This is a genomic window from Nonomuraea sp. CX421 (assembly GCF_059358955.1).
Genome location: NZ_JCADBK010000007.1, coordinates 280,800 through 334,851, shown reverse-complemented (window position 1 = coordinate 334,851; position 54,052 = coordinate 280,800). Strand labels below are relative to the sequence as shown.

Sequence of the window (54,052 nt, the reverse complement as noted above, 5' to 3'; positions counted from 1 at the left end):
AGAAGTCGGGCAGCCCGCCGAACGCCGAGATCAGCGGCGTGAGCAGGTTGCTCACGAACGAGTCGACGACCGCGGTGAAGGCCGCCCCGATGACCACGGCGACGGCCAGGTCGATGGCGTTTCCCCGCATGAGAAATTTCTTGAATCCGCTCATATCGAAGGTCGTAGTCGAGCGATTACGGTAAGTGAGGATTGATGGTGATCGAGAGGTGGCCGCCGGTCTGGGCGGCCGCCAGCCGGGCTGCCTGGTCGGGGGTGGTGGCCAGCACGATCAGGGCGCCGTGGTCGTCCTCGGCTCTGGGGATGGTGATCACTGTGACGTCGTCGGCGACCATCTCGGCCGGCTGCCCCTCCCAGGCGGCGAGTACGCCGATGGTGGAGCCGGGGGAGATGAGGCCGGCCACGTCGGCGTCGGCGATGCGCACCGGAGTGGCCACGCTCCCGGCGGGCAGCCGCAGCGAGTGGAGCAGCCGGACGTCGGTGAGCGGCTCGCCGCGCCGCATGGGCCCGGCCAGCACCCGCCCGGTGGCGCCCGAGCGCAGCGCCCCGTCGGGGGGATGCTCCAGCGCGACGGCGCGCAGGTCGCCGGGCCCGAGCACGCCCGGCGACAGGTCGCGTGCCGCCACCAGCACCAGAGGCCCCGAAGCGGGGCGTATGGCGAAATATCCGAGCAGAACGGCGAAGCCTGCCACAACGGCCGCCACCAGCCGGCGGCGCCGCCCGAGCCGCCGTGGCCAGGCCCGGATCATGGCAGCTCGATGGGCAGCTTGAGGCCGTCGAGGGTGGACCCGCACGCGCAGGTGCGCTCGGCGGGCAGTGCCTGGACCGCGTCGGACACCAGGGTGCGCATGCGCGCCACATTCTGCGCGAAGAACTCCAGCACCTCCTCGTGCGTCACGCCCTCGCCCGCCTCGATCCCCGCGTCGTGGTCGGTCACCAGCGACAGCGTGGTGTAGCAGAGCGCCAGCTCCCGGGCGAGCACCGCCTCGGGGAACCCGGTCATGCCGACGATGGTCCACCCGTTGGAGGCGAACCACCGAGACTCCGCCCGGCTGGAGAACCGCGGCCCCTCGATGACCACGAGCGTGCCCCCGTCGACCGTCTCCCAGCCGCCGGAACGGGCGGAGGCCACGGCCACCGCGCGCCCCGACGGGCAGTAGGGGTCGGCGAACGACACATGGACCGCGCCGCCCTTGTCGTAGTAGGTCTGTACGCGCCCCGACGTGCGGTCGACGATCTGGTCGGGGATCACGATCGCGCCGGGCCCGTGCTCGGCCCGCAGCGAGCCCACGGCGCTGGGCGCGAGGACCTGACGCACGCCGAGCGAGCGCAGCGCCCAGAGGTTGGCGCGGTAGGGGATGTCGTGGGGCGGGAACCGGTGATCACGCCCGTGCCGGGGGATGAAGGCGACCGAACGCGAGCCGATGCGGCCGACCGTGACCACGTCGCTCGGCGGCCCGTAGGGGGTGGTGAGCACTCTCTCTTCGGCGTCGTCGAGCAGGGAGTAAAACCCCGAACCTCCGATGACGCCGATCTCTGCGCTATTGACCATGGCGCCGAGAGTAGTCGCAAGGGAGGAGGGGGAGGAGGGCCCGAACGTGGCTCTGTGGATAACCTCGTCCTGCCGGATCCCTCAACGCGTCGGATCCCTCAACGCGTCGGATCCCTCAACGCGTCGGATCCCTCAACGCGTCGGATCCCGCCACGTCCGAGGCCCTCATTGCGCCACGTAGTCGAACCATCGCGGTGAGTGGGATCGGCCGCATGCGGCAGAAGCGTCTCGGGCTCGTCATCAGCGCGCTGATGCTCGGCATGCTGCTCGCGGCTCTCGACCAGACCATCGTCGCGACCGCCCTGCCGACGATCGTGAGCGACCTGGGCGGCCTGGAGCAGCTGTCGTGGGTCGTGACCGGCTACATGCTCGCCTCGACGGTCTCGACCCCGCTGTGGGGCAAGCTCGGCGACCAGTACGGTCGCAAGAAGCTCTTCGTCGCCGCCTGCCGGATCCGCGCCGGGTCGAACCCGGCGGGCAGCCGGGTGGTGGCCAGCCTGGTTCATCCCGCAACAGCGGCTGAGGGAGACCACGAGGGTGGCCGACCTGGGTGAGGGGCTCGGCGCCGCCTCCGCTCAGCGTTCGTCGCTGGCAGAGGTCGAGCGAGGTCTGGTACGGCTCGCCGACGCCGACCTGCGCAGGGGCTTCTACGACCGGCTCGGCTCGCTGGCCGGGCTCAAGGGCGTCCCGCCGGAGGGCGTCTGGATCGTGGCCAGGCTCGGCGGCGAAGACTGGGTCAAGGGCGAGGATCTGGCCAGGCGGGCCAACGTCAGCAGGGCGCGTGGCAGGCCGTACGCCGACCAGCTGATCGAGGCCGGGCTGGTCGAGCGGTCGGCCGACGGCGACAGCCTGCGCCTGACCTCGCGGGGGCAGGAGTCGGCACTGCGGCTGCTGCGCTCGTCACGCGAGGGTCTGAGCAGGCTGGTGGCCGACTGGGGGCCGCATCCGCAGATCGAGCAGCTCTGCGACGAGCTGATGCCCGAGCTACTGGGCGCGTTCGCCGACCGACCGGCCGGCCGGGGTTAGCTGGACGCCGCGGCGGGGGCGGCGGGCGTCGACGTGGTGGTCGAGGACGAAGAAGACGAGGACGAGGTCGAGGACGTCGAGGTCGACTCGGCCGCCTTGCCGCTGGTGGAGGTGGTGCTCGCGGGCGTTGAGGACGACCGGTTGTCGGTGCGGTAGAAGCCGGAGCCCTTGAACACGATGCCCACGGCGGAGAAGACCTTGCGCAGGCTGCCCTCGCACGCGGGGCATACGGTCAGCGCATCGTCGGTGAACTTCTGAACGACTTCGAGCTGGTCACCGCAGTCGTTGCAGGCGTACTGGTAGGTCGGCACGCGCCCCTCCTTCAGGTTCTGGCACTCGAGCGATGCGACTGCTAATGGTAACCGATTCGGTCAAACACCTATTCCACTCCCTGCTCTCTGTACCACCCGGCGAGCTTGCCCCGGCGGCTGACCGCGCGCAGGCGGCGTTCGACCTGGTCGCGGCAGGCCGCGGTGGCGACCACGAGGAGCTGGTCGTCGGACCGGATGCGGGTGGACTCGGCGGGCACGAACGATCTGCCCTCGCGCACGACCAACGTCACCGCGGCCCCCGCCGGGAGGCGCAGCTCGAAGATCTCCACGCCGTGCAGCTGGGACCCGGGCGGCACCTTGACCTGCAACAGGTCGGCGTTCAGCTCCTCCAGCGGCGCCGACTCCACCTCGAGGTCGTGCGCCTCGCCGGGAGCCGTCACCTTGAGGACCTTGGCCACGAACGGCAACGTCGGCCCCTGGAGCAGCGTGAACACGATCACGATGATGAACACCTCGTTGAAGATGAGCTTCGAGCCCTCGACCCCCTCCGCCCACGGGATCGTGGCCAGCACGACCGGGATCGCGCCGCGCAGCCCCGCCCACGACAGGAACGCCTGCTCGCGCCAGCTGATCCTGCTCAGCCGCAGCACCCGTGCCAGCAACGCGCAGAACGCCACCGACGCCGGTCGTACGAGAAGCACGAGAAGCGTCCCCGTGATCAGGCCGGGGACGATGGCGGAGGGCATCTCCTTGGGGGTGGCGAGCAGGCCGAGCATGACGAACAGCCCGATCTGCGCCAGCCACGCCGAGCCCTCCGCGAAGCCTCTGGTCGCCGCCCGGTGCGGCAGCCGCCAGTTGCCCAGGATCAGCGCCGTCAGGTAGATGGCCAGGAAGCCCGAGCCGTGCAGCAGCACCGCGCCGGCGTAGGAGACGAAGGTGAGCGCCAGCGCCGCGATCGGGTAGAGGCCCGAGGCCGGCAGGGCGACGCGGCGCAGCGCGTAGGCGCCGGCGGGACCCACGACGAGGCCGACGACGGCGCCGATGAGCAGCTCGATCGTGGTCTCGAGGACGAACGAGCCGACGCTCGGCGGGTTGGCGGCGGCGGTGCTCAGCAGCACCACGGCGATCACGGTCGGCGCGTCGTTGAAGCCGGACTCGGCCTCCAGGATGCCCGCCAGGCGCGGCGGCAGCGGCAGCCGGCGCAGCACGGAGAAGACCGCTGCGGCGTCGGTCGGGGCCAGCACCGCCGCGAGGATCAGCGCGGTCGTCGGCTCCATGCCCAGCAGCCAGTGCACGAGCAGGGCCAGGAACGCGATGCTGACCGCCACGCCCACCGTGGCCAGGATCAGTGCCGCCGGCACCGAACGCTTGACGTGGCTCCAGTTGGTGGTCAGACCACCCTCGGCGAGGATCAGCGCCAGCGCGGTCATGCCGATCTGCCGGGCCAGCTCCGGGTTGCTGAACGGGATGCCGAACCCCGCGTCGCCCAGCGCCAGCCCGAGCCCGAGGAACAGCAGCAGGCTCGGCAGGCCGCTGCGATGGGCGATCCGGACGGAGCCGATGGCGGCGATGACGATGACAGAACCAAGAAGGAGCCAGACGTCGATCGGCATCCGGCCCCCTCTCGAATGTTCGGTCACATAAGACTAATGAGTCCCTCAGGGCTGATCACCCAGCGGACCCGCTGGTCGTGTTCCTCGGTGGGGATGCCGTCGAACAGCTCGCCGTCGTGCAGCAGGGCGACCGTGGGGACGTTCGGGCCGACCCTGGCCAGGGCCCGGTCGTAGGAGCCGCCGCCGCGGCCCAGCCGCACCCCCGTACGCCGGTCGACGGCGAGGGCGGGGACGATCACGAGGGCGGCGGTGCGGATGGCGTCGACGCCGCGCCGCGTGTCGACCGGCTCCATGATCCCGAACCGGCCCGGCGCCAGCGTGTCGGGCCCGTCGTAGACCGCCCAGTCGAGGTCGTCGTCCTCCCGCAGGACGGGCAGGATCACGGTCGCGCCGTGCTTCCACAACGCGAACACCAGCCCGTGCGTCTCCGGCTCCGTGCCGACCGACCAGTAGCAGGCGACGAGCCCGGCCATCTGCGCCCACGGCTGGTCGAGCAGGGTCTCGCGAATCTTGACGGAGTTGGCCCGGCGCTGCTCGGGGGAGAGGCGGGCACGCGCCGACATGACCTGGCGGCGGGCGTTCAACTTGTCCACAGGTACCTCCACTAGGGTCTATGCATGGCTGACTTCGACCCTGTGACGAAAGCCGTGGTGCCCGCCGCGGGTCTGGGCACCCGGTTCCTTCCGGCGACCAAGGCGACACCCAAGGAGATGCTGCCCATCGTCGACAAGCCCGCGATCCAGTATGTCGTCGAGGAAGCGGCCTCCGCCGGGCTCCTCGACGTTCTCATGGTCACGGGCAAGAACAAGCGCTCGATCGAAGACCATTTCGACCGGGCGTTCGAGCTGGAGGAGGTGCTCGAAGCCAAGGGCGACGAGCACAAGCTGTCCCAGGTCCGTGAGCCCGCCGCCCTCGCCACCCTGCACTACGTGCGGCAGGGCGAGCCCAAGGGCCTCGGCCACGCCGTCCTCTGCGCCAAACAGCACGTCGGCGACCACGCGTTCGCCTGCCTGCTCGGCGACGACCTGATCGACTACCGCGACGAGCTGCTCAAACGCATGATCGAGGTGCGCGACCGGTTCGGCGGCAGCGTCATCGCGCTGATGGAGGTGCCGAAGGAGCAGGTCTCCCTGTACGGCGTCGCCACGATCGAGGCGACCGACGAGGACGACGTCGTCCGCGTCACCGACCTGGTCGAGAAGCCGCCGGTCGACGAGGCGCCGTCCAACTGGGCCATCATCGGCCGATACGTCATCGACCCCGCGGTGTTCGAGGTGCTGGAGAACACCCCGCCCGGCCGCGGCGGCGAGATCCAGCTCACCGACGCGCTCCGCACGCTCGCCGGATACTCCTCCGACAAGGGCGGGCCCGTGCACGGCGTGCTGTTCCGGGGGCGTCGCTACGACACCGGTGACAAGCTCGACTACCTGCGCACGGTGGTGAAGTTCGCGGCCGACCGGCCCGACCTGGCGCCCGACTTCGTCCCCTGGCTGCGAGAGTTCCTCGATGAAATCGGTTGACGCGCACCTGGCGGACATCCTGGCCACCGTACGCCCGCTCGCGCCGCTGGAGCTGGAGCTGGAGCGCGCCCTGGGCACGACACTGGCCGAGGAGGTGACCGCGCCGCTGCCGCTGCCGCCGTTCGACAACTCCGCCATGGACGGCTATGCCGTACGAGCCGCGGACATCGCCGACGTGCCGGTCACCCTGCCGGTGATCGACGACGTGGCCGCCGGGTCCGACGAGCTACGTGCCGTCGGCCCCGGCCATGCCGTGCGGATCATGACCGGCGCTCCGGTGCCGGCGGGCGCCGACACGGTCGTACCGGTCGAGTGGACCGACGGCGGCACCGCCTCGGTCACGATCGAGCGCACCACCGGTCCCGGCAACGCGATCCGCCGGGCCGGCGAGGACGTCCAGGCGGGTGAGGTGGTGCTCGCGCCGGGCACCGCCATCGGCCCGGCCCAGCTGGGCATCATCGCCGGGGTGGGCCGCCGCCGCGTCTGGGCGCGTCCCCGCCCCCGGGTCGTGGTGCTCGCGACCGGCGCCGAGCTCGTCGAGCCGGGCCTGCCGCTCGGGCCCGGGCAGATCTGGGATTCCAACAGCTTCACCCTGACCGCCGCCGTCCGTGAGACGGGCGCCGAGGGCTTCCGCGCCGACACCGTCGGCGACGACCCGGCGGCCTTCCTCGACCAGCTCGACGCGCAGCTGGTGCGCGCCGACGCGGTCATCACCAGCGGCGGCGTCTCGATGGGCGCCTACGAGCCGGTCAAGGAGGCGCTCGGGCCGCTCGGCACGGTTCGGTTCGAGAAGGTCGCGATGCAGCCCGGCATGCCGCAGGGGTTCGGCGTGGTGGGCGAGGACCGGGTGCCGATCTTCGCGCTCCCCGGCAATCCGGTCTCGTCGTATGTGTCGTTCATGCTCTTCGTACGGCCGGCGCTGCGCAAGATGTGCGGGCTGCCGGCAGGGCCGCCCGAGACCGAGACCGCGCACGTCATCGGGGCACTGCGGTCGCCGCAGGGGCGGCGTTCGTTCCTGCGGGGCACGCTGGCCTCCGACGGCACCGTGTCGCCGGTGCGCGGGCAGGGCTCACACCAGTTGGCCGCGTTGGCCTCGGCCAACGCGCTCATCGTGGTGCCGGAGGACGTGACCGAGGTGCCGTCGGGCACCGCTGTGGAGGTGATCCGGCTGTGAGTGAGTTCACCCATCTCGACGAGACGGGCGCGGCGCGGATGGTCGACGTGTCGGCCAAGGAGATCGGCGCGCGCACCGCCACGGCCACCGGGCGGGTGCTGCTGTCGTCCGCCGTGGTGCAGCTGTTGCGGTCGGGGGAGGTGCCCAAGGGCGACGCGCTCGGGGTCGCGCGGATCGCCGGCATCATGGGGGCGAAACGGACGCCCGACCTGATTCCGCTCTGCCACCCGATCGCGTTGCACGGCGTGAAGGTCACGCTCGACGTCGAGGACTGGGGGGTGGCGATCACCTGCCGGGTGAAGACCGCCGACCGCACCGGGGTGGAGATGGAGGCCCTGACGGCGGTGTCGGTGGCGGCGCTGGCCCTGATCGACATGGTCAAGGCGGTGGATCCGGCCGCGGTCGTCACCGATGTGCGGGTGGAGGAGAAGACGGGCGGCAAGACCGGTGTCTGGACGCGGCCATGATCCGGGCGCTCGTGGTGACCGTGTCGAACCGCGCCTCTGCCGGGATTTATGAGGACAAGTCGGGGCCGCTTCTCGTGTCGCTGCTCACCGAGGCCGGGTGCGAGGTCGAGGGGCCCGTGGTGGTGCCCGACGGCGAGCCGGTGGAACGGGCGCTGCGGGAGGGGGTCTCCGCCGGATACGACGTGATCGTCACGACGGGCGGCACGGGGCTGACGCCGACCGACCTCACGCCGGAGATGACCGCCCGGGTCATTTCTCGGGAGATTCCCGGTATAGCCGAGGCCATCCGCCAGGCGAACCGCGACAAAGTGCCCACCGCCGTCCTCTCCCGCGGTCTCGCCGGCCAGGCGGACGACACGATCATCGTCAATCTGCCCGGCTCCTCCGGCGGCGTACGCGATGGCGTCGCCGTACTCGCTCCTGTGCTCCGGCATGCGGTGGAGCAGGTACGCGGTGGCGATCACCCGCGCTGACACCCCACGATTCGGTGTGCTCAGGGTCACCAGTGATGGTCCGTGGCGACATCGTGCCCGATAGGGGGATGATGAGAACGTGGATCGACTTCGTGGCTGGCCTGCGACCCTGGCGGAGGGATCGGTCGGCCTCCGGCCGCTACGGCTGGCCGACGTACGAACATGGCGCGAGACCCGGCTGCGCAACGCCGACTGGCTGCGCCCCTGGGAGCCCAGCAACCCCGAGACGCCGCTCTTCCGCACCGGTCTGGGCCCGTACGTCTCCATGGTCGGCACACTGCGCCGTGAGGCCAGACAGGGCCTGGCGCTACCCTGGGTGATCACTTACGGTGGCCGCTTCGCCGGTCAGCTGACCGTCGGCGCCATCGTCTGGGGCTCGGCCCGCTCCGCCCAGGTCGGCTACTGGATCGACGGCGCCATGGCCGGCCGGGGCATCACCCCCACCGCCCTCGCCATGGCCGTCGACCACTGCTTCTTCACCACCGGGCTGCACCGCCTCGAAGCCAACATCCGCCCCGAGAATCAAGCCAGCCGCAGAGTGGTTGAGAAGCTCGGATTCAGGGAAGAAGGCATTCGGCGTCGTCAACTCCACATCGATGGGGCCTGGCGCGACCACATCTGTTACGCGTTGACCGTTGAGGACGTTCCCGGCGGGCTGCTCGTACAGTGGCGTCGCGCGCGTGAAGCAGCCGCTCACGGTGGGTCTCCAGTAGAAGAGGTTTGACGATCTCGCGACACACCGCACCGAATGCTCGTCAATCAGTGACACGCGGTCTTACGGTGCGTGACGTGAGCACATCGAGAACGCCGACGACACCAAGGCGTTTTCGTCGTGCCCGGAGGTGGTCGTGAGCAGCGTCCTCCTCTATCTGGCCATCGTCGTCATGTGGCTGTGCGTGCTGATCCCTATGTGGCTGCGCAGGGACAAGACCAACCTGGCCGAGCTGGTCGAGCTCGAGGAACACTACACCGGCGAGCACCAGCTGCCCGACCTCGAACACTTCGCGATGGACACGGGAGAGGTCGCCGAATCCGACGACGACGCCATGCCGCTGGAGAGCGAGCGGATCGACCCCCGGCAGTTCAGGGCCCGGCGCCGCGCCATCATCGTGGCCCGGCGCCGCCGCCTCCTCTTCTTCACCGCGCTCCTCGTCATCGCCTCGGTGGTGACCGCCTCGGTCGACATGATGCCGTGGTGGGGGGTCGCCCCGGCCGTGGTCGTCATGCTGTCCTATCTGGCCTTCCTGCGCATCGCCGTACAGGTCGACCAGGAACGCCGCCAGCGTGCCGCCCAGGCCCGCGCCCGCCGGCACCGCGAGCAGCGGCACGCCGAGCGGCTCGCCGCCGAGCAGGCCGAGGCCGAGATCATCGATCTCGCCGCCCGGCAGGCGGACGTACTCTTCGACCAGTACGCCGAACCGCCGAGGCGAGCGGTGGGCGACTGAATCGGTGGCGCGAGAACCTCTTGGAGTTTGCTAACCTGGTCGAGGTTCATGGGGATGTAGCGCAGTCCGGTAGCGCACTTCGTTCGCATCGAAGGGGTCAGGGGTTCGAATCCCCTCATCTCCACCCAGGTCAAAGGCCGCTTCCCGGTTGTGGGAGGCGGCCTTCTGCGTAGCTGGGTGACTAACTGGGTGACTACGTGTCCTCAGCCATCTCCGCGGTGATGGCCCACCGTTCGTGGTCTCTCCATGCGCCACGTTGATGTACTGGAAGGCTGGCGAGTAGCCCTCTCGACGGAAGCCGAGGCGCTTGACCAAGTTCAGCGACGGCGTGTTGTGCGGTGATTGTCGCGGAGAAGGCTTCGAACTCGGCGGGTGGGACGTGGCCGAGCTCGCCGTGAAGGCGGCGCTGGTTGAACCAGTCGATGTACTCGGCGACGGCAATCTCGACATCGTTGATGCCGGTCCATGGGGTTTTGCGTTCGAGCGCGCTCGAAGTCCTAGCGTTACCGCCATGACGACACAGACCTGGATCATCACCGGCGCGTCCCGCGGTTTCGGGCGCGCACTGGCGGAGTCGGCGCTCGCGGCGGCCGACCAGGTGGTGGCGGCGGTGCGCCGGCCCGAGAGTGTGGCCGATCTGGAGGCCAAATACCCGGACAACTGCCTGATCGCGAAGTTCGACGCCCGAGACATTGCCGCGGCCGCGGACCTCGTGCGGGACACCCTCGACCGCTTCGGTCAGATCGATGTGCTGGTCAATAACGCGGGCCGGGCCGTGGTCGGCGCGGTCGAGGAGGTCAGCGACGCGCAGCTGCGCGAGTTGATGGATCTGCACCTGTTCGGCCCTGCCGCGCTCGTCCGCGCAGTGCTGCCCGTGATGCGCGAGCGGGGCACCGGGACGATCGTGCAGATGAGCAGCCAGGGTGGGCGGACGTCGTTCCCCGGCGTGTCGGCGTACTCCGCGTCGAAGTTCGCCCTCGAAGGCTGGTCCGAGGCCCTGGCTGGGGAGGTCACGCACTTTGGGATTCGGGTGATGATCGTCGAGCCCAGCCGGTTCAGGACTGGCTTCAACGGGGCCGACGTGCTCGAGTTCGTTGAGTCGTCCGCGACTTACCGTGACTTGCTCGCTGACGTCCGTGCGGACATGGCCGGGACCGACGGCCGTCAGGAAGGTGACCCGGTGCGGGCGGCCGAGATCATTGTGTCCCTCGCGCACGGCGACGAGGTGCCGCTGCGGCTGCCGCTGGGGCGCGAGGCGGTCGAGCGTATCTCGGGTGCTTACCGGCGCGGCCTGGACGAGGTCGAGCGGTGGGCCGAGACCGCCCGCAGCGCCGACTTCGAGGGTGTCCCTGCATCGGTACGGCCCATTTAGGCTCGCGGTCATGGCCACCGACGATTTGATGACCAGGGCGCTCGAAGCGCTTGGGGACGATGGTCCGCTATCGGTCGAGGCGATCCACCGCCTCGCCGACCTGGGCGATCTGCCCGAGATGATGACGATCGCCGAGGTTGCCGACCTCCTCGACATCTCGCCTCACACGCTGCGCTATTACGAGCGGGCCGGGCTGGTCGAGGTGGCCCGCGACGGCAACGGCCATCGCGTCTACGACGCCGAAGTGGTTCGGCGCATGGTGTTCCTCACCCGGATGCGGCTGTCCGGTATGCCGATGCGTGACCTGCAGCACTACATTTCGCTCGTCGACTCCGGAGCGCACACGGTGCCCGAGCGGCTTGATGTGCTGGTCGAACATCGCGACACCATCCGCCGCCGGATCCGTGAGCTGACCCTTTCCCTCACCGCGGTCGAATACAAGATTGCCACGTACGGGGGCTCGACCGGGCCGGACGTTCAGACCTTCGGCACCACCACCGGTACCGACCGCATGGCGATGCCGGACGAGCCGCTGCGACGGGCAGTCCCGGCAGAGTGAGGGACGCCGACGCTCGCCGGGCTGCTAGTGGTAGTCCGGCCTCCTTCCGATCTCCGGCCACAGCCCCTGCGGGAAACGATCACCTCCCTGCTGGGAAACGATCTTCAAGGCCTCGCATTCGCCAAGCTCAACCTTCTGCTTCGGCTGGAACCGCCATAGTGCGACCTTGCGGACTGAGTCTCGGCCCGTCAGGTAGCCGTACATCGCGAGCATGGCGTCCTGCTTGTCTCGCGTGAGAAGCGTGTCCGAGGCTATTGCTTGTTCAACCTCGTTCGAGAGCTCTATCGCGTGGTCCCAGTACTGGCCCAACGGGATTTCAAGAACGCCGAAGCCTTGACGAAGCTCCTACACGACGCGGGCGGTCGCGTCTCCGTCGTCGGGTTCTCCCTCGGCGCCCAACTGACGGTCCTGCTCGCCGCGCACCGGCCCGAGCTCGTGGAACGCGTGGTCGTGGTCAGCGCCAGGCGCGGATGCGCCGGTTCTTGTGCGCCGACAGGTTGTCCAGGATCGAGCAGATCGGGCCGCCGCCGAGGCGGGCGGCCCGGCTCACCGTCCTACTGCCGCTTCGCGGTGGGGCGAGGCGCTTGTGTCATCCGCGTCAGTGGACCGATTCGAGGTCGTCGACGCCCAGGTGGGCGGTGAGGAAGTGGGCGGCGCGATCGAGTGCGGCGTCCGCCTCATCGAGGCGGCCGTAGTGGTGCTGGAAGACGTGCGGGAGGCCGGCCCCGACTTCGAGCGTGACCTCGACATCGTCGGCGCCCGCGCGGCCGGCCAACCGGATCGCGTCGTCGAGCAGCACCTCGTTCGCCCCGACCTGTACGAGTAGCGGCGGCAGTCCGGTGAGGTCGGCGAACACCGGGCTGGCCAGGGGATGTGCCCGGTTGTCTGCGCCGACATAGAGATCGGCGTAGGCGCGCACGTCGGCCTCGGTGAAAATGGGGTCGGCGTCCTCCTTGGAACGGATGCTTCCTCCGGCAAGGGTGAGGTCGACCCAGGGAGAGAAGACGACCACGGCGGCCGGTTGCGGCAGCCCGGCCTCCCGGGCCGCGAGCAGCGTGGCGATGCTCAAGCCGCCACCGGCGGAGTCACCGGCCATGACGAGGTCGCGCGGGTCGGTACCCGCCGCCAGCAGCTCGCGATAGGCCGCGAGCCCGTCGTCGACGGCCGCGGGAAAAGGGTGTTCGGGCGCCAGCCGGTAGTCCACCGACATCGCTCGCAGCCTGGCACGGCGGGCCAGTTCACCGACCAGCCCCGCATGGGTGTCCGGTGAGCCGACGACATAGCCGCCGCCGTGCAGGTAGAGCAGCCGCCCGCGGCTGGAGGCTTCGGCCGGTTCCAGCTCCAGGGTCGGCCGCCCGCCCAGGACGGTCCTGCGGGTGATGACGTCCTTTGGCGCCGGACGGGTGAGGGCTGCGATGAACCCGCTGCGCTGCTCCTCGACGGTGGGTCGCGTCTCGCTGCGAGGGGCGGAACGGAGCAAGGCGTCCAGGGCGTCGCGTTGCTGTTGGGACATGTCGGGCTCCATGGGTTGTGGTGTGAGAATGGATTCCTGGGAATCCGTCTGCCTGAGCCCAACCAGATTCCAAGGAAGATGATTCCCGGGAATCTATCGGAGGTTATTGTGAGCTACGTCACTCCGATCTTCAGCGACCTCGTCCGCGTCGAGACCCGGCTCTACAATGCGGTGAGCGCCCGGCTGCGCGCCGAACACGGGCTGGGGCTGGGACAGTTCGAATTCCTGGAGATCATCGACCGCGTGCCGGGATGCCGCGTGCTCGACATCGTCGGCGAACTGGCGATCACCGTGGGGGCCGTGAGCAAGGCGGTCGACCGGCTGGTGACCGCGGGCTGGTGCCTGCGAGTCGCGCACCCCCAGGACCGCCGCTCGTCCGTCCTCCGCCTCACATCCGAGGGTGAGAAGCAGCTGGCCGCTTCCCGCCCCACCGTCGAAAGCGAACTCATCTCGCTGACCGCGACGGTTCCCCCTGGCGACCTGGCCCTCATCGCCTCAACCCTGGCCACCCTGCGCGCGACCCTCGAAGCGGGCTCCCACGGCCGGCCGGGCTGAGGAGACATCACCTGCTGAGCTTCCCCGTTTTTCCGGAGGCGCTGGGAGCGCGTGAAGGGCTGGCGGCAGGGATCACCGTGCCCCCCTGATGGGTGTCCGCCAGGTCAGTGGCTGGACAGGCGGTCCCAGAAGGCCAGATTGTGGAGGGCGTCCTGATCGTAGACGCCGACGCCACCGGGGCCCGGGGCCAGGCGATGGACGTGCCCGGTGCGCACGGGGCTCCAGCGCGGCAGGCCAGGAGCGTTGGGGTCGCCGGTCGCCGCGAAGCGCGACCAGTATGTGATCATCATGTCGCCGAGCTTCCGCTGCTCGCGGGTGAGCGGGGCCCCGGGGAACAGGAACGACAGTTCCGATCCGTGCGAGGCGAGCGGCTCCACGCCACCGGGAAGGGGGAAGATCGGCGGCGCGGTACGGTCGGCGAACCCGTAGGAGTAGACCGGGGTGCGCTCACTGAGCATTCGGTCACTGGCACGACCGGCCCACGCCCAGTCGAGATCGCTCATGATCGCCGCTACGGCTTGCGTCGGCCGCCCACGGGACGGGTACTTCGCCGCGATCGCCGCGGCGTTGTCACCGAAGATGTGCCGCAGGCCCTCCTGGTATCCCTGCTCGGTGAGACCAGGGAAGATCAGCGCGGTGAACAGGGTCCCCTCGTCACGGGTGATGCCGGTGAGGATCGGCACGCGGTGGAAGCGGCCCTGCGCGAAGACGGTCGCGGGATCGGCAGGCAGCACGGCGTTGCCGTAGCCCGGAAGGGCGAGCGGCTCCTGCGCGAGGAGCTTGGAGACGGGCTTGCCACGCAGGCAGGTGACGGCTGTCTTCGGATCGGTGCAGCCGAGCGCGGTGGCGGTGGTGGCTCCGTGCGCCTCGTGGGCGGCCTTGGGAACCCACATCGGGAGGTCCACGACCGGCCTCAGGCGGCTGCCGGTGAAAGCGGTCTGGGAGCAGAACGTGCTTTGGGTGATCGCCCGGTGGAAGAGGCCGGCGGCGGTGGGTGACGCCAGGTGGGCGCACACCGAGTGCGCTCCGGCGGACTCCCCGAACAACGTGACGTTGCGTGGGTCGCCTCCGAAGGCCGCTGCATTGCGCTGGACCCAGCGCAATGCCGCCTGCTGGTCCTCCAGCCCGTAGGCCCCGCTGCCCGCCAGTCCGGGATGCCCGAAGAAGCCGAACACGCCAAGCCGGTAGTTGACGGTGACCACCACGACGTCGCCGCGCGTGGTCAGGCGGGTGGCGTCGTAGTCGCTGCCGGCCCCCTTCGTCAGGCTGCCGCCGTGCAACCAGACCATGACGGGCCGGGGGCGGCGCGGAGTGGCCGAGCGCGGGACGGTCACGTTGAGGTACAGGCAGTCCTCGCTGTCGCTGGCCGGCAATCCCCACAGATCCGTGGACTGGGCGCATCTGTCACCGGGGCGTGTCGCGGCGCGGACACCACGCCAGGCAGTCACCGGCTGGGGCGACTGCCAGCGCAGGTCGCCGACCGGGGAAGCGGCGTAGGGGATGCCCTGGAAGATCCGGTGGTCCCGGGCGACCTCGCCTCGCACCCAGCCCGTATCGGTCCGTACGACATCCCGCGAGGCCGCATCCGCCGGCGCGGCCCCTGCCATGACGAATGCCAAACTTAAAACGGCTGAGCTGAGAGTACGCATCAATGTCATGCCGCGAGCCTAGGGACGGCGGTACGAAGGGGTAATGGCGTTGAATTCCGGCCTGGGGTGCACCTAAATACACCCATACCAGCGATCAGCCCTGGTCCAGGGCCCTCTCTGTCTCACAGCAGTCTGAACAAAGAGGGGGCCGTCGTCGGTTTCTCCACGATTGGGCTGAGGGAGAAGTCGGCTAACACAGCCCGAGCGCGGTCGTTGCGGCCGCGGGAGCCTCAGGTCGTGGGTGACAAGCGCAAGCCCTCGCCCGCGGGCTGGGCGAGGTGGAAGATGGTCTCCTCCTTAGTGGTGAACCGCTTGCGCTGCTCGGTGCCGCTCTTGTCGGTCCAGGTGCCGAGGAAGCCTTCATCGAGGTCCGAGATCGAGCCGAGCAGCCCTGCCGGACGAGGGACGCCCGTGAGACACGGGCGCGGAAGGTGACGGCTCATCAGGGTTGCCGCTAAGTCATTCCACTTGCTGGCCCGGCTGCCCTGGCTGGCCGGACGTTTGTGGTCGGGGGCCATACTGCTTGCTCGCACCATTGCCAGCTCCATCGCCCGCCCCATAGCCGTGACCATGCACGACCTGGCCACCGAGGGCACTCCAGGTGATTGCGTTCTACCCTGGTGGCCCTCGTGGCTTCCCTCGTACCGGCGAAGGACGCCAAGATCGACATGGTCGCCGCAGGCGTATGCCGCTGCGGGGTGGCCGTCAAAGAAGGCGCTCCATCCACAGCGAACTGATGTACTGGCCGTTCTTGGCGGCGTACTCGTGGAACGTCCCGACCTCTGTGAAGCCGAACTTCCGATGCAACGCGACCGATGCATCGTTGGGCATGGCGATGCCCACGACCGCCACATGGATCGGTTCGTCGGCAATGTTCTCAAACAGCGCCCGATACAGCGACGTCCCGACTCCTAAGCCTCGGCAACTGGCATCGATCGCGACGCTGAGCTCAACCGTCTCCCGGAAGGCATCGTGATCTCGGTAACGCTGACTGCAGGCATAGCCCACCACCTGACCGTCTCGTCGGGCCACGACCAGTCGGTAAGGGCCAGCGGAGGAGAACCGTTCGAACCAGGCGCGCCGCTCGTCCACCCTGATCGGCCGGGTGTCGAATGACGCGATCGAGTTCGCCGACACGTCGTTGAGGAGGTCGACAATTCCGGGGAGATCGCCCTCATGCCCGACCGCAACCTCAACAGGCCCTGAACCATCCAGCATGCGCACATCGTTCATCGGGAACCTCCGGGGAGACCCCCGCCTTCAGGCGGGGGAGGAATCGGACCCCTGCGGAGCAGGGCAGGGGCAGGCGATTCGCCGCCAGGCGGATCGCCGCCAAACGCCGCACGACACCGCACGTTTCGGTAATGTGTTCGACGGTGGCGACACCCAAGCCACCGGACGAACGATCGGAAACACCCTCGCCGCAGGGCTTGCGGAGAGGCGAAACGCCTGTGGAGCCGGCGTAAGACCTCAACGAGAGTCCTCTCTCGGGCGGGCGACCGGCGGTGAAGCAGGAAGCCCAACCGGCGACGGTTGGAATCCCGGTTCTTCAGAGCCGGGAGGATGTCAAGAGTCACAGTCTGATCAAACCGGGTCTGCCTCGCCACCGCCGGAGCTGAGCCCGCCCGCACACCATCAATAGGCCACGGGACTACTCACCTTACGCAGTTACCGCCTGGGAAACGATCACGTCCCTTCCGGGAAGCGATCTTGCCTATGGCCTTCCTGCTCCAGGTCGCATGGTTTGGGTCTGTCCAGAGATCTACGACAGAGCCGAAGACCGTACAGTCCCGGCCTTTGCTGCTCAGGCGGTGCGCAGGGTCTCGGCGGTGCCGATGCCAAGTTTGGTCGCGACCGCGTTGATCGTGGCCCACTCGGTGGGATGGTCCGGTCGCACCTCGGCGACCATTCGCACCGCTCGCCGGCGCGGTTCGGCGGGGTAGAGAGCCTTGCCAGGCATGAGCTTGATCCTCTCAAGAGATCAAGTCTCCACCGAACCGGGGCGATTCACCGAGGTGTTGTTCCTCGGGAGTCGGGGCTTCGACCAGCCGGAGGACGGCGGAGCCGGCCGTGGAACCGGCGTCCTGCGGGCGGCATGGCTTGCCGCGGGCGAGGTGCCGATCCGAATCCGACAAAGATCTTTGTGTTGACAATATAAATTGTCGGTCGATACCGTTGGGGCATGTTCGAAGCCGGGGTGATTGAAGAGGCCGGTGTCGAGGGGGTGGCGCGCGGCCCGATCCGGGCGCGGCCGCCGGTGCTGCTGATGGAGGCGTGCCCGGCGCTCGGCCTGGCGGCGATCAACGGGCTGCTCCGGCAGGAGGCGAACCGCCACCTGGAGATGCTCCGACACCGCAGGGCGGCCCGGCGGCACTGAACACAAAAGAGCCCTGATATGTCGTTTGAATTCCGTGAGGAGAACACCATGGGCATGATTCATATCGACCTGTTCGCGACGGTCGACCTGGTTGGCCAGGCGCCGGGTGATCCCGGCGAGGATCCCGACGGCTTTCCGTTCGGGGGATGGCAGGCGCCTATGTTCGACGAGACGGTCGGCCGGCAGGTCGTCGCCGGAATGGAGGGAATGGACGCCCTGCTCCTGGGCCGCAGGACCTACGACATCTTCGCCGCGTTCTGGCCGAACCAGGTCGACGGCGTCGACAGTGGGATCGCCACGCTATTCAACGGCGTCCCGAAGTACGTTGCCTCGCGGGGCAATCCGGATCTGGACTGGGCGGGTTCGACCCAGTTGGGGCCCGACCTGGTGAGCGCCGTGCACGAGCTGCGTGACAAGCATGAGCACGTCCACGTGATCGGAAGTTTGAATCTGGTGCAGACCCTCCTGCGGAAGCGCCTCTTCGACCGGCTCGACCTGTGGATCTTCCCCATCATGCTCGGCGTTGGAAAGAAGGTGTTCGACGGCGGTGTGGTGCCCGCCAACCTGGTGCTCCTGGAGCCGCCCGTCACCTCGTCCAAGGGCGCCGTGCTCCTGAGGTACGGCCTCGGTGCGGGGACTCCCGGCAGCGGGGACATGCGGCGCGAAGACCGCGGCGTCGGTTGAGCCGAAGAGACCAGCCCGGCCACTCATGAGGTTTGGACTGCCAGCACAGCCCATCTGGCACCATGCGGCGCCTTGATCATCAGCGTCTCTGCTTCCGGTGGCGAAGCGGGGTGATTGTCGACCGTGTACGTCCCGAAGCCGGCGCTGCACTGCCGTACCGTCTTCCAGCCTTTGCGGGGCACGATCATCATCGTTCCCTGGGAGCCGACGCAATCGACAGCGACCTTGTACGAGTTCCCCACCTTCAGCTTTCCGGCCCATTCAGCCTGGTCGCCCGAGTCGGCGACATAATGCAGAAGAATCTTTCCCTTGACTTCTGTTCGTAGATCGACCAAGGGGCGCGTCAGTGTGGAGCTTTCGGACACGGAAGGCGCGCGAACATGCGTGGACGGGTTCGAATTCGCAGGTAACCGCGCTGAACAGGCGGCCATGAACAGCATGACCATGATGAAGCCGACCCAAGAGCGGCCGACACGCCCAGCGAGAAGATCAGGAAGCGGCACAGCAAGCACTTCAACGACCGCGGGAAACGATCAGAGCGAGTTCGGGAAGCGATTTCTAAGTAGGTAATCCGCCCTTGGTCGGCGCTGTTCGTGAAGCCCCGCCCAGGGGCGTTCACGAGAACGGCTGGAATGAAGTTGAAGGGATCCCGTCATTGCGATCGGGCGGGATCTTGTCACCTCAGGGGTTTCGAATCGGTTCGTCCTGGTTGAGGAGCTGCGGAGCGGGTGTCCGGGAGGGCTTTTCGTCCTGCCACTGGCTAGCTCCACCAGTCCCGCTCGGGCAGTCTGAGCCAGACGTCGGGTTGATCTGTGATCGAGCGGGCGTCGGTGGGCTGCAGGCCCGCGCCGGCGAAGCAGTAGGCCACTGCTTGTAAGTGGTAGAGGTAGGCGGTGAGGATGTCCTCCGTGGGGTCGTCGTCGGATACGGCGCCCCCGCCGGGATGGGTGTCCCATTCCTCGATGACGCCGTCACGGGCGACGGCTCCCTGGTTGCCGCTCTTGGGGTTGGCGAACATGCCGTAGCAGACGGAGCCGACCGACAAGCGCTTCATGACGCCAGGGGTCGACGCGTTGTATCCCCACGGCTGGAAGACGACGCATCCGCCCGGCACGTCCGTGATGCCGATGAGGGACAGACTGTCGTCGAAGTCCGAGAACGGGTCATCCGTGATCTCTTCGACGTCGTCTTCATCGGCCGGTGTGGCCTCCAGCCGCCGTGCCGCCTCGGCGGCGGTGATGTCGGCCACACAGGCGACGCTGAAGCCGTCATCTTCCAAGCGGCCCAAGGCGGTGATCAGATGCCTGGCCGCGGCGACGGCGGCGGTCTCGGCGGCAGATAAGCCGGCCTCGCCGGGAGGAAGAGTGAACAGGTCAGGGGTCGGTGTGGCCAGGCTGAGGCGTCCGGGGGACCAGCCGTTCATCATTGGCCGCCACGGGTGCGCTCCTGCGGCGGCCAGGGCGCGGGCGTTGTCGGGGCGGTTGTTGAAGACGGCTTCCCAGAGGGCGGTACGTCCTTCGTGTTCAGCGTCGACGTCGTCGACTCGTTGGGACAGTTCGGCGACCACCTCGGGTGAGCCCTGTTCGGCGGCGGCGTGCAGCGGTCGTCCCTGGATGTACACGCCCGTGTTGGGGTCGGCGCCCGCGTCGAGCCGGGCGCGGATCAGACTGAGGTTCGTCCAGCCATCCCAGCCGATTCCGGACCAGTCGGTTCCATCGTTGACGACCATGACACTCCTTGTGGGGACGTATGGGATCTTTGACGGCCGATCATGGCGTACGGGACCGACAACTTCCGGTTGGCGGCCCGCCAGGCTGCTCATCGCGACGGCGGTGTGAGTGACTACCGAGGCAGACGAAGGCGGACGCTACGGAACGTTGAGGAACTGGCGTTGCCGGTCGAGGGGGCGCATCCCTCGTCTCCATCCAGGGACGGCTGAAGTCGACGGGATCCCGTTCGATCGGTTGATCGGGCGGGATCTTGATGAGCCAGGTGACCTGGGCGCCGAGGATGATCTCGTCGATCTCCGGGAGCAGGGAGGCGGCGAGTTCGCCGCCGCCGCCGCAGAGGTAGACGTCCTTACCGGTGTCCTCTGACTTCAACCGCCGGATGAGCTCGATCGGGTCGCCGGCCTCCACCTGCACCGTGGGGTCGTCGATCGTCAGCGTGCGGGAGACGACGTACTGGCGTAGGCGCGACGACCTGTTCACCCAGGTCGGTGGACGCATCTATGAGCGGTTGCTGCCCGACGACGCCACCATCGCCCGCGGCCGGGAGGGCGTGCAGGACGAAACCCGCTATACCGAGCTCATGCACGAACGGGTACCTCACTACATCTTCACCGAGCAGGAGATCCACGAGCTGGAGGACGCCGCCGTACGAAGATCGCTGAATGCCTGACCGGTGAGGCCACCCGGCGATTCCGGGATACGATCACTCCTCGCCTTTCGCGGCCTGCGCGATCCGGGCCATGCGAACCGTCGCAGCATCCACGCCGTCACCGAATCGACCAGCGGCGAGACGCCTCAGGCTGGCCGGCTGGCATCCGGTTCGCTCGTCTCCCCCGATCTCGGCAGTTTCGCCGGGTTGACCACCAGGTTCAACTCGGTGATCCGGCCACCGCTGATCTCGAGGCCGACCACGCCGATCACCTTCGCCTCCAGGGTCAGCACGACACCGTCGCCGCCGGCCAGTCGTACCGGCCGGACGGCCACGCCGGCGTAGCGGCGGGCAAGCCCGGCCAGCAGCGTCATGACCTGCTTCCGGCCGTGCACCGGCACGCGCGCCGCGTGAACCGCGCCACCGCCGTCGGAGCGGAGCACGACCTGGGGATCGAGCAGGTTGACCAGTTCCGCGAGGTCCCCGTCCGAGGCGGCCTTGAGGAATGTGGCGGTGATCCGCCGGTGCTCCTCGGCGGAGACCGGTATCCGGGGTGGCGCGGCGGCGCGAACCCGCCGACGCGCCCGCGACGCGAGTTGCCGGCACGCCTGCGGGGTGCGGTCGACCACGGTCGCGAGCCGGTCGAAGTCCATGCCGAACACGTCGTGCAACACGAACGCGACCCGTTCGGCAGGCGTGAGACTCTCCAGCACCAGGAGAACGGCCGTGCGTACCGACTCCCGCATCGCGCTCACCTCGCCCAGGTCCGAGTCGTCGTAGGCGACCAGCGGTTCGGGCAGCCAGGTGCCGACGTAGGTCTCGTGGCGGGCGCGGGCCGAGCCCAGCATGTCGAGGCAGATCCGGGAGGTCACCGTCGTGAGCCAGGCCCGCGGGTGCTCCAGGTCCGCGGGCGCGGAGGTGCGCAGGCGGATGAACGCCTCCTGCACGGCGTCTTCGGCATCCGCGGAGCTGCCCAGCAGGCGGTAGGCGACGGCGAACAGGTAGCGGTGATGCTGGCCCCAATCGTCCATGTCACATGATTCTCGTCTACGTCGTCATCCGGTCATGAAGAGGATCACCGTTGTCGGCGGCGGGTTCGCCGGGCTGGTCGCCGCCATCTCCTGCGCCGAGGCCGGAACACAGGTCCGCCTCCTGGAGGCGCATCACACACTCGGCGGGCGAGCCCGCGCCACCGCCCCACCGTACGTGGCCCACGACGGCCCCCACGTGCTCTACCGCGACGGAGCCTGGTGGCGATGGCTCGCCGAGCGCGACCTGCTCGGCCCGCACTCCGGCGTACCGCTACTCGGTCTGGCCGGATTCCGGTTCCTCCACGGCGATCGGCTGCGCCGTACTCCGCCGCCCGCGCTGTCGCGGGTGCTGGCACACCGCCGTCGACGCGCACCGGTCGACATCGACTTCCACACCTGGATCCGCGGCCACCACGGAGAGCAGGCCGCGTCGGCCGCGTCGAACCTCATGGGAGTGGCGACCTTCTACGCGGAGCCGGGCCGGCTCTCGGCGGCGTTCGTCTGGGAGCGGCTGTTGCGCGTGTTCGCGCCAAGGCCGCCCGCCCGCTACCTCATGGGCGGCTGGAACGGCCTCATCGACCGGCTCGCCGCCCATGCCCGCGCCCTCGGCGTCAGCATCGAGACCGATGCGCGCGTGACCGACCTGCCCGCGCCACCGGTCATCGTCGCCACCTCGCTGGACGCCGCGGGCCGCCTGCTCGGCACGACGCCGCCCAGCGTGGAGAGCGGCCGGACGCTCCTGCTGGACCTCGCCGTACGCGCCGATCGTCGCGACGTCTTCGTCGTGTCCGACCTGGACGCGGCCGGCTGGCTGGAGCGCTACAGCCTGCCTGACCCAAGCCTCGCCCCGCCCGGCGAATCGCTGATCCAGGCCCAGCTGCCCCTGCGGGGAACGGAAGGCAAGGCCGACGCGCTGGTACGGCTGGAGGAGTTGGTCGACCAGGCGCTGCCCGGCTGGCGCGAGCGGACCACCTGGCGGCGTCACAGCGTCGCCAACCGCCGCACCGGCGCGCTGGACCTGCCCGGTCAGACCTGGCGCGACCGGCCGGCCGTCGACTGCGGCGACGGCGTGTTCCTCGCCGGTGACATGGTCGCCGCGCCGGGCCTGCTCAGCGAGGTGTCCTTCCACAGTGCCATCGCCGCCGCGCGCGGCGCCCTCGGCGAGCCCGCGAAGAAACCGACCACCCCGCCCGCGATCCACTGACCTCCACCGAGGCCGGCCGCTGCCCCGGGCGGGCGGCCGCCCGCCCGGGGCTGTCGCTCGCCCGCACCCGCACCGCGTCGTAATGCATTCCGGGGTTCGGTCAAGTACAAGGTGTAAGCACTGTTGGACGAAGGGAGCCCGGCTCGTGCGGCTCAACCAGGTGGAACCGGCGGACCCGTTAGCCGGGACGCAGGCTTTCGAAACCTTCTACCTGCGGCATTTCGACGCGATGACGCGATTCGTCGCACGGCGGGTGACCGACCCGCACGCGGTGGCCGACCTGACGGCGGAGACGTTCCTCGCGGCGCTGCACTCTCGGGACACCTACCGGCCGGGACGGGGCAGCGAGACCGGATGGCTGTACGGCGTGGCGCGGAACGTGCTGTCGCTCCAGCGACGCCGCAGCGAGCGCGAGGCCCGCGCCGTCGAACGGGTCGTCGCGCGCCGGCTGCTGGACGGCGACGACATCGCCGACCTGACCGACCGCATCGACGCCGAAGAGCCCGCCCGGCGGGCACTGTCGGCCATGGCCGACCTGCCGGAAGGGGAGAGGGCGTTGCTCGAACTCGTGGTCATCGACCAGCTGACGGTGGCGGAGGCGGCCCAGGCCCTGGGCATCAGGGTCGGCACGGCCAGAGTCCGGCTGCATCGCGCCCGCCGGACTCTGCGGAAGGTACCCGGCGTAACGGCGGCTCTCGTGACGGAAGGACTGTGATGACGGTGTCGTTCAGGGACAAGCTGCTCGAGGAACTGCGCGCGGAGGCCGCCACGGTCCCGTGGGAACCCCGGCCGGCGCGCCGATCCGCACGCCCGGTGGTGGCCGTGGCGGGGTTGGCCGCAGCGGTGGTCGTAGCGGTGGCGGTCGTCGTGCCGCTGATGTCGGACACGCCGGCGTTCGCCGTCGTCAAGAATTCCGACGGTACGGTCACCGTGCGGATCAACGAGTTCGTCAGGCCCAAGGAACTGGAGCAGAGGCTGGGAGAGGAGGGCGTGCGAGCAGTGATCGATTACGTCCCTCACGGACAGACCTGCCGCGAGCCGCGAGGGGAGATCGTGCCTCAGCCGGACAGGATGCCGCTGAGACGAGCCGAGGACTCGATCGACTTCTCGGTCGATCCGGAGGATTTCGGGCCGGACGAGACGCTCGTCGTCCAGATGCACTCCGCCAACGGCGACCCGGTCAAGAGCCATGGAGGCAGCGTCGGGGTCATCCGCGGACCGGTCGCACCCTGCGAACTCGTTCCAGCCGAGTTCGGCGGCGTCGAACGCGAGTGACCCAGCACAGGGCGCCCGCCCTGGCCACGTGTCGCGCGTAGGCTCGGTTCCGGCTTCGGGGCCGGGCCTTTTGCTGGTCAGGGGCGATGCGGATCGGCAGTGATCCCGATCGGTGGTGGAGCGTGCGCGGCCAGTCGGCCGTCCCTGCGGGCGGGACGGCCGCGCAGGGCCCGCTTTGAAGGCTGGAAGGACGATCGACTCCGAAGAGGTCGTCGACGGGCCGATAATCTCGTCATTCATCGTGGCCCGGCGTACCAGGGAGAAGGTCTGATCAGCGTGGGCGGGCTCGAAGCGGAATCTGCGGCCGTCGGAGCAAAGGTGCGGTGATTCAGACCCGCCCATGGTCGCCTGACCGGTAAAACGAGAGTGACGAAACTCAGAGCGCTCGGCCATCTGATAGTCGGATCGCGAACCGCGCCACTACGAACAGGGCATCTGGAGTTGGGCAGTGGAGACCTGGTCGGCATGAGCGATCCCAAGGTGCGGCGGATAGCAGATCTGCTGAGGGAACGAAACGCCGTCGACGAGCAGATCTCGGCGGTCATCGGGCGTCCGATGACCGCGGGTCACCTGGGCGAGTGGATCGCGGCGCGGGTCTTCGGAATCGAGCAGGAGAGCTCCGCGATATCCGCGACAGACGGCCGGTTCGCCTCTGGGCCGTTGCGTGGGCGGACGGTCAACGTGAAGTGGTACCTCAAGCGTGAGGGTCTTCTGGACGTGACCGAGCGAGCGGCGGTGGACTACTACCTCGTGCTGACGGGACCCGCGTCGCCGCCGGCTTCGTCACGAGGCACCAGTCGCCCGTGGCGTATCGAGTCGGTGCACCTGTTCGATGCCGAGCGGTTGCTCGCTGAGCTACGGGCGCGCGGCGTCAGGATCGGCTCTGCCTCCAGTGTGCGAGCCGCGCAGTGGTCCGCAGCCGAGATCTACCCTCGCGCGAGTAACCAGGCGCTTCCCGTACGCCCCGAGCAGGCTGAGCTACTACGCCTCTTCGCTCTTCGATGAGCGTGGGCTGATCTTGCCCAGGGCGACAGGGACAACGCCGGGGCCGTGACCTGATCACGAAAAGTGGGCCAGCGCCCAGGATTCGAGCGCCGTTGACAGAAAATCCGCATTTCTCTCCCCCTGGGTTGAGGACCGGATTTGCGTGCCTATGTCCCTGATATGGGGTGCAACGGACGAGTCGCGGGAAATGTCGGATAGCTGATGTTCACTGAGTGCCAGGGATTGCCACTTCAAGCCAGCTGAGAAAGGTGCTTGGTGGCGCGGCGGCCTGGTCCTTCCGCCGCCGGTGCCGCATTCCTGCTCGCGGCTCGTTCGTCACGCGCGCGCGGCCCGGGGGCTGTGGCCGACACGCCGCCGACCGTTCGGAATGGGGAGCGACGGTGATCACTTCGGTGCTACGACTCGACGACGTACCGGTCAGCGAACGGTTCGACTTCTGGTGGCAGGCCGTGGCCCGATCGGTGGTCTCGGTCAGCGCCTCCAGTGACCGGGAAGCCGACTTCTGGGCCGAGATGACGACGATCGACCTCGGTTCGGTACCGATCTCCCGGATCAAGTGCGTCGGCTTCGAGGCGCACAGGAGCATGAGCAGGATCCGCAGTTCGGATCCCGAGGCGTACCTGATCTCTCTCGTCTTACGCGGCATCGCGGGGATACAACAGGAGGACCGCGAGACGCTCCTGGCGCCGACCGATCTGATGCTCTGCGACACCTCCCTTCCCTACAAGGCGTGGACGGCGAGCGATCCGCGTGACACGGCGACGGCGCGGCACCAGGCCGGCTCGGACGGCATCATCTTGCGGATCCCGCATGACGCTCTGCCGTTTCCCGTCCCAGAGATCCGTCGTCTGCTGGCCGCCGGGATCACAGGCCGGCAGGGCGTCGCCGCGCTGCTCGGTGACCTGCTTCGCGGAATGGTGACCCGGTCCGACGAGCTGTCGGTCGCCGACGTGGGTCGGCTGTCCACCGTCACTCTCGATCTCGTCATCGCCGTGCTCGCCCACGAGCTGGAAGTCGCCCCCACTCCGCTTCTGACCGACCCCAGCAGGACACTCACTCTGCGGATCCGGGCGTTCATCGAGCAACGGCTGGGACAGGTCGATCTGTCGCCCGCCGTCATCGCCGCCGCCCACCACATCTCCCTGCGGCACCTGTACCGGATGTTCCAGCAGGAAGGACATACCGTCGGCGGCTGGATCCGACAGCGGCGGCTGGAACGCTGCCGTCGCGCCCTGGCCGATCCCCGGCTGGACGGCATACCGATCAACGCCATCGCCGCCCGGTGGGGTTTCCCGAACGATTCGCACTTCAACCGCACCTTCCGCAGGGCCTTCGGCGTCACCCCGGCCGGTTACCGGTGGCAGGCGCGGAAAGGGCGGCTCATCGGGGACAACTGACGGCCGGCCCGTTCGTCACCGCCGCTGACAGGGATCCGGGGGCGGTCAGCGAGGGCTGGGGGCGGCCGCGCGGCGGACCACCACGCCGAGCAACCGGTCGCCGGGGACGTAACCGCAGTGGCGGGAGTCGTAGGAGTCGGCGGCGTTGTCGCCGGAGACGACCAGGCAGTCGTCGGGGACGGTCGTCTCGGGGACGCGGGCGAGGGCGTCGAAGCCGCTCCTGGGCACGGGGTCGCCGGGAGCGGCGGTCACGCGCTTGATGCTCCAGGGCTCCCTGACCGCGAGGTTCCAGGCCGGGGGATAGCTGAGCCTGACCACCACCACCTGGCCGGTCCGCACCGAGCCGATCGGGGCGCGGCGGACCCAGACGCGGTCGCCCGAGCGGTAGGCGGGTTCCATGCTCGTGCCGGACACGGAGACCATGACGTAGCGGAGGCGCAGCCACAGGACGGCTCCCGCGACGGCCGCCGCGCACACCGCCAGGCTCACGACGACGACGCTCACTGCGGGAATCCCTCCGGTTGGCGCGTGGCGGTTTCGGAATAGCCCTGGGCCTGGAGCCGGAACATCCGCGCGTACGTCCCGCCGGCGGCGAGGAGTTCTTCGTGGGTGCCCTGTTCCTTCACGACGCCGTCGCCGAGCAGGACGATGAGGTCGGCGTCCCGGACGGCCCCGAGCCGATGGGAGATGAGCAGGCTGGTGCGGCCGGACCTGATCATGCGGAGCCGGGTGTGGATGTCGTGCTCGGCCTCCGCGTCGAGGCCCGCGCTCGGCTCGTCGAGGATCATGAGGTCGCGGGACCGGCGGAGGAAGGCCCGGGCCAGGGCCACGCGCTGCCACTGGCCGCCGGACAGCACCACTCCCGTCTGCGTGTCGTCGTCGCCCGAGTCGCCGAAGAACATCCGCGTCAGCAGGGTGTCGTAGCCGAGGGGCAGCCCGCGAAGGGTCTCGTGCACGCCCGCCGTGCCGGCGGCCGTCTCGATGCGGCCGCGGTCACCGAGCGCGGTGAGGTCGCCGAGGGCGACGTTGTCGGCGGCGCTGAAGTCATAGGCCATGAAGTCCTGGAACACCGCGCCGATGCGTGCGCGCAGCGCGGCGGGATCCATGTCCCTGATGTTGACGCCGTCCCACAGGATCGCGCCCTTCGTGGGGTCGTAGAAGCGGCAGAGCAGCTTCACGATCGTGCTCTTGCCCGAGCCGTTGTGGCCGACGAGCGCGAGTGTCGTCCCGGCGGGAAGGAACAGGTTCACGCCGCGCAGCACCCACGGATGCCCGTCGCTGTAGCGGAACCACACGTCGCGCAGCTCGATGCCGTGGCGCAGCGCGGGACTGTCGAGCGGTTCCGCCGGGGCGGGCAGGTCGGGCCCGTCGTCCACCACCGCCGCGTAGTGGCCGAACATCATGAGCTGCTGGTGGCCGCCGGCGATCGAGTCCACCACGGAGTCCAGCGCGCCCTGCACGCCCATCACCGCGGCCACGAACATGGACACGTCGCCCACGGTGAGCTGCCCCTGGACGGCCGCGAACACGGTCCAGGCCAGCCCGGCGCCCGAAACCGCCGCCGACAGGGTCGCGAGCGCCGCATGGACCAGTTGCTCGCGCCGGTCGAGGCGGCGGCGGGCATCGTTCGCGGCCATGCGGTCGGCGAGCATCCGCCCGCGCAGGAAGACGCCGAGCCCGAACAGCCGGACCTCCCTCGCCGCGTTCACGCTGGTCAGGAGGTCGCCGTAGAAGAACTCGCGGCGCTCGGTCGGGCCGATCGACAGCAGCACCGCCGCCCTGAGCCGCGAGAGCCGTACGGACATCATCAGGGCAGGAACCCCGGCCGCCAGCACGATGAGGGTGATCGCCGTGTTGATCACCAGGAGCGATCCGACGAACCCGGTGAGGGTGAGCAGGCCGCGGACGAAGCCGAGGACGTAGTCGACCAGCCGCCCGGGGGTGTTCGCGCTCTGCTGGGCGAGCCGCAGGCGGTCCAGGAAGGCGGGGTCCTCCAGCCGGCTGACGCCCACGGCCCGGTCGAGGGCGGTGAACAGCTCGTCCTGGGCGGAGAGCCCCACCCTGCGGTCGATCTCCCCCCGCAGGTACTGCGTCGCGTACGGCACGGCCGCGTTCACCAGGCCGGCCGCCGCGAGGCCGGTCACCAGCCCGGCGACCGCCGAGATGGAGCCGGCCGTCACCACCCTGTCGAGCGTCAGCTTGGTCAGCCAGGCGATCGCCACCGGGAACGCGGCCGTCAGCAGGGTGACGGCAAGGTAGCAGGCCATGGCGGAGGGGGCCGACCGGCAGGCGAGAACGATCGCCCGGATCAACCCGGCCGCCAGCGGGCGGCGGTCGGACGCCGTCATCTCTCGGCGGGCGCCGCGAGCCTGGCGACGTCACGCTCGACCGCGAGGACCGTCCCCTCGCTGTTGACCAGGCAGAACGCGGGGTATTCGGTGACGGAGAAGGCCCTGGCGACGCCGCCGCCGTAGTCGTCGTCCACGACGACCGTCGCCACCTGCCGTAGTTCGGCGGCCATCTGCGCCGTCGCGGCCTGCTCCCCGGGCGCCACGATCGCGAGGATCAGGCGGCGGCCCCCGATGCGCTCGCGGGCGTGGGCGAGGAATCCCGGCAGCTTCTCCACGCAGGGCGCGCAGCCGGGGCTGAAGAACGCCACCAGCGTCTCACCCGACAAGGAACTCCTGCCGATCTCCTCCCCGTCGAGGGTGGTCGCGGTGAACTCCTCGACGGCGGCCCCCACCGCAGGCAGCCCGCCCTCGAACGTCCCCGCGGGCCCGGCCCGCAGCAGCCCTTCGAGATGGGCGGTGTGCTCTTTCAGCCGGCGGACGATGCCGAGCGTCAGGACAAGATCCAGTGCGCACACCGCCCCGACCAGGACGATGGCGGCCCACATCACGGCCATTGCGTGCTCCCTTCGAGCGTCCCGACGGCTACGACAGCCTCGGGCCGAACAGTTCGCCGAGTTCTTCGAGACGTACGACGATCACGGCCGCCGCGAGCGCCGCCGCCGCGGTGACCGCCAGCCCGGCGGCCTCGGCCGCGCCGAGCGGGCCGGGGTCGAACGTCAGCCCCGCGGCGACCGCGCCGAGGAGCAGTGCGTTGCGTACGAGATGCCACCCGCTCAGCGGCGCCGACCCGCCGAAGCACCGGCAGGCGGTGGCGACGCCCCGGCGCAGGGCCAGCGCGATGGCCAGCCCGAAGGCGGTGACGAGTACGCCTGCGAGAGTCAGCGCCACGAAGGGCGCGGGGGCCAGCAGCAGCACCACGGCCGCCTCGGCGGCCACGACGAGGGGGGCGACCAGCCTGGCGGCGGCAGTCGGGGCGCTCCCCGAGGGAAGGAGGGCGCCCAGCAGTTTCCGCGTCGACTCCACGAACTCCCGCCGGTCCCCTCTGAGCTTGCTCACGACGGAGACGGCGAAGACGAGGGCGACGAGCCAGCGACATCCGAAAGCGAGATATTCCACGCGTACTCCCAGCGCGAATCCGACCGGCCGGTGATTCCGGGGCCGCCGTGCCCGTGGCGGGCCACGGCGGCCCCGTGCCTCCCGCCGGTCAGCAGTAACCGCCGGTCAGCGGTGATCGCCGGTCAGCCTGCAGCCTGTGCACGCCGAGCGGCTGAAACGGTGTTCGACGACGGTGTTCGACGACGGTGTTCGACGTACGTGCCGCCGCTAGCAGCTGCCGCTGGTCGCCGAGCAACCCGTGCACGCCGAGCCGCTGAAACAGTGTTCGATGTAGGTTCCCGCCCGGCGGGTCCCGTTGCTGTAGACGATGCAGCAGGTGCGCACGCACTGGCAGGGACCCGACGCGAGGACCGTCATCCTGGGGACCAGCCGCTCCAGCAGCCTGTCGCCGAACCTTGTGATCGTTTCGGTCATGGACATTCACCTCCTTTCGAGATCTCGTGTGCCGAGGCAGTCGCGTGACCGTGAACAAAGAGGTAAAGGGGATGGGGGCGCCCGGATCCGTGTGGCCGTCGGCGCCGCCGGTCATCGGGGTGGTGAAGAGTACGATCCGGCTGGTTGCGGGTGCGGTGTCTGCCTCATGAGGCCATTCCCCGTTCGATCGCTCCTGGCCATGAGCATGGCACGGGCGGGCATCCGCCGCTTTTCCGTGCGTGCCACGCCTGTTGCCCGTGCGTGCCAGGATTCGCGGCGACGGGGGAGGGGGGTCACGGCCTCCTGGCGGCGAACCTGGCCGTCGCGTCGTCGCCACGCACACGTCGCAACCCGGCCTTCTCCAGGACGCGGACGGAGGCCACGTTCGCCAGGTCCACGTCGGCGAACACCTCGTCCACGCCCGGAGCGGTGAGCCCGAAGGCGGTCATCGCCCGGGTCGCCTCCGTGGCGTACCCGCGCCCACGCCGGGACTCCACGATCCCGTACCCGACCTCGATGACGCCGTCGTCGGGCGGCCAGAACAGCCCGATCGCGCCGACGGCCAGACCGCTCTCCCGTTCGACGATCTGACGCTGGCCGTACACGTTCATGGCCTCGAGGCGCTCGGCGATGAAGCCGGCGATGCGCCGGTCGGCGGCGGAGGGGAAGTCCTGCGCCCAGTGCGCGAGCCGGCGGCCGCCGACGACCGCGGCGACGTCGCCGGGGGGCCACAGACGCAGCACGAGCCGCTCAGTGGTCACATCCACGCCGGTCGGTGAGAAGGAAGGGGACACGCGGCACTCCTGATCGTTCGTACGCCTCGGGGACGCGGCCCCCGGGCGAGGACGGACTCATCGAAGGAGCGATCGACGTGGATCCATCCCTATCAAACCACGATTCGGGGACCGTCGTCCTGTCGGTGCTTCAGGGATCGACGGCCGCCCGACGACCGGAGGGAGCGTCACGTCTCATCGCGGCTGGATCCGATCGAGCCGCCGCCACTGGTCGTCGCTCAGCCGCAGGTTCGCCGCGGCGACGTTCTCCTCCAGGTGACCGATCGTGCCGGTGCCGGGGATCGGCAGCACGACGGGCGAGCGGTGCAACAGCCAGGCGAGCGAGACCTGCGCCGCCGTGGCGCCGAGTTCGGCCGCCACGGCGGTGATCTCGGCGGTCGCCCTCGCCACCGCGGGGTGGACGGGGCGCCAGGGCAGGAAGGCGATCCCCGCCTCGGCGCAGGCGTCGAGCACGGCCTCGTGCTCGCGATCCAGCATGCTGTAGCGGTTCTGGACGCTCGCGACGTCGATGATCCGCAGCGCCTGCTGGAGCTGGTCGACGGTGACCTCGGACAGTCCGATGTGTCCGATCTTGCCCTCTTCCTGGAGGTCGCGCAGCGCCCCCAACTGGTCGGCGAGCGGCACCTCCGGGTCGACGCGATGCAGTTGGAGCAGCTCGAGCCGGTCGACGCGTAGCCGGCGCAGGCCCTGCTCGACCTGGTCGCGCAGGAAGTCGGGCCGTCCGCAGATCGCGGCCTCGTGCGGGGGGCTCGGCGGCGCGACCCCGACCTTCGTCGCGATGAGCAGGTCGTTAGGATAGGGGTGCAGCGCCTCGGCGAGGAGTTCCTCGTTGGCGCCCCAGCCGTACAGGTGCGCGGTGTCGATCAGGGTGACGCCCAGCTCGACGGCGCGCCGGGCTACGGTGATGGCGGCCTCGCGAGCCGGTCGGGGTGCGGTCGGCAGGTGCATGGCCCCGAACCCGAGCCGCCGCACGCTCAGCTCACCCCCGATGCGGAACGTGCTCGATGGCAGGTGCCGGGGGAACGTGTCCAACCTGTTGTCACTCACCCCCGCAACGTAGCGGCGGCCGGCACGCTTATCGTCGCCCTGTCAGGGCCACTCTCCCTACGCGCGCCGGCCTCGACGGCGGGCCGGCTCTCCTCACCATGATGGTGGTGGCGGGAGCGAACCAGGAAGAAGGGGTAGAGGACGAAGTTCAGCCAGCCGCCGGAGGCAACGACCGAGGCCTCGATCGAGATCCGGGGTCGAGTGTGGCGGCGGTGTGGAGGTATGGGGCAGGTAGCGTGCAATCCGTGGCGCCGACGGGGCAGCGCTCCTAGCGTCGCAAGGTATGCGGACAGTGGACGTCCTGGTGGTGGGTGCGGGCCTGGCCGGCCTGCGCACGGCACTCCTGCTCGCGCGGCGCGAGCTGAACGTGATGGTGGTCGACCGCCGCAGGTCGCTGTCGGCGGGCATCCGCACGACGGGGATCTTCGTACGCCGCACTCTCGATGACTTCGACCTGCCGGAGCACCTGCTCGGGCCGTGTATCCGGGACGTGCTGCTGTATCCGCCGTCGCGGCGGGCGCCGATCCGGCTCACCAGCGACCGGGACGAGTACCGGGTGGCCGACATGGCGGCCGTATACGAGCACGCGCGTCACGAGGCGGAGTCGGCCGGGGCGCGGGTCCTCCTGGGCGTACGGTATGTCGGCGCGTCGAACGGTTTCGTACGGCTCGCGGGTGCGGAGCCGGTGATGGCCCGGTTCGTCATCGGCGCCGACGGCCCCCGCTCGCGGGTGGCCCGCGATCTCGGCCTCGACGTCAACCGGCGCTTCCTCGTCGGTGCCGAGATCGTCCACGCGATCGAGTCGGGCGCGAGCGTCCCGGCGTTCCACTGCGTGCTGGACCCACGGGTCGCTCCCGGGTACCTGGGCTGGGTCATCGACGACGGCCGGCACGCGCATGTCGGCGTCGCGGGATATCCGAACGCGATGCGCACCGGTCTCCGCCACCTGCTGGACGCCTTCGCCGCGGACGCGCCCGGCCGGGTGACGCCGGCCGGTCCGGTCGAGCGTCGAGGTGGTCCGATCCCGGTAGGCGGGGTGCTGCGACGGTTGGCGTGCCCCGCCGGGCTGCTCGTCGGAGACGCGGCGGGCGCGGTGTCGCCGCTGACGGCCGGTGGGCTGGACCCCTGCCTGCGCATGTCCGAGCTGGCCGCGGCGGTCACCGCCGGCTACCTGCGTACCGGTGACCAACGCCTGCTCAGCCGGTACGACGGGAACACGTTGCGGGCCAAATTCCGAGGACGGCTCTGGCTGCGCCGCGTGTTCGCCGGCATCCGATCCCCCGCTGCGGCGGAGGCGGCGGTGACCGTGCTGCGGGGGCGTGCCGGTCGTGCCTTGGCGGCCCGCGTCCTGTTCGGCGACGGCTCGTTTCCCGAAGTCGACCCACGGCTCGCGGACCTGGCGACCGGCCACCCTCGCCGGTGACGCCGACCGGCTCGCCGATCACGTCGTGCTGCTCGTCGTACCGGTCTGGGCGGGGGTCTCGGCGCGCAACCGGCAGGAGATGGCGACGAGCCAGCTGGAGATGATCACCGCGCCGGCGGCGAAGCGCAGGCTCGCGCTGTCCTCGCTCCACGGCGGGACCGTGAGAACGAAGGTGGTGATGCCGGCGGCGGCGCTGTACGCCGACCAGCCGCGCCGTCCTTGGCCGGCGAACCGCCGGGCGAACACGAGACCGGCCGCGATCAGGGACAGGAACGCCGCGGCGGCGAAGACCGTGTGCAGGGCGCTGTTCACGCTGAGGTGCTCGGGCACGCCCTCGGGGGCGCCGACCGGCCAGCCCAGGGCGGGGTCGGGGGCGAAGAGTCCGCCGCCGATCATTCCCATGCCGTAGACGCCGACCAGAGCCGGCCCGAACCTGCTCGCCCGTCCGGGACGCAGCGTTCGCCGGAGGCCGACCGCGAAGAGGATGGCCAGCAGGCCAGTGACCACGAAGTTCGCGACCTGGATCCAGCCGAGGTCGCCGAGGGTCAGCGAGCTCAGCGCGTGCCGGGGGAGGTCGAAGCCGTCGCGGGTGAAGGCCTGCGCGAACGAGGTCACGGGGAAGAGCACCCCGGCGACCGCGCCGCAGCTCAGCAGGAGCGCGGTTCGGTGGTGGTGGGTGGGCTTGATGCCCGTGGAGGAGGTCGCGGTCATGTGCTCGGTCCTTTCACGACAGGGGCGTCCCGTGTGGTGGCTCCGTACGGCATGACTACGAACGGGAAACGGCCGGATGGACACGGCGTCCGCAGACGCACTGAACGGGAAGCGGCCCGATGGACACGCGTCCGCGGATTCACCCGCGCTCGGCCGGGTCGCGGAGTCAGGCGCCGGGCTGCTCGACCGCGTGCAGCCTGCGGCGCAGGTGGGCGCGCTCGGGCTCGGCGCCGGCCAGGCCGAGCGCCTCCCGGTACGCCGCCGCGGCCTCGGTGAGCCGGCCGACCCGGTGCAGCAGATCGGCCCGCGCCGTCGGGTAGGGGGCGTAGCCGCGCAGCGCCGGCTCGTCGGCCAGTTCGTCCAGCAGCGCCAGCCCGGCCTCCGGTCCGTCGCGCATCGCGACCGCCGCGGCCCGGTTCAGCGCGACGACGGGAGACGGCGTCAGCGTGAGCAGCACGTCGTAGAGCGCGACGATCTGCGGCCAGTCGGTGGTGGCGAGGGTCGCGGCCTCGTTGTGCAGGGCGGCGATCGCGGCCTGTACGCCGTACGGGCCCGGGAGGCCGCCGGTCAGGGCGGGCGGCACCAGGCCACGGCCCTCTTCGATCATCGTGCGGTCCCAGCGGCCGCGGTCCTGCTCGTCGAGCAGCACCAGCTCGCCGTCCGGGCCGGTCCGGGCGTCGCGCCGGGCGTGGATCAGCAGCATCAGCCCGAGCAGCCCGGCGACCTCCCGTTCGGCGGGCATCAGCCGGCGCAGGATCCGGCCCAGCCGGATGGCCTCCTCGGCGAGGTCCAGCCGCTGGAGGCGCGGGCCCGAACTGGCCGCGTACCCTTCGGTGAAGATCGAGTACACCACCTGGAGCACGCCCGGCAGCCGCTCCGGTAGCTCGTCCGCGCCGGGCACCCGGAACGGGATCCGGGCCTCGCGGATCTTCTTCTTCGCCCGGACGATCCGTTTGGCCATCGTCGCCTGCGGGACGAGATAGGCCCGCGCCACCTCGGGGGTGGTCAGCCCGGCCAGGCAGCGCAGCGTCAGCGCGCCGCGGTCCTCGGCGGGCAGAGCCGGATGAGCGCAGGTGAAGAACAACTGCAGTCGCTCGTCCGGCAGGTCACCCTGGGCCACGTCCACGGTCGGCGCCGCCCGTTCGGCCTCCACCTGGAGGATGGCCAGCCGGGCGGCGAACGCCTGGTCGCGGCGGAGCCGGTCGACCGCCTTGCGGCGCGCCGTGGTCATCAGCCAGGCCCCCGGCTTGGGCGGGACGCCGTCGACCGGCCAGCGGGTCAGCGCCGCCTCGATCGCGTCGGAGGTGACCTCCTCGGCCAGATCGAGGTCGCCGAAGCGGCGGACCAGGGCGGCGAGCAGCCGGCCGTGTTCCTCACGGAACACCGCCTCGACGGACGCCACCGGCGCCCCGCCGCCGGCGGCCCGGTCGCCCATGGGGCCTCAGCCGCCGAACTCGGCGACGGGCCGCACCACGACCGAGCCGCCGCCGCGCGCCCCGGGGCAGCGGGCGGCCCAGTCCAGCGCGACGTCCAGGTCGGGCACGTCGATGACGTAGAAGCCGCCGAGGATCTCGCGGGTCTCGGCGAACGGGCCATCCGTCACCGTCCGCCCGCCGTCCCGGCCGACGCGCACCGCCGTGGCGGTGACCAGGTCCGCCAGCGACTCTCCGGAGACCCAGATCCCCGCCTCCCGCATCTCCTTGTCGTAGGCGATCCAGTCCTCGACGGTGCACTCGTCGGCGGCGTCGGCCGTCTCGGCGGACGCACTCTGGATCAGCAACATGTACTTCACGATCGCACTCCTGTCCGGGTGTGGCGTGTGCGGCGGTCTCGCCGTACGACATCACCACGAATGGGACACGGCTAGATGGACACGTTCGCGAAGAATACTGCTACGACCTGACACCGGCACCTTCTGCTCTCCTGCCGAGACCCGCCGCGACCTGCGGAGATCGGTCAGTGGCTGGGAGGGACGAACTCGGGCTGGTCGAGCAGGCGCAGCCAGCTCCCGTCCGGTTGGCGCCGGACGACCTGCGCGCGGGCGCCGCTCCCGTCCTTGGGCGGCGTCGAGGTGAGCGCGATGTCGCCGCTGATCAACGTCGGCAGCGGTTGTTCCGGCTCGAAGCGGGGACGGTCGGCCAGCACCTTCTCCCACAGGGCGCGGATCGCCTCGCGGCCCACCGTCTGGCCGCCGGGCGGGTAGGCGAGCACCGCGTCCTGCTCGTACAGTGCGGCGACTCCGGCCGCGTCACCGGCGTTGGACCGCTCGACGAACAGTCGGGTGATGTCTTCGGGCCGCATGGCCTTCTCGTACTCCGGCATGGCTTCCTCCTGATCTGTCGGTCCTTTCAGCCTGGTTCACCTGCGACTAGAAGTCCAACAGATGATTCTGCTGGAAGCTAGAATCCATGGTTATGGATCTGAGGCAGTTGGAATACTTCGTGGCGGTCGCCGAGGAGCGGAGCTTCACCAGGGCGGCCGAGCGGGTGCACATCAGTCAGTCCGGCGTCAGCGCCCAGATCCGCCGGCTCGAACACGAGCTCGGCGCCACGCTCTTCGACCGGGCTGCCCGCGCCGCCACCCTCACCGTCGCGGGCAAGGCCGCCCTCCAGCACGCCCGCGACGCGCTCGCCGCCGCCGATGCGCTTCGCCAAGCGGTGGGCGAGGTGACCGGCCTGATCCGGGGCCGGCTCTCGATCGGGATGGTCATCGGCTGCACGATCACACCGCTGTTCGACGCGCTCGCCGCGTTCCACCGGGCGCATCCCGGTGTCGAGATCTCGCTACGGGAGGACAACTCCGACCGGCTCGTCGAGGGCGTTCGCGCCGGCACCCTCGACCTGGCGCTCATCGGCACCGCGACCGCCGCTCCCGACGGCCTGGACGCGTTGACGATCATCAGCGAGCGGCTCGTCGCGGTGGTCCCGGCCACGCATCCCCTGGCGCGCGGCGACCGGGTCACCCTGGCCGAGCTGGAGCCCCATCCGATCGTGTGCATGCCACCGGGCACCGGCCTGCGCGCCGTGTTCGACCAGGCCTGCGCGGCGCGGAACCGGCACCCGGTGATCGCGCTGCAGGCCAGCGCGGGCGACGCCATCGCCGACCTCGCCGCTCGCGGGCTCGGCGTCGGCATCCTGAGCGAGTCGATGGCCGCCCGCTACCGCGACCGGCTCACCGCCCGCACCATCGATGACGTCGAAACACCCGCACTGCTCGCGCTGATCTGGAAGGACACGCGCAATCCCGCCGTACGTGAGCTGCTCTCGTACGGCCGGCGCGCATTCACGGAGCACTGATCAGTCTCGTACGATGCGCGGCCTGCGGCTTCTTGAAGTCGTCGAGGGTCGCCGGTCATCGGCTGCGAAGCTGGCTGAGCGTGTGGCCGGTGGCCTGCTTGAACAGGTATTCGGCCCGCTCGTACGAGAGCCTGCGACGGCCGGTCTCCGGGCACAGGTCGGCCGGAGCGGGCCGACGGCCGGGGCCGGGCCTGCGGTCCGACAGGAACAGGGGGCCACGGCGGCGGCCCGCGACGAGGCCGGGCAGGAGCTCGGCGGTGCCGGACCGCCAGCTGATCCAGCGGGACCCGGCGGCCGTCTTCCCGCGCCGACCGGCCAGGTCGAGGTCCTCGACGTTGAGGGCGAGCACCGAGCCGACCGGCGCCGCGCTCTCGTGCAGCATCAGCCAGAGCGCGCGTTCGCGCAGGCCGAGACCGGGGCGCTGCCACAGCGCGGCGAGGCGCGGCGGCTCGATGGGACGGGTGCGGCCACGGGGCTCGGAGCGGCGGATCAGCCCGGCCGCCAGATCGCCGGACAGGAGACCGTGCGCGCCGGCCCAGGCGGAGAAGGAGCGGATGGCGCCCCGGTGCCGGTTCCACGTGGCGGCGGCGGCGTCTCCCCACGCGGACGCGAAGATCTCGGTGACCCGTGCCGCGTGCACGCCGCGCAGCGGGAGGTCGTCGCCCAGCTCGCGGCGGAGCCGGCCCAGGGTCTGCCCGTAGGAGCGGACGGTCGCAGGGTCCAGCTCGGCCCGGCCCAGGAAGGCGGTCGCGGCCTCGGCCAGGGTGCCGCCCACCTCGGGGACGGCCGCGGCGGCGCAGGTCGCGGCGCGGTCGAGCAGGATCGTACGCTCGGGCAGGTTGAGGGTGAGAGCCGCGGCCCGCTCGAACTCCCGCCTGGCCTCCTCGTGCCGGCCGAGCCTGGCCAGCAGGTCGCCGCGCACGCTGGGCAGGCGGTGATAGCCCTTGAGTGCCGGCTCGGCGAGCAGGGTGTCGGCCAGCTCCAGGCCGGCCTCGGGGCCGTGGGCCATGGCCAGCGCGACCGCCCGGTTGAGCTGCACGACCGGCGTGGGCAGCACCTGGGCGAGCAGCGCGTAGAGGGCGGCGATCTGCTCCCAGTCGGTCTCCTCCGCACTGCGGGCCCGCGCGTGGCAGGCGGCGATGGCGGCCTGCAGCACGTAGGGGCCGAGGGGGCCGCCGGCCTGCCTGGCGCGCAGCAGGGCGGTGAAGCCGCGGCGGACGAGCAGCAGGTCCCAGCGACCGCGGTTCTGCTCGTGCAGCGCGATCGGCTGACCCTCCGGCCCGGTGCGGGCGGCTGACCGTGACGCCTGGAGCTCCATCAGGGCGACCAGGCCGTGCACCTCGGCCTCGTCAGGCGCGAGCCGGGCCAGCAGGCGACCCAGGCGCAGCGCCTCGTGGCAGAGGTCGTGACGGATCCAGTCGTCGCCGGCGGTGGCCGTGTAGCCCTCGTTGAACACCAGATAGATGACCTCGAGCACCGACGACAGGCGGACGGCCCGGTCCGGCCCTGCCGGGACCTCGAAGGGCACCTTGAGGTCGGCGAGCGTGCGCTTGGCCCGGACCACGCGCTGCGCGACGGTCGGCTCGGCGACCAGGAACGCCCGCGCGATCTCCTCGGTACGCAGGCCGCCGAGCAGCCGCAACGTCAGAGCCACCCGGGCGTCGTGGGACAGGGCCGGGTGGCAGGAGACGAACATCAGGCGCAGCACGTCGTCGCCCACGTCGTCGTCCAGCGCCGCGTCGAGGTCGGCCTCGGCGGTGTCCGGCCGGACGGCGAGCTCGTGCGCGAGCTGCTCGTGTCTGACATCGAGGCGCTGGTCGCGCCGCAGGTGGTCGATGGCGCGACGTTTGGCGACGGCCATGAGCCAGGCGCCCGGATTGCCGGGGGTGCCCGACGCGGGCCACTGTTCGAGGGCGGCGAGGAGCGCGTCCTGCGCGAGCTCCTCGGCCAGCCCCACGTCGCCCACCATCCGGACGAGCCCGGCGATGATCCTCGCCGACTCCATCCTCCAGACCGCGTCGACCGCGCGGTGGGTGTCTCCGGACGTCACGTGCTCGATGAGAGCATCCACCCGGTCGCGCACGCAACCCGCCGATCAGTCCTCCGGGCCGAAGACCTGCTGGATGTTGCCCTCGCCGGAGCCGACGACCTTCCAGAAGCGCCGGGAGAGCTCGATGGCTTCCTCCTGCGAGCGCGCCTCGATCAGCGCGAAGCTGACGATCGCCTCCTTCGCCTCGGCGAACGGCCCGTCGGTGATGGTCATCGTCCCGTCGGTGGCCGTGACGTGGACGCCCACCGGGTCCAGGCCGCCGGTCGCCAGCAGCACCCCGGCCTGGGTCATCTCCTCCACGAGCTTGGCCATCTCCGCGTAGACCGCCTCGTCCGGGGCCGCCGCGCCGTTGGCCTTGGTCGTCATCAGGAATCGCATCGTGGTGTCTCCTCGCGCTGGTCGGGGTGATCGGTCCGTGCCGATCTCTGGCTACGCATCGATCGGGCGCCGCGGAAATCGACACTAACCGTCCGACCAGGCCCTCCTCACCCGATGTGACAGGGAATGCAGTCTTCCGAGATGTGACAGGGAATGCAGGCCGAAGCACGTTCGCCCAGGTCGGAGGCGTGGAGGCGGGAGGTGTCGAGTCCGGACCGGTCCGTTCGACGCGTCAGCGAGGCCGGATGAAACCGGCCTCGGAACACGGGCAGCCGGCGGATCTCCCGCCCCCCGCGAAAGGACACACACCATGACCACCGTCCAGATCCACACCGCCACCCCGGCGACGCGCACCCTGCTCGCGGGCTCCGTCGTCGCCGCGCCGCTCTTCGCGGTCGTGTCGCTGACGCAGGCCTTCACCCGTGAGGGCTTCGACCTGCTGCGCCACCCCATCAGCATGCTGAGCACGGGCGACCTAGGCTGGCTGCAGATCGCCAACTTCCTGGTCAGCGGCGCTCTCACGGTCGCCGGGGCGATCGGGTTGCGCCGCGTCCTGCGCGGCACGCCCGGCGGGACGTGGGCGCCGAGGCTGGTCCTGGTCAACGGGGTGGCGATGGCCGCCGCGGGAGTCTTCGTCATGGACCCGGGCGACGGCTTCCCCGCCGGCACCCCGCTGGGCCAGACGGGCACGATGAGCTGGCTCGGCGTCATGCACATGGTCGCCGGCTCCATCGCGTTCACCGCGCTCATCGCCGCCTGCTTCGTCCTGGGCCGCCACTACTCCCGCGCCGGGCGTCCCGGGTTCGCCGCGGCCTCGCGGCTCGCCGGGCTGATCTTCGCCTTCGGTGACGGCTGGGCGATGGCGGGCGGGCGCGCCGGCTCCCTGACCCTGTGCGTCGGCGCGATCACCGCGATGGTGTGGATCGCCGTGGTCGCGGCGGATCAGCGGGCCAGGGCGTGAGACAGGCGGGTTCGCCGTCGCGCTCTGGGTGACGGAAGCGAAAAGCGCATTCCGGCGCGAGAAAGTAGGACTTATGATGATCGCTCCGTGTCCGCCTGAAAACGGACGACCGACCGGCAAAGGGGATCGCGTGAGCGACCAGGACCGTGTGCCCGCCGGGATCGACGCCCGCGTCCCGAGCGTCGCCCGCATGTACGACTACTACCTCGGCGGCAAGGACAACTTCGCGTCCGACCGGGAGGCGGCCGAGAAGGTCATCGAGATCGGCCGGCAGATGGGCAACGACGCGGGGGAGATCGCCCGGGCCAACCGCGCCTTCCTCGGCCGGGCCGTACGCCGGCTGGCCGAGGCGGGGGTGCGCCAGTTCGTCGACCTCGGCGCCGGGCTGCCGACCCAGGACAACGTGCACCAGGTGGCGCGGCGGCACGCGCCCGACGCGCGGGTGGTCTACGTGGACAACGACCCCATCGTGCTGATCCACGCCCGGGCGCTGCTCGCCCGTGACCCCCACACCATCGCCCTGCCCGGTGACCTCAGAGACCCCGACGCGATCTTGGATGATCCGCAGCTCCGCGCGCACATCGACCTCACGCGCCCGTACGCCGTGCTGATGGCCGCGGTGCTGCACTTCATCCCCGACGACGCCGAGGCGGCCGGGATCGTCCAGCGGATCCGCGATCGGCTGACCCCCGGCAGCTACCTCGTGGTGTCGCACATCTACCAGGGCGACGCCGCCGAGGACGTGGCCACGGCGGGCAAGCAGGTCTACACGACCACGACCTCGGGCGGCATCACGGGCCGCGGGCCCGACCAGCTCTCCGCCTACTTCGACGGCCTCGACCTGCTCCCGCCCGGTGTGGTGCCGGTGGCTCACTGGGACCCGGAGACGCCCCCGGCCTCGCCCGCCGACCTTGGCCGTCCGGGCATCCTGGCGGGCGTGGGGCGGGTCCCCGACGCCCGGTAGAGTTCCCTCCCGTACCTGTCGAGGGGGAGGTGTGGTGTCGAAGATCTCGATGATCGCGGCGGTGGCGGCCCTGGCCGCGCTGGTGCTCGCCTTCGTGGTCTCCGAGCCGCTGCTCGTCGCCGGGCTGTGCCTGTTCGCGCTGCTCTGCCTGGTCGGCTGGTACGTGCTGGAGCGCCGCGACCGATCCTGATCGGCGACCAGGGCCCCGGCCACCGCGTTCTGCGCGCCGCGATGGCCGGGTAGCGAGAGATACGCGGGCGGCGACCGCCCGGTTCAGTCGCGGGGCCCGGTCAGGTGGAGTTGACGTACTTGCGGGGCCGCAGGGCGTGCGCCCGGAGCGCCGCCAGCGAGGCCAGCTGTCCCACCCGGGTCATCCGGATCGCCAGCTCGTCGCCGAAGGCGAGTTCGAGCGCCGTGAGCTGCTCGACCAGATCCGCGACCGGCTTGGTGACGTCGTCGAGCCCGGTCCTCGGATGCCAGCCCTCGCCACCCACCACCTCGGCGACCCGCTCGCGCAGCTGGGCGGGCGACATCAGCACACCGTCGGCGAGCAGCATGAGCGCCGCCTCGCGGGCCGACACCTCGAACTCGTGCTCGCCCCGCGCCAGCAGCAGCCTGGTGACCGCCTCCCACATGGCCTCGGGCGAGTCGAGCAGCCGCCTGCCCTCAGGGGTGAGGGTCAGGGTGGCGCCGTCGCGGCTGAGCGCCGCCAGCTCGCGCTCGGCCAGCTCGCGCAGCCGCAGCGCCGCCGCTGAGGGGGCCAGTCGCATGGGGATGCTGGTCTCGGACGCGGCCAGCGCCAGCAGCCGGCGCAGGGCGGGGATCGGCTGGGCCTTCACCGGCGCGTGCAGCCGCACCTCGAACGGCTGGGCCAGCTCCCGCCTGGCGGGGCCGCGCCCCAGCACCCAGCGGTTGAGCCGCTCGCCGTGGACCCGGTGCAGCCAGTTGTCGCCGCCCAGGTCGGCCCGCGGCTGGGTGAGCCAGCGCCTGGTCAGCGCGACCCGGTCGACATCGTCGCCCGAGATGATGGCCAGCTCCAGGGCGGCCGAGCAGGCGATGTGGGCGCCCAGCTCCTCGGGCCCCATGATCATGCTCCACTGCAGGTCGGGCACGTTGGGAGGGAGCACTCCCGTGGCCTCCAGTGCCTCCTGGTAGGCCGCGGTGCCCGCGTCCTCGCCGTCGCGGGCGTACGTGCGCAGAATCCGCGTGGTCGTCGGTGACTCGCACAGCGCGGCGTAGCGCTGCATGCCCCCGAGCTGGAGCAGGCGGCCGAGCGAGCGGGCGAGCCGCTCGTGGTCGCCGCCGACCTTGAGCGGCAGGGTGTACCAGAGGAACTCGCAGACGTCGAGCTGGGTGACCGTCTCCAGGGGCTCGCCGCCTGTCAACCACTCGACGGCGGTCCTGGCCTCGTCGGCCAGGTCTGGATCGGAGCGCTCCAACTCAGCTAGGAGAGCGGTGACGTCTGGTGCACTCATGCCTCGAAGTTTGCCGTATCGACCCCGGGGCTGACGATGACCGAAACCGGTGCGTATTGGGTCTTGCACAGCAACTACCCTATGGAATCACTATGAGCGGACTGTAATCGGGCTAGATCCACCGTTTATCGAACAGCATCCTGGCCTTCCACTCGGTGTAGGGGATGAGCTCGGCGGTCAGGATCGGGTGGAGCCACCAGAAGTTGATCAACGCGAGGAGCGCGAACGCCCCGACGGCGGCGGCGCCCAGGGTGCGTCGCATGGGCAGGGGGCCGCCGAGGCTGTGCGTGGACGGTCCGATCAGCACCCCGGCGCAGAGGGTGATGGCCAGCACCATGAACGGCACCATCGGGATCGCGTAGAACAGGAACATCGTGCGGTTCTGGGCGATGGCGAAGTAGAACCAGGGCAGCCAGCCCATGGCGTAGGCCAGCAGGACGGCCCCGGCCCGCCAGTCGCGTGAGGCGACGTACCAGGCGATCAGCGCCACCAGCGCGGCGAGCGCGCCGAACCAGATCACCGGCGTGCCCACGCCCAGCACGGCCTCCGAGCAGTCCTTGGCCCCGCAGGTGTTGTCGCGGCCCTCGTAGTGGAAGGCCACGGGCCGCAGCAGCAGCGGCCACTGCCAGGGATCGGACATGTACGGATGGGAGGTCTCCAGCCCGTTGTGGAAGGAGAAGACCTGCCACTGGTACTGGATCCACGACCGCATCGAGTCGAAGAGGAAGAACCCCGGCCCGGACGAGGTGGCCTGCTCCCACTTACGGCCGTAACCCTCGGCGCTGACGAACCAGCCGATCCAGGTCGCCATGTACGTCACGAACGGCGCCATGACGAAGGCCGCCAGCCCGGTGGGCACGTCCTTGGAGAAGGCGCCCAGGTAGGGGTGACGCAGGCCGACGGCCCGGCGGGCGCCGAAGTCCCACAGCAGCGACATGATCGCGAACGCGACCGCGAAGAACAGCCCCGACCACTTGACGCCCATCGCCAGCCCGAGGCAGACGCCCGCGGCGATGCGCCACGGGCGCAGGCCCAGGTAGGGGCCCTGCGGGGTGAGCGGGGAGGTCTCGTACCAGTCGACCAGCCGCTCGCGCGCCCGGTCGCGGTCGGCCACCAGGCAGGCGAACGCGGCCAGCACCCAGAACATCAGGAAGATGTCGAGCAGCGCGGTCCGGGAGAGCACGAAGTGCAGCCCGTCGAGCGCAAGCAGGAACCCGGCCAAGCAGCCGAGCAGGGTCGAGCGGGTCATCCGGCGGGCGACACGGGCCAGCACGAGGATCGACAGCGTGCCGATGACCGCCGCGGCGAACCGCCAGCCGAACGGCGTCATGCCGAACAGCCACTCGCCCGCGCCGATCATCCACTTGCCGACCGGCGGATGGACCACGTAGGAGGCGCACTTGTCGAGGGCGTCGGCGGCGCACTTCTGCCAGATGTCGGTGTCGCCGGCCAGGATCGCCTTATCGGCGTCCTTGATCGTGACCCGCTCCACCAGCCACGTGATCAGGGAGTAGGCGTCCTTGGCGTAGTAGGTCTCGTCGAAGACGACGGCCTTCGGGTGGCCGAGGCCGGCGAAGCGCAGGACGCCGCCGAAGATCGTGACGATGATCGGCCCGAGCCAGCCCCACAACAGGCTGCCACGCATGGGCGGGACCATCCGGTCGCGCACGGATCGCGCCCGGGAATCGTTCTCGTCGGCCTTCGGCTTGCCGAAGGCTTGGTACGGGAAGTCGGTCACCGCCATTCGGACATCGTACGGGCCTCAGGCCGGTGGTTACCCAAGAAACACGGCCCAATCGGGATGCCCTGCCACAATGGTCCGGTGACGGATGAGGGCAGGTTGGTGCTGGCAGGGGCCCCGATAGGGCAGGTGGGCGATGTTTCGCCGAGACTGCGGGAGGCGCTGGCGAGCGCCGACGTGGTGGCCGCCGAGGACACCAGACGGCTGCGCAGGCTGGCCACGGAGCTGGGCGTGGAGATCGGCGGCTGGATCGTCTCCTACTACGACGCCAACGAGGCCGGGCGGGCCAAGGAGCTGCTCGAAAGCCTCAGGGAGGGCCGCACGGTGGTGGTCATCACCGACGCCGGGATGCCGGGCGTGTCCGACCCCGGCTACCGCCTGACCCACCTCGCGGTCGAGGCCGGCATCACGGTGACCGCGCTGCCGGGGCCGAGCGCCGTCACCACCGCCCTCGCGGTGTCCGGCCTGCCCAGCGACCGCTTCTGCTTCGAGGGCTTCCCGCCCCGCAAGGCGGGCGAGCGGGCCCGCCGCCTGGCGGCGCTGGCCGCCGAGGAGCGCACGATGGTCTTCTTCGAGGCGCCGCACCGGCTGCGCGACTCGCTGGCGGCGATGGCCGAGGCCTTCGGCCCCGACCGCCCGGCCGCCGTCTGCCGCGAGCTGACCAAGACCTACGAGGAGGTACGCCGGGGCGGCCTGGCCGAGCTGGCCGAATGGGCGGCGGCGGGCGTCAAGGGCGAGATCACGGTCGTGGTCGCCGGGCACGTCGCGGGCGAGACCGAGCCGGACGTGGCCGCGCTGGTGGCCGAGGTCGAGCGCCGCGTCGCCGCGGGCGAGCAGCGCAAGGCGGCCGTCGCCGAGGTCGCCAAGGGCTCGGGCATGCCCAAACGGGAGCTCTACGACGCGGTTCACAGAAGATCCCCCACGCCCTAAGGTTTCCCATCGTGAGGAACTGGGGGGTTTCACCGCAAAGGCTTGTGCCGCCGATGCAGGGAAGCGCCCTGTGGGGCTGGATCGGCCCGCTCCTCGTCACGATCTTCGGCGGCGTCCTGCGCTTCGTCCGGCTGGATCAGCCCCGGGCCGTCGTCTTCGACGAGACCTTCTACATCAAGGACGCCTACTCCCTCATCACCTACGGGGTCGAGCGGGTCACCCTGGGCGACACCAAGAATCCCATCGCCGACCGGCGCCTCCTCGCGGGCGACACCGACATCTGGAAGCACTGCCCCGAGGCCGCCGACTGCGCCGCGTTCGTCAGCCACCCGCCGCTCGGCAAGTGGATGATCGGCGCGGGCGAGTGGCTGTTCGGGATGACGCCCTTCGGCTGGCGGTTCGCCGCGGCGGTCGTCGGCACACTGTCGATCCTCATCCTGGCCCGCGTCGCCCGCCGGATGACCCGCTCGACCCTGCTCGGCTGCCTGGCCGGATTCCTGCTGGCCCTCGACGGGCTGCACCTGGTCCTGTCCCGGACCGCGCTGCTCGACATCTTCCTGATGTTCTGGGTGCTGGCCGCGTTCGCCTGCCTGGTGGCCGACCGCGACGCGGCGCGGCAGCGGCTGGTCGACTGGTACGAGACCTCCCCGCTGTCCCCGTGCGGCCCCCGGCTCGGGCTCCGGCCCTGGCGGATCGCCGCCGGGGTGTGCCTGGGCGCCGCGTGCGCGGTGAAGTGGTCGGGGGTCTTCTTCCTGATCGCCTTCGCCGTGCTGAGCCTGGTGTGGGACCTGGGCGCCAGGCGGGCCGTCGGGCTCCGCCGGCCGTACCAGGGCGTCTTCTCGCTGGACGTGCCCGGCGCGGCCGCGGCCCTCGGCCTGGCCCCCGTGGTGACGTTCGTGGCGACGTGGACGGGATGGTTCGTCACCGCCGACGGCTACGGGCGCGGCTGGGAGCAGGCCACCTCGTCAGGGCCGGTGTTCTTCGTGCTCGACTCGGCGCGGTCGTGGCTGAAGTACCAGACCGAAGTGCTCGGCTACCACACCGGCCTGGACGACTACCACCCGTACATGTCGGACCCCTGGACCTGGCCGCTGCTGCTCAGGCCGGTCTCCTTCCACTATCCGCCCGCCCTGCCGTCCTCGGTGTGTGGGGCCGACAAGTGCTCGCAGGCCGTGCTCGGCGTCGGCACCCCGGCGCTCTGGTACGCCGCCGGGCTGGCCCTGCTCGGCCTCGTCGCGTGGTACGTGGCCACCAGGGACTGGCGGGCGGGCGCGGTGCTGCTCGTGGCGGCGGCGGGCTGGCTGCCGTGGTTCTACTACGCCGTCGCCGACCACCGCACGATGTACCTCTTCTACATGATCCCCGTGGTGCCGTTCATGGTGCTGGCGCTCGTGCTGGTCGCGGGGCTGGCCATCGGGCGGCGGGACGCCCCGCCGGGACGCCGGGCCCTCGGCGCGGCGACCGTGGGAGCGCTGGCGCTCATCGTGCTGATCAACTTCGGGTGGCTCTACCCCGTGCTCGTCGCCGAGACGCTCACCCAGGCGGAGTGGTGGGCGCGGATGCTGATGCGCTCATGGGTCGTCCCCGCCCCCAAGTGACGTCCTGGGGGTGCAGCCGGACACAGGTGAGGCCCAAGTGCGCCGGCCCAGGCTGGACGCATGGATCTGGCCGACGCCCTCAACCTGCTGAACGTGGACCTGAACACCGGCTCCGGCTCGGGAAAGCCCTCGCGAGGGGGCGGCGGTGGCCGACTGCCCGGACGCGTCGGCATGACCGTGCTCCTGCTGTGCTGGCTGGTGCTCGGTGTGGTGCCGTTCGCGGTCGCCGTGCCCGACTTCCGGCTCGCGACCGGCGAGATCGGCACCCCGGGCACCCTCACCGTGGTCTCCTGCACGGCTCTCGGCAAGGGCCGTTACGACTGCCGGGGACGGTTCGTCCCCGACGACGGCGGCGCCGCGACCATGGTGGCCGCCTCACCGGACTCGGCGGCGGGTGACGTCGGCCGGGCCCAGCTCACCCCCGAGGGCGACCGCGCGCTGCCGTCGGGCACGAAGGGCGTGCTGGGCGCGATGGCCATGCCCGCCCTCGGCCTCTGCGTGCTGGCCTTCCTGCCCTACTCCGTCATGTACGCGCTGCGCGTGCGGCGGGGCAGGAAGGCCGCCGTGGTCGGCGGCGGCGTGGTGACCGCGGCGTCGCTCGGCCTGCTCGTCGTGGCCGTCGTCGCCGCCTCCTCGTGACCGGGTCCGTACGCAGCCGCGACGCTCAGGCGGGCACAGTGGTGGACTCGGACTCCGACGCGCCGGCGGGCCGTGCGCGGCGCCACGAGACGCGGCTCAGCGTGATGGCCGCCGCGACGCAGGCCAGCGGCACGGCCGGCAGCACGTAGCGGTAGTCGAACTCCGCCGTCGCCGCCGGCGCCAGCAGCAGCCCGAACGCGCCCAGCCACGGCAGCACCACCGGCCCGCCCAGCGTGCGCCAGCGGACCGCGATGCCGTACAGGCCGACCAGCATGATGCCGCCCAGCACGATGCCGCGCAGGTAGAAGACCTGCTGGTAGCCGCTCATGATGTCGGCCCACGGCGAGACGATGCGCGTCTCGGGCGGGCCCTGCTCGTAGGCGAAGGCGTCGGTGTCGGTGCGGCCCTGGAACGACGGCCACGTGGGCAGCCGCTTCGGCCGCCCGGCGGCGTCGAGATCGTAGTAGGGCCTGAACTCGTACATGTTGTAGGTCGCCTCGTCGGGGAAGCGCGGGCGGTCCCAGTGGAAGGCGCGGAAGAAGTCGCGCGCCACCACGCGCAGGTAGTCGCCGGGCTGCGACAGGATCGCGCGCGTCGCGAACGCGCTCGCCGCCTCGTTGGTGATCTCGGTGAACTTCTTGCCCGCGCCCCAGCGATGCAGGACCTCACCGGTGCCCGTGCCGGCGCCGCCCTGGCCCCACAGATACCACTGCGCGTACTCCTTGCGCTGGTCGACCGGGTCGTTGATGCACAGCAGCAGGAGCTCGACCTCCTGGTACTTGTCGATGTTCATCCGGTCGCAGTCGGCGAAGATGGCCGTACGCATGTAAAGAATGAGCCCGTCGCTGTTGGTCATGGCGAATTTGCCCATGCTTGACGCGAACCAGCCCATGTACGTGAGGATCGGCAGCGAGCAGGTCACCACCACGGCCACGATCGGCTTCCAGCCGACCCGCTTGACCAGCAGGTAAACCACCACGAGCGCGAGAATCGGCGCGCCGATCGAGCGGGTCAGCCAGGTCAATGCCAGCAGCAGGCCGACCACCACACCGACCTTCCACGACATCCGCCGGTGCCACAGCACCAGCGTGATCGCCGCCACGACGAGCAGCGTGAACATCGAATCGGACATCACCAGCTGCTCCAGCTGGATCTGGTAGGCGTCGAACAGCACCGGCGCCGCAGCCAGCGTGGCCCCCCACTTCGGCAGCCCGAACTTCCGGCGCAGCAGCGCGTAGATCAGCACGGCCGTGGCCAGGCCCATCAGGTGCTGGGTGAACACCACCAGCGTGAAGCTGTGGAACGGCTTGAGCGCCAGCAGCCAGAACCCGTAGCCGTCGGGCCTGATCGGGTGTGGCCTCGGGTGCAGCGCCACCGAGACGTACTCGTAGGAGTCGTTGAACCACATCGCGGGGCCGTAGCCGAGCATGGTGATCAGCCGCAGCACCGCGCCCAGCGCGAAAGCGGCGGCGAACAACCGGTGCCGACGTAGGAACAGCAGCACACGTGCCATCCGGCCAGGGGCGGAGTGGTCCACAGGGGCTATCTCCGCGGCGCTCACCATGCTGTAAAGAATGCCAGTCGTTTTTAGGACTTGACCCGGCACACTCCGGGCACAGGGCATGATGGTGTGCTCTGGGAGCAGTGACTGAAGGGTTGAGACGTGGAACTGACGGTGGTCATGCCCTGCCTCAACGAGGCGGAAACCGTGGAAGTCTGTGTGCGCAAGGCATTGGCGTGCATGGAGGAGCACGGCATCGAGGGCGAAGTCCTGATCGCCGACAACGGGAGCACGGACGGCTCACAGCAGCTCGCCCGTGACGCCGGGGCCCGCGTGGTCCATGTCGACGAGAAGGGCTACGGCAACGCGCTCATGGGCGGCATCCGTGCCGCGCGTGGCAAGTACGTCATCATGGGCGACGCCGACGACTCCTACGATTTCACCTCGTTGCTGCCGTTCGTCGAGCAGTTGCGTGACGGTGCCGACCTGGTGATGGGCAACCGCTTCAAGGGCGGCATCTCACCCGGCGCGATGCCGCCGCTGCACCGCTACCTGGGCAACCCGGTGCTGTCGTTCATCGGCCGGCTGTTCTTCCCGTCGGCCATCGGCGACTTCCACTGCGGGCTGCGCGGCTTCCGGCGCGACTCGATCCTGCGGCTGCAGCTGCAGACGGGCGGCATGGAGTTCGCCTCCGAGATGGTGGTCCGCTCCACGCTGTCGGGGCTCGACGTGCGCGAGGTGCCCACCACGCTCGCGCCCGACGGCCGCAGCCGCCCGCCTCACCTGCGCTCCTGGCGCGACGGCTGGCGCCATCTGCGCTTCCTGCTCCTCTACAGCCCCAAGTGGCTGTTCTTCTATCCGGGCCTGGTGCTGATGCTCGTGGGGCTGGTCGCCGGCACCGCGCTGACCTTCGGCCCGGTGGAGATCGGCGAGCTGGCCTTCGACGTCGACACCCTGGTCGGGGCCTCGGCGGCGGTGGTGATCGGCTTCCAGGCGGCGCTGTTCGCGCTGTTCACCAAGGTCTACGCGGCCGAGGAGGGGTTCCTGCCGGAGTCCTCACGTGTCCGCAAGCTGATCGACATCGTGTCGCTGGAGAAGGGCCTGATCGCCGGTGGCCTGCTGGCGCTGGCCGGTCTCGTCGGCCTGGTGATGTCGCTGGCGCACTGGCAGGTGCGCAGCTTCGGCGCGCTCGATCCGCGTGAGTCGCTGCGGCTGGTCGTCCCCTCGGCCACGGCCCTCATCATGAGCTTCCAGACCATCTTCGCCGCCCTGTTCGTCAGCATCCTCGGCATCCGCCGGACCCGCGAGAGCTCCATCGACGTCGCGGCCAAGGCCGCCGAAGAGGCCGCCGAGGCCGTCTCCCGCGAAGACTCGCCCACCTACTGAGCTTTCTCCATCGCCCTGCCCACCGGCGCCGAAGGTTGCCTAATTCGTTCGAGGCGGCTATCCGTGCGCCTTAGGCTTGGAGCTATGTCCCAGCACATCTTGACCGCCGTCGCGTGGCCGTACGCCAACGGCCCCCGTCACATCGGGCACGTCTCAGGGTTCGGCGTGCCGTCCGACATCTTCAGCCGCTACCAGCGGATGGCGGGCAACAAGGTGCTGATGGTGTCCGGCACCGACGAGCACGGCACGCCCATCCAGGTCCAGGCCGACAAGGAGGGCGTGAGCGCCAGGGAGCTGGCCGACCGCTACAACCGGGTGATCGTCGAAGACCTGACCGGGCTGGGCCTGTCCTACGACCTCTTCACCCGTACGAGCACCGCCAACCACTACGCCGTCACCCAGGCCGTCTTCAAGGGGCTCTACGACAACGGCTATATCTTCCCCAAGACCACCATGGGCGCCATCTCGCCCTCGACCGGGCGCACCCTGCCCGACCGCTACATCGAGGGCACCTGCCCCATCTGCGGCTACGACGGCGCCCGCGGCGACCAGTGCGACAACTGCGGCAACCAGCTCGACCCGATCGAGCTGATCAACCCCAAGAGCCGCATCAACGGCGAGACCCCGGTGTTCGCCGAGACCGAGCACTTCATGCTCGACCTGCCGGCCTTCGCCGAGGTGCTCGGCTCCTACCTGCAGTCCAAGCAGGGCGAGTGGCGGCCCAACGTGCTCAAGTTCGCCCTCAACCTGCTGGGCGACCTGCAGCCGCGGGCGATCAGCCGCGACCTCGACTGGGGCGTGCCGATCCCGCTCGACGGCTGGCGCGACCAGCCCAACAAGCGGCTCTACGTCTGGTTCGACGCCGTCATCGGCTACCTTTCGGCCTCGATCGAGTGGGCCAGACGCTCCGGTGACCCCGACGCGTGGCGGCAGTGGTGGCAGAATCCCGACGCCCGGGGCTACTACTTCATGGGCAAGGACAACATCGTCTTCCACGCCGAGATCTGGCCGGCGATGCTGTTCGGCTACAACGGCCAGGGCGCGCGAGACGGGCGGCCCGGGGCGCTGGGCAAGCTCGACGTGCCGTCCGAGGTGGTCTCCAGCGAGTTCCTGACGATGGAGGGCCGCAAGTTCTCCTCCTCCCGTCAGGTCGTCATCTACGTCCGCGACTTCCTGGCGCGCTATGACGCCGACGCGCTGCGCTACTACATCGCCGTGGCGGGCCCCGAAAACCAGGACACCGACTTCACCTGGCAGGAGTTCGTCAACCGCAACAACGGCGAGCTGGTCGCGGCCTGGGGCAACCTGGTCAACCGGTCGATCTCGATGGCGGCCAAGAACTTCGGCCAGATCCCCGAGGCCGGCGCGCTGACCGACGCCGACCGGCGGCTGCTGGAGCGTTCGCGGGCGGCGTTCGGCCCGGTGGGCGCCGAGCTGACCCGCTCGCGGTTCAAGAACGCCATCACCGAGGCCCTCGACGTGGTCCGCGACGCCAACCGCTACCTCGCCGAGCAGGAGCCGTGGAAGCTCAAGGACGACGCCGAGCGGCAGAAGTCCATCCTGCACGTCGCCCTCCAGGTGGTCGACGACGCCAAGACGCTGCTCACGCCGTTCCTGCCCAGCTCGTCCAACAAGGTCCACGCCATGCTGGGCGGCGAGGGCGTCTGGTCGGGCATGCCGGAGATCCACGAGGTCGACGAGGACGGCGGCGCCTCCTACCCGGTGATCACCGGCGACTACCACGGCGAGGCCAGCTGGGAGCACCGGCCGATCAAGCCGGGCACCCCGCTGGCGACGCCGGTGCCGCTGTTCAAGAAGCTCGACCCCAAGGTCGTCGACGAGGAGCTGGCCCGCCTGGCCGACTGACACCGTGCGCGGCTCGGGCGCGGGCGGCTCTGGGACAGGCACGGGCGGCTCGGGGACGGGCGGCTCGGGCGCGGCGACGGAACGCTAGTTTAGGCTCCGTGAGCAAGATTCCCGCAGCTCCCGAGCCGCTTTCGGCTCCGGTGTTCGACAGCCACTGCCACCTCGACATCATGGTGGGCAACCGGCAGGCCTCCTCGGGCGATCCGGTCGCCCAGGCCGCGCAGGCGGCCTCGTCCACCGTGCGCGGCATCCTCGACGACGCCCGGGCCGTCGGGGTCACCCGGCTCGTCACCATCGGCTACGACCTGCCGTCCTCCCGGTGGGGCGCCGAGGCGGCGGCCGAGCACGACGACGTCTACGCCGGGGTGGCCGTGCACCCCAACGAGGCGCACGCCGCCACCCCGGAGACCCTGGCCGAGATCGAGGCGCTGGCCGGGCTGCCCGAGGTGCGGGCGGTGGGGGAGACCGGGCTCGACTACTACCGTGACTGGGCGAGCCGTGACGACCAGCACGCGAGCTTCCGGGCGCACATCGAGATCGCCAAGCGCACCGGCAAGGCGCTGGTGATCCACGACCGTGACGCGCACGACGACGTGCTGAAGGTGCTCGCGGCGCAGGGGGCGCCGCGGGTGGTGGTGTTCCACAGCTTCTCCGGCGACGTCGAGCTGGCCAAGAAATGCGCCGACGCCGGATATTTCATGTCATTTTCTGGGCCTGTCACGTACAAGAACGCCGGATATCTGCGCGAGGCCGCCCAGGTCGCGCCGGTCGAGCTCATGCTGGTCGAGACCGACGCCCCCTACCTCCCGCCGGTGCCGCACCGGGGCAGGCCTAACGCCCCCTACCTCATCCCGCTCACACTGCGCTGC

Annotated in this window: 59 protein-coding genes, 1 tRNA gene and 3 pseudogenes (2 of these 63 only partly in view); 32 read left to right on the top strand and 31 right to left on the bottom strand. The window is 70.3% G+C overall.

All coding sequences use genetic code 11. The features are described from left to right. The 3 genes in view from mscL to AC5L3X_RS16525 are tightly spaced (at most 22 nt apart) and all read right to left on the bottom strand, a layout consistent with a single transcriptional unit that may run on beyond the window. Positions 1-154 carry the start of a large conductance mechanosensitive channel protein MscL gene (gene mscL, locus AC5L3X_RS16535; RefSeq protein ID WP_494857793.1) on the bottom strand. The gene continues 233 nt to the left of window position 1, outside the view, so the window shows 154 of its 387 coding nt (coding positions 1-154); its start codon is at positions 152-154; its stop codon lies beyond the left edge, outside the window. 22 nt (positions 155-176) lie between these two features. Further along, the gene (locus AC5L3X_RS16530; RefSeq protein WP_494857791.1) at positions 177-749 is read right to left on the bottom strand and encodes an SAF domain-containing protein; all 573 of its coding nucleotides are present in this window, start codon (positions 747-749) and stop codon (positions 177-179) included. Beyond that, positions 746-1,552 (bottom strand): S-methyl-5'-thioadenosine phosphorylase, encoded by an 807-nt coding sequence (locus tag AC5L3X_RS16525; protein WP_494857790.1) that lies wholly within the window; start codon positions 1,550-1,552, stop codon positions 746-748. Before AC5L3X_RS16525 ends, AC5L3X_RS16530 begins: the two co-directional genes overlap by 4 nt. A gap of 212 nt (positions 1,553-1,764) precedes the next feature. Here AC5L3X_RS16525 and AC5L3X_RS16520 point away from each other — a divergent pair. Together AC5L3X_RS16520 and AC5L3X_RS16515 are read left to right on the top strand one after the other, a co-directional pair. Beyond that, positions 1,765-1,998: pseudogene (locus AC5L3X_RS16520) on the top strand (MFS transporter); the annotation flags it as partial. A gap of 91 nt (positions 1,999-2,089) precedes the next feature. After that, positions 2,090-2,578, top strand: coding sequence for a hypothetical protein (locus tag AC5L3X_RS16515; protein ID WP_494857788.1), 489 nt, complete (start codon positions 2,090-2,092; stop codon positions 2,576-2,578). Here the strand turns inward: AC5L3X_RS16515 and AC5L3X_RS16510 are convergent. From AC5L3X_RS16510 to AC5L3X_RS16500, 3 genes are all read right to left on the bottom strand, one after another. Then, a complete protein-coding gene (locus tag AC5L3X_RS16510) occupies positions 2,575-2,889 on the bottom strand; it encodes an FmdB family zinc ribbon protein (RefSeq protein WP_494857786.1) in 315 nt (104 codons plus the stop codon). The genes AC5L3X_RS16515 and AC5L3X_RS16510 overlap by 4 nt on opposite strands. Before the next feature lie 68 nt (positions 2,890-2,957). After that, positions 2,958-4,463 carry a potassium/proton antiporter gene (locus AC5L3X_RS16505; protein WP_494857784.1) on the bottom strand — a complete coding sequence of 502 codons (1,506 nt, stop codon included), beginning with the start codon at positions 4,461-4,463 and terminating at the stop codon, positions 2,958-2,960. A 23-nt stretch (positions 4,464-4,486) separates the two neighbouring features. After that, positions 4,487-5,056, bottom strand: coding sequence for a 5-formyltetrahydrofolate cyclo-ligase (locus AC5L3X_RS16500; RefSeq protein ID WP_494857782.1), 570 nt, complete (start codon positions 5,054-5,056; stop codon positions 4,487-4,489). A gap of 24 nt (positions 5,057-5,080) precedes the next feature. On the opposite strand from AC5L3X_RS16500, the gene galU reads away from it, so the two are divergent. The 9 genes from galU (at position 5,081) to AC5L3X_RS16455 (ending at position 11,473) form a co-directional block, all read left to right on the top strand. After that, positions 5,081-5,983, top strand: a complete 903-nt coding sequence (galU, locus tag AC5L3X_RS16495) for a UTP--glucose-1-phosphate uridylyltransferase GalU (RefSeq protein WP_494857780.1) — start codon at positions 5,081-5,083, stop codon at positions 5,981-5,983. Beyond that, positions 5,970-7,157, top strand: coding sequence for a molybdotransferase-like divisome protein Glp (gene glp / locus AC5L3X_RS16490; protein ID WP_494857778.1), 1,188 nt, complete (start codon positions 5,970-5,972; stop codon positions 7,155-7,157). Before galU ends, glp begins: the two co-directional genes overlap by 14 nt. Next, the gene (gene moaC / locus AC5L3X_RS16485) at positions 7,154-7,624 is read left to right on the top strand and encodes a cyclic pyranopterin monophosphate synthase MoaC (RefSeq protein ID WP_494857777.1); all 471 of its coding nucleotides are present in this window, start codon (positions 7,154-7,156) and stop codon (positions 7,622-7,624) included. The genes glp and moaC overlap by 4 nt, the downstream gene beginning before the upstream one ends. Further along, entirely contained in the window at positions 7,621-8,097 is a 477-nt protein-coding gene (locus AC5L3X_RS16480; RefSeq protein ID WP_494857776.1) for a MogA/MoaB family molybdenum cofactor biosynthesis protein, read from the top strand. Before moaC ends, AC5L3X_RS16480 begins: the two co-directional genes overlap by 4 nt. Positions 8,098-8,176: 79 nt before the next feature. Next, positions 8,177-8,821 carry a GNAT family N-acetyltransferase gene (locus tag AC5L3X_RS16475; protein ID WP_189124025.1) on the top strand — a complete coding sequence of 215 codons (645 nt, stop codon included), beginning with the start codon at positions 8,177-8,179 and terminating at the stop codon, positions 8,819-8,821. Between the two features lie 124 nt (positions 8,822-8,945). Further along, on the top strand, positions 8,946-9,542 hold the full coding sequence (sepX, locus tag AC5L3X_RS16470) for a divisome protein SepX/GlpR (protein WP_189124026.1): 597 nt from the start codon (positions 8,946-8,948) through the stop codon (positions 9,540-9,542). A 50-nt stretch (positions 9,543-9,592) separates the two neighbouring features. Beyond that, positions 9,593-9,666 (top strand) — tRNA-Ala (locus AC5L3X_RS16465). Between the two features lie 183 nt (positions 9,667-9,849). Then, complete coding sequence (locus AC5L3X_RS16460) at positions 9,850-10,914, top strand: SDR family NAD(P)-dependent oxidoreductase (RefSeq protein WP_494857774.1); 1,065 nt, start codon at positions 9,850-9,852, stop codon at positions 10,912-10,914. A gap of 10 nt (positions 10,915-10,924) precedes the next feature. Then, on the top strand, positions 10,925-11,473 hold the full coding sequence (locus AC5L3X_RS16455) for a MerR family transcriptional regulator (RefSeq protein ID WP_494857773.1): 549 nt from the start codon (positions 10,925-10,927) through the stop codon (positions 11,471-11,473). 24 nt (positions 11,474-11,497) lie between these two features. Here the strand turns inward: AC5L3X_RS16455 and AC5L3X_RS16450 are convergent, their stop codons facing one another. Together AC5L3X_RS16450 and AC5L3X_RS16445 are read right to left on the bottom strand one after the other, a co-directional pair. Beyond that, the gene (locus AC5L3X_RS16450) at positions 11,498-11,686 is read right to left on the bottom strand and encodes a hypothetical protein (protein WP_494857771.1); all 189 of its coding nucleotides are present in this window, start codon (positions 11,684-11,686) and stop codon (positions 11,498-11,500) included. A 385-nt stretch (positions 11,687-12,071) separates the two neighbouring features. Beyond that, the gene (locus AC5L3X_RS16445; protein ID WP_494857769.1) at positions 12,072-12,986 is read right to left on the bottom strand and encodes an alpha/beta hydrolase; all 915 of its coding nucleotides are present in this window, start codon (positions 12,984-12,986) and stop codon (positions 12,072-12,074) included. 108 nt (positions 12,987-13,094) lie between these two features. Between AC5L3X_RS16445 and AC5L3X_RS16440 the strand changes: the two genes are divergently transcribed. Then, positions 13,095-13,541, top strand: a complete 447-nt coding sequence (locus tag AC5L3X_RS16440; protein WP_189124030.1) for a MarR family winged helix-turn-helix transcriptional regulator — start codon at positions 13,095-13,097, stop codon at positions 13,539-13,541. 104 nt (positions 13,542-13,645) lie between these two features. On the opposite strand, the gene AC5L3X_RS16435 is transcribed toward AC5L3X_RS16440, so the two are convergent. The 4 genes and pseudogenes from AC5L3X_RS16435 to AC5L3X_RS16420 all read right to left on the bottom strand — a co-directional run. Then, positions 13,646-15,148 (bottom strand): carboxylesterase/lipase family protein, encoded by a 1,503-nt coding sequence (locus AC5L3X_RS16435; protein WP_494857767.1) that lies wholly within the window; start codon positions 15,146-15,148, stop codon positions 13,646-13,648. A gap of 272 nt (positions 15,149-15,420) precedes the next feature. Continuing rightward, complete coding sequence (locus AC5L3X_RS16430) at positions 15,421-15,738, bottom strand: hypothetical protein (protein WP_494857765.1); 318 nt, start codon at positions 15,736-15,738, stop codon at positions 15,421-15,423. 157 nt (positions 15,739-15,895) lie between these two features. Further along, positions 15,896-16,423, bottom strand: coding sequence for a GNAT family N-acetyltransferase (locus tag AC5L3X_RS16425; protein ID WP_494857763.1), 528 nt, complete (start codon positions 16,421-16,423; stop codon positions 15,896-15,898). A gap of 577 nt (positions 16,424-17,000) precedes the next feature. Next, positions 17,001-17,150 (bottom strand): annotated as a pseudogene (locus AC5L3X_RS16420) (IS3-like element ISMysp3 family transposase); the annotation flags it as partial. A gap of 222 nt (positions 17,151-17,372) precedes the next feature. Between AC5L3X_RS16420 and AC5L3X_RS16415 the strand changes: the two are divergent. Both AC5L3X_RS16415 and AC5L3X_RS16410 read left to right on the top strand, forming a co-directional pair. After that, the gene (locus AC5L3X_RS16415) at positions 17,373-17,567 is read left to right on the top strand and encodes a hypothetical protein (RefSeq protein ID WP_494857761.1); all 195 of its coding nucleotides are present in this window, start codon (positions 17,373-17,375) and stop codon (positions 17,565-17,567) included. 48 nt (positions 17,568-17,615) lie between these two features. Next, positions 17,616-18,251: a dihydrofolate reductase family protein gene (locus AC5L3X_RS16410; RefSeq protein ID WP_494857760.1), complete on the top strand. Its 636-nt coding sequence runs from the start codon at positions 17,616-17,618 to the stop codon at positions 18,249-18,251. Positions 18,252-18,274: 23 nt separating this feature from the next. Here AC5L3X_RS16410 and AC5L3X_RS16405 read toward each other — a convergent pair whose 3' ends face one another. After that, the gene (locus tag AC5L3X_RS16405) at positions 18,275-18,754 is read right to left on the bottom strand and encodes a hypothetical protein (protein WP_494857758.1); all 480 of its coding nucleotides are present in this window, start codon (positions 18,752-18,754) and stop codon (positions 18,275-18,277) included. 257 nt (positions 18,755-19,011) lie between these two features. Continuing rightward, positions 19,012-19,980, bottom strand: coding sequence for an ankyrin repeat domain-containing protein (locus tag AC5L3X_RS16400; RefSeq protein ID WP_494857756.1), 969 nt, complete (start codon positions 19,978-19,980; stop codon positions 19,012-19,014). 109 nt (positions 19,981-20,089) lie between these two features. Here AC5L3X_RS16400 and AC5L3X_RS16395 point away from each other — a divergent pair, with 109 nt between their 5' ends. Then, entirely contained in the window at positions 20,090-20,347 is a 258-nt protein-coding gene (locus AC5L3X_RS16395; protein WP_494857755.1) for a hypothetical protein, read from the top strand. 13 nt (positions 20,348-20,360) lie between these two features. Further along, complete coding sequence (locus AC5L3X_RS16390; RefSeq protein WP_494857754.1) at positions 20,361-20,651, top strand: hypothetical protein; 291 nt, start codon at positions 20,361-20,363, stop codon at positions 20,649-20,651. Between the two features lie 125 nt (positions 20,652-20,776). On the opposite strand, the gene sigJ is transcribed toward AC5L3X_RS16390, so the two are convergent. Then, complete coding sequence (gene sigJ, locus AC5L3X_RS16385; RefSeq protein WP_494857753.1) at positions 20,777-21,661, bottom strand: RNA polymerase sigma factor SigJ; 885 nt, start codon at positions 21,659-21,661, stop codon at positions 20,777-20,779. A 34-nt stretch (positions 21,662-21,695) separates the two neighbouring features. Between sigJ and AC5L3X_RS16380 the strand changes: the two genes are divergently transcribed. The 5 genes from AC5L3X_RS16380 (at position 21,696) to AC5L3X_RS16360 (ending at position 26,542) form a co-directional block, all read left to right on the top strand. Further along, positions 21,696-22,865 carry an NAD(P)-binding protein gene (locus AC5L3X_RS16380; RefSeq protein WP_494857752.1) on the top strand — a complete coding sequence of 390 codons (1,170 nt, stop codon included), beginning with the start codon at positions 21,696-21,698 and terminating at the stop codon, positions 22,863-22,865. A 145-nt stretch (positions 22,866-23,010) separates the two neighbouring features. Further along, positions 23,011-23,580 carry an RNA polymerase sigma factor gene (locus tag AC5L3X_RS16375; protein ID WP_494857751.1) on the top strand — a complete coding sequence of 190 codons (570 nt, stop codon included), beginning with the start codon at positions 23,011-23,013 and terminating at the stop codon, positions 23,578-23,580. Then, complete coding sequence (locus AC5L3X_RS16370) at positions 23,580-24,140, top strand: hypothetical protein (protein WP_494857750.1); 561 nt, start codon at positions 23,580-23,582, stop codon at positions 24,138-24,140. The genes AC5L3X_RS16375 and AC5L3X_RS16370 overlap by 1 nt, the downstream gene beginning before the upstream one ends. A 465-nt stretch (positions 24,141-24,605) precedes the next feature. After that, complete coding sequence (locus tag AC5L3X_RS16365) at positions 24,606-25,145, top strand: hypothetical protein (protein ID WP_494857749.1); 540 nt, start codon at positions 24,606-24,608, stop codon at positions 25,143-25,145. Positions 25,146-25,525: 380 nt separating this feature from the next. After that, the gene (locus AC5L3X_RS16360; protein WP_494857748.1) at positions 25,526-26,542 is read left to right on the top strand and encodes a helix-turn-helix domain-containing protein; all 1,017 of its coding nucleotides are present in this window, start codon (positions 25,526-25,528) and stop codon (positions 26,540-26,542) included. Between the two features lie 45 nt (positions 26,543-26,587). On the opposite strand, the gene AC5L3X_RS16355 is transcribed toward AC5L3X_RS16360, so the two are convergent. From AC5L3X_RS16355 to AC5L3X_RS16325, 7 genes are all read right to left on the bottom strand, one after another. Beyond that, complete coding sequence (locus tag AC5L3X_RS16355) at positions 26,588-27,046, bottom strand: S26 family signal peptidase (RefSeq protein WP_225263072.1); 459 nt, start codon at positions 27,044-27,046, stop codon at positions 26,588-26,590. Continuing rightward, on the bottom strand, positions 27,043-28,890 hold the full coding sequence (locus AC5L3X_RS16350) for an ABC transporter ATP-binding protein (protein ID WP_494857746.1): 1,848 nt from the start codon (positions 28,888-28,890) through the stop codon (positions 27,043-27,045). Before AC5L3X_RS16350 ends, AC5L3X_RS16355 begins: the two co-directional genes overlap by 4 nt. Continuing rightward, positions 28,887-29,447: a TlpA family protein disulfide reductase gene (locus AC5L3X_RS16345; protein WP_494857744.1), complete on the bottom strand. Its 561-nt coding sequence runs from the start codon at positions 29,445-29,447 to the stop codon at positions 28,887-28,889. Before AC5L3X_RS16345 ends, AC5L3X_RS16350 begins: the two co-directional genes overlap by 4 nt. 28 nt (positions 29,448-29,475) lie before the next feature. After that, a complete protein-coding gene (locus AC5L3X_RS16340; protein ID WP_494857742.1) occupies positions 29,476-30,009 on the bottom strand; it encodes a MauE/DoxX family redox-associated membrane protein in 534 nt (177 codons plus the stop codon). A gap of 207 nt (positions 30,010-30,216) precedes the next feature. Then, on the bottom strand, positions 30,217-30,423 hold the full coding sequence (locus AC5L3X_RS16335; RefSeq protein WP_494857740.1) for a hypothetical protein: 207 nt from the start codon (positions 30,421-30,423) through the stop codon (positions 30,217-30,219). A gap of 293 nt (positions 30,424-30,716) precedes the next feature. Then, a complete protein-coding gene (locus AC5L3X_RS16330) occupies positions 30,717-31,217 on the bottom strand; it encodes a GNAT family N-acetyltransferase (protein WP_494857739.1) in 501 nt (166 codons plus the stop codon). A 174-nt stretch (positions 31,218-31,391) separates the two neighbouring features. Continuing rightward, complete coding sequence (locus AC5L3X_RS16325; RefSeq protein ID WP_494857737.1) at positions 31,392-32,264, bottom strand: aldo/keto reductase; 873 nt, start codon at positions 32,262-32,264, stop codon at positions 31,392-31,394. A 283-nt stretch (positions 32,265-32,547) separates the two neighbouring features. Here AC5L3X_RS16325 and AC5L3X_RS16320 point away from each other — a divergent pair, with 283 nt between their 5' ends. Next, positions 32,548-33,687, top strand: a complete 1,140-nt coding sequence (locus AC5L3X_RS16320; RefSeq protein WP_494857735.1) for an NAD(P)/FAD-dependent oxidoreductase — start codon at positions 32,548-32,550, stop codon at positions 33,685-33,687. Between the two features lie 18 nt (positions 33,688-33,705). On the opposite strand, the gene AC5L3X_RS16315 is transcribed toward AC5L3X_RS16320, so the two are convergent. The 4 genes from AC5L3X_RS16315 to AC5L3X_RS16300 all read right to left on the bottom strand — a co-directional run bounded on the left by AC5L3X_RS16315 (position 33,706) and on the right by AC5L3X_RS16300 (position 36,720). After that, positions 33,706-34,398, bottom strand: coding sequence for a DUF998 domain-containing protein (locus AC5L3X_RS16315; protein WP_494857733.1), 693 nt, complete (start codon positions 34,396-34,398; stop codon positions 33,706-33,708). A gap of 166 nt (positions 34,399-34,564) precedes the next feature. Then, complete coding sequence (locus AC5L3X_RS16310; protein WP_494857731.1) at positions 34,565-35,833, bottom strand: RNA polymerase sigma factor; 1,269 nt, start codon at positions 35,831-35,833, stop codon at positions 34,565-34,567. Positions 35,834-35,839: 6 nt separating this feature from the next. After that, positions 35,840-36,181, bottom strand: a complete 342-nt coding sequence (locus AC5L3X_RS16305) for a YciI family protein (protein ID WP_494857810.1) — start codon at positions 36,179-36,181, stop codon at positions 35,840-35,842. A gap of 173 nt (positions 36,182-36,354) precedes the next feature. Then, positions 36,355-36,720 (bottom strand): YybH family protein, encoded by a 366-nt coding sequence (locus AC5L3X_RS16300; protein WP_494857730.1) that lies wholly within the window; start codon positions 36,718-36,720, stop codon positions 36,355-36,357. Positions 36,721-36,812: 92 nt separating this feature from the next. Here AC5L3X_RS16300 and AC5L3X_RS16295 point away from each other — a divergent pair, with 92 nt between their 5' ends. After that, entirely contained in the window at positions 36,813-37,694 is an 882-nt protein-coding gene (locus AC5L3X_RS16295; protein WP_494857728.1) for a LysR family transcriptional regulator, read from the top strand. 796 nt (positions 37,695-38,490) lie between these two features. On the opposite strand, the pseudogene AC5L3X_RS16290 reads toward AC5L3X_RS16295, so the two are convergent. Beyond that, a pseudogene (locus tag AC5L3X_RS16290) lies at positions 38,491-39,699 on the bottom strand (RNA polymerase sigma factor); the annotation flags it as partial. A gap of 90 nt (positions 39,700-39,789) precedes the next feature. Then, entirely contained in the window at positions 39,790-40,122 is a 333-nt protein-coding gene (locus AC5L3X_RS16285) for a YciI family protein (RefSeq protein ID WP_494857727.1), read from the bottom strand. 310 nt (positions 40,123-40,432) lie between these two features. Between AC5L3X_RS16285 and AC5L3X_RS16280 the strand changes: the two genes are divergently transcribed. The 3 genes from AC5L3X_RS16280 to AC5L3X_RS16270 all read left to right on the top strand — a co-directional run bounded on the left by AC5L3X_RS16280 (position 40,433) and on the right by AC5L3X_RS16270 (position 42,237). Beyond that, on the top strand, positions 40,433-41,083 hold the full coding sequence (locus AC5L3X_RS16280; RefSeq protein ID WP_494857726.1) for a DUF998 domain-containing protein: 651 nt from the start codon (positions 40,433-40,435) through the stop codon (positions 41,081-41,083). 130 nt (positions 41,084-41,213) lie between these two features. Next, entirely contained in the window at positions 41,214-42,047 is an 834-nt protein-coding gene (locus AC5L3X_RS16275; protein ID WP_494857724.1) for an SAM-dependent methyltransferase, read from the top strand. A gap of 34 nt (positions 42,048-42,081) precedes the next feature. Continuing rightward, positions 42,082-42,237 carry a hypothetical protein gene (locus tag AC5L3X_RS16270; RefSeq protein ID WP_494857722.1) on the top strand — a complete coding sequence of 52 codons (156 nt, stop codon included), beginning with the start codon at positions 42,082-42,084 and terminating at the stop codon, positions 42,235-42,237. 100 nt (positions 42,238-42,337) lie between these two features. On the opposite strand, the gene AC5L3X_RS16265 is transcribed toward AC5L3X_RS16270, so the two are convergent. Further along, complete coding sequence (locus tag AC5L3X_RS16265; protein ID WP_494857720.1) at positions 42,338-43,522, bottom strand: hypothetical protein; 1,185 nt, start codon at positions 43,520-43,522, stop codon at positions 42,338-42,340. Positions 43,523-43,634: 112 nt separating this feature from the next. Beyond that, positions 43,635-45,266, bottom strand: coding sequence for a dolichyl-phosphate-mannose--protein mannosyltransferase (locus AC5L3X_RS16260; protein WP_494857718.1), 1,632 nt, complete (start codon positions 45,264-45,266; stop codon positions 43,635-43,637). Between the two features lie 57 nt (positions 45,267-45,323). On the opposite strand from AC5L3X_RS16260, the gene rsmI reads away from it, so the two are divergent. Genes rsmI through AC5L3X_RS16245 form a run of 3 tightly spaced genes read left to right on the top strand, consistent with a single transcriptional unit; the run spans position 45,324 to position 48,430 of the window. Beyond that, positions 45,324-46,193 (top strand): 16S rRNA (cytidine(1402)-2'-O)-methyltransferase, encoded by an 870-nt coding sequence (rsmI, locus tag AC5L3X_RS16255; RefSeq protein WP_494857716.1) that lies wholly within the window; start codon positions 45,324-45,326, stop codon positions 46,191-46,193. 53 nt (positions 46,194-46,246) lie between these two features. Beyond that, positions 46,247-47,791: a dolichyl-phosphate-mannose--protein mannosyltransferase gene (locus AC5L3X_RS16250; RefSeq protein WP_494857714.1), complete on the top strand. Its 1,545-nt coding sequence runs from the start codon at positions 46,247-46,249 to the stop codon at positions 47,789-47,791. 60 nt (positions 47,792-47,851) lie between these two features. Beyond that, positions 47,852-48,430, top strand: a complete 579-nt coding sequence (locus AC5L3X_RS16245) for a hypothetical protein (protein ID WP_494857712.1) — start codon at positions 47,852-47,854, stop codon at positions 48,428-48,430. Positions 48,431-48,455: 25 nt separating this feature from the next. Here the strand turns inward: AC5L3X_RS16245 and AC5L3X_RS16240 are convergent, their stop codons facing one another. Continuing rightward, positions 48,456-49,943 (bottom strand): phospholipid carrier-dependent glycosyltransferase, encoded by a 1,488-nt coding sequence (locus AC5L3X_RS16240; RefSeq protein WP_494857710.1) that lies wholly within the window; start codon positions 49,941-49,943, stop codon positions 48,456-48,458. A 150-nt stretch (positions 49,944-50,093) separates the two neighbouring features. Here AC5L3X_RS16240 and AC5L3X_RS16235 point away from each other — a divergent pair, with 150 nt between their 5' ends. The 3 genes from AC5L3X_RS16235 to AC5L3X_RS16225 all read left to right on the top strand — a co-directional run. Beyond that, complete coding sequence (locus AC5L3X_RS16235) at positions 50,094-51,317, top strand: glycosyltransferase family 2 protein (protein ID WP_494857708.1); 1,224 nt, start codon at positions 50,094-50,096, stop codon at positions 51,315-51,317. A gap of 84 nt (positions 51,318-51,401) precedes the next feature. Beyond that, entirely contained in the window at positions 51,402-53,183 is a 1,782-nt protein-coding gene (gene metG / locus AC5L3X_RS16230; protein ID WP_494857707.1) for a methionine--tRNA ligase, read from the top strand. A gap of 98 nt (positions 53,184-53,281) precedes the next feature. Continuing rightward, positions 53,282-54,052: the 5' portion of a TatD family hydrolase gene (locus tag AC5L3X_RS16225; RefSeq protein ID WP_494857705.1), read on the top strand. The gene runs 84 nt beyond the window's last position; only the first 771 of its 855 coding nucleotides appear in the window; its start codon is at positions 53,282-53,284; its stop codon lies beyond the right edge, outside the window.

Coding starts and splice junctions, on each gene's coding strand:
- metG (WP_494857707.1), top strand. CDS start 51,402: ATGTCCCAGCACATCTTGACCGCCGTCGCGTGGCCGTACGCCAACGGC.
- AC5L3X_RS16410 (WP_494857760.1), top strand. CDS start 17,616: ATGGGCATGATTCATATCGACCTGTTCGCGACGGTCGACCTGGTTGGC.
- AC5L3X_RS16390 (WP_494857754.1), top strand. CDS start 20,361: ATGAGCTCGATCGGGTCGCCGGCCTCCACCTGCACCGTGGGGTCGTCG.
- AC5L3X_RS16300 (WP_494857730.1), bottom strand. CDS start 36,720: ATGCCGGAGTACGAGAAGGCCATGCGGCCCGAAGACATCACCCGACTG.
- AC5L3X_RS16250 (WP_494857714.1), top strand. CDS start 46,247: ATGCAGGGAAGCGCCCTGTGGGGCTGGATCGGCCCGCTCCTCGTCACG.
- rsmI (WP_494857716.1), top strand. CDS start 45,324: ATGCCCTGCCACAATGGTCCGGTGACGGATGAGGGCAGGTTGGTGCTG.
- AC5L3X_RS16445 (WP_494857769.1), bottom strand. CDS start 12,986: ATGTCCCAACAGCAACGCGACGCCCTGGACGCCTTGCTCCGTTCCGCC.
- AC5L3X_RS16315 (WP_494857733.1), bottom strand. CDS start 34,398: ATGACCGCGACCTCCTCCACGGGCATCAAGCCCACCCACCACCACCGA.
- AC5L3X_RS16285 (WP_494857727.1), bottom strand. CDS start 40,122: ATGCGATTCCTGATGACGACCAAGGCCAACGGCGCGGCGGCCCCGGAC.
- glp (WP_494857778.1), top strand. CDS start 5,970: ATGAAATCGGTTGACGCGCACCTGGCGGACATCCTGGCCACCGTACGC.
- AC5L3X_RS16265 (WP_494857720.1), bottom strand. CDS start 43,522: ATGAGTGCACCAGACGTCACCGCTCTCCTAGCTGAGTTGGAGCGCTCC.
- AC5L3X_RS16380 (WP_494857752.1), top strand. CDS start 21,696: ATGAAGAGGATCACCGTTGTCGGCGGCGGGTTCGCCGGGCTGGTCGCC.
- AC5L3X_RS16365 (WP_494857749.1), top strand. CDS start 24,606: ATGAGCGATCCCAAGGTGCGGCGGATAGCAGATCTGCTGAGGGAACGA.
- AC5L3X_RS16295 (WP_494857728.1), top strand. CDS start 36,813: ATGGATCTGAGGCAGTTGGAATACTTCGTGGCGGTCGCCGAGGAGCGG.
- AC5L3X_RS16335 (WP_494857740.1), bottom strand. CDS start 30,423: ATGACCGAAACGATCACAAGGTTCGGCGACAGGCTGCTGGAGCGGCTG.
- AC5L3X_RS16310 (WP_494857731.1), bottom strand. CDS start 35,833: ATGGGCGACCGGGCCGCCGGCGGCGGGGCGCCGGTGGCGTCCGTCGAG.
- AC5L3X_RS16415 (WP_494857761.1), top strand. CDS start 17,373: ATGTTCGAAGCCGGGGTGATTGAAGAGGCCGGTGTCGAGGGGGTGGCG.
- AC5L3X_RS16280 (WP_494857726.1), top strand. CDS start 40,433: ATGACCACCGTCCAGATCCACACCGCCACCCCGGCGACGCGCACCCTG.
- AC5L3X_RS16425 (WP_494857763.1), bottom strand. CDS start 16,423: ATGAACGATGTGCGCATGCTGGATGGTTCAGGGCCTGTTGAGGTTGCG.
- AC5L3X_RS16370 (WP_494857750.1), top strand. CDS start 23,580: ATGACGGTGTCGTTCAGGGACAAGCTGCTCGAGGAACTGCGCGCGGAG.
- AC5L3X_RS16450 (WP_494857771.1), bottom strand. CDS start 11,686: ATGCTCGCGATGTACGGCTACCTGACGGGCCGAGACTCAGTCCGCAAG.
- AC5L3X_RS16525 (WP_494857790.1), bottom strand. CDS start 1,552: ATGGTCAATAGCGCAGAGATCGGCGTCATCGGAGGTTCGGGGTTTTAC.
- AC5L3X_RS16455 (WP_494857773.1), top strand. CDS start 10,925: ATGGCCACCGACGATTTGATGACCAGGGCGCTCGAAGCGCTTGGGGAC.
- AC5L3X_RS16245 (WP_494857712.1), top strand. CDS start 47,852: ATGGATCTGGCCGACGCCCTCAACCTGCTGAACGTGGACCTGAACACC.
- sigJ (WP_494857753.1), bottom strand. CDS start 21,661: ATGGACGATTGGGGCCAGCATCACCGCTACCTGTTCGCCGTCGCCTAC.
- AC5L3X_RS16320 (WP_494857735.1), top strand. CDS start 32,548: ATGCGGACAGTGGACGTCCTGGTGGTGGGTGCGGGCCTGGCCGGCCTG.
- AC5L3X_RS16240 (WP_494857710.1), bottom strand. CDS start 49,943: ATGGCACGTGTGCTGCTGTTCCTACGTCGGCACCGGTTGTTCGCCGCC.
- AC5L3X_RS16435 (WP_494857767.1), bottom strand. CDS start 15,148: ATGGCAGGGGCCGCGCCGGCGGATGCGGCCTCGCGGGATGTCGTACGG.
- AC5L3X_RS16530 (WP_494857791.1), bottom strand. CDS start 749: ATGATCCGGGCCTGGCCACGGCGGCTCGGGCGGCGCCGCCGGCTGGTG.
- galU (WP_494857780.1), top strand. CDS start 5,081: ATGGCTGACTTCGACCCTGTGACGAAAGCCGTGGTGCCCGCCGCGGGT.
- AC5L3X_RS16345 (WP_494857744.1), bottom strand. CDS start 29,447: ATGGCCGTGATGTGGGCCGCCATCGTCCTGGTCGGGGCGGTGTGCGCA.
- AC5L3X_RS16505 (WP_494857784.1), bottom strand. CDS start 4,463: ATGCCGATCGACGTCTGGCTCCTTCTTGGTTCTGTCATCGTCATCGCC.
- AC5L3X_RS16400 (WP_494857756.1), bottom strand. CDS start 19,980: ATGGTCGTCAACGATGGAACCGACTGGTCCGGAATCGGCTGGGATGGC.
- AC5L3X_RS16480 (WP_494857776.1), top strand. CDS start 7,621: ATGATCCGGGCGCTCGTGGTGACCGTGTCGAACCGCGCCTCTGCCGGG.
- AC5L3X_RS16260 (WP_494857718.1), bottom strand. CDS start 45,266: ATGGCGGTGACCGACTTCCCGTACCAAGCCTTCGGCAAGCCGAAGGCC.
- AC5L3X_RS16350 (WP_494857746.1), bottom strand. CDS start 28,890: ATGACGGCGTCCGACCGCCGCCCGCTGGCGGCCGGGTTGATCCGGGCG.
- AC5L3X_RS16305 (WP_494857810.1), bottom strand. CDS start 36,181: ATGTTGCTGATCCAGAGTGCGTCCGCCGAGACGGCCGACGCCGCCGAC.
- AC5L3X_RS16430 (WP_494857765.1), bottom strand. CDS start 15,738: ATGGAGCTGGCAATGGTGCGAGCAAGCAGTATGGCCCCCGACCACAAA.